General features: G+C 61.8%; 50 protein-coding genes and 1 pseudogene (2 of these 51 cut by a window edge). 14 read left to right on the top strand and 37 right to left on the bottom strand.

The genetic code is table 11. The annotated features are described in order from the left end of the window. The 11 genes from ASE60_RS09435 to ASE60_RS09385 all read right to left on the bottom strand — a co-directional run. Positions 1-12: the 5' portion of a DUF480 domain-containing protein gene (locus tag ASE60_RS09435; protein WP_057249551.1), read on the bottom strand. The gene continues 639 nt to the left of window position 1, outside the view; only the first 12 of its 651 coding nucleotides appear in the window; its start codon is at positions 10-12; its stop codon lies off the left edge, out of view. 273 nt (positions 13-285) lie between these two features. Further along, positions 286-1266 (bottom strand): ABC transporter ATP-binding protein, encoded by a 981-nt coding sequence (locus tag ASE60_RS09430; protein ID WP_057249550.1) that lies wholly within the window; start codon positions 1264-1266, stop codon positions 286-288. Further along, positions 1263-2249, bottom strand: coding sequence for an ABC transporter ATP-binding protein (locus ASE60_RS09425; RefSeq protein WP_057249549.1), 987 nt, complete (start codon positions 2247-2249; stop codon positions 1263-1265). The genes ASE60_RS09430 and ASE60_RS09425 overlap by 4 nt, the downstream gene beginning before the upstream one ends. Then, a complete protein-coding gene (locus ASE60_RS09420; RefSeq protein ID WP_057249548.1) occupies positions 2246-3730 on the bottom strand; it encodes an amidohydrolase family protein in 1485 nt (494 codons plus the stop codon). Before ASE60_RS09420 ends, ASE60_RS09425 begins: the two co-directional genes overlap by 4 nt. Beyond that, on the bottom strand, positions 3727-4920 hold the full coding sequence (locus ASE60_RS09415; protein WP_057249547.1) for an amidohydrolase family protein: 1194 nt from the start codon (positions 4918-4920) through the stop codon (positions 3727-3729). The genes ASE60_RS09420 and ASE60_RS09415 overlap by 4 nt, the downstream gene beginning before the upstream one ends. A gap of 3 nt (positions 4921-4923) precedes the next feature. Then, positions 4924-5874, bottom strand: a complete 951-nt coding sequence (locus ASE60_RS09410) for an ABC transporter permease (RefSeq protein WP_057249545.1) — start codon at positions 5872-5874, stop codon at positions 4924-4926. A 10-nt stretch (positions 5875-5884) separates the two neighbouring features. Beyond that, positions 5885-6856 (bottom strand): ABC transporter permease, encoded by a 972-nt coding sequence (locus tag ASE60_RS09405; RefSeq protein ID WP_057249543.1) that lies wholly within the window; start codon positions 6854-6856, stop codon positions 5885-5887. 58 nt (positions 6857-6914) lie between these two features. Then, the gene (locus ASE60_RS09400; protein ID WP_057249542.1) at positions 6915-8477 is read right to left on the bottom strand and encodes an ABC transporter substrate-binding protein; all 1563 of its coding nucleotides are present in this window, start codon (positions 8475-8477) and stop codon (positions 6915-6917) included. Positions 8478-8794: 317 nt separating this feature from the next. After that, positions 8795-10099, bottom strand: coding sequence for an HlyD family type I secretion periplasmic adaptor subunit (locus tag ASE60_RS09395; protein ID WP_057249710.1), 1305 nt, complete (start codon positions 10097-10099; stop codon positions 8795-8797). Between the two features lie 5 nt (positions 10100-10104). After that, positions 10105-11856, bottom strand: coding sequence for a type I secretion system permease/ATPase (locus tag ASE60_RS09390; protein WP_057249708.1), 1752 nt, complete (start codon positions 11854-11856; stop codon positions 10105-10107). A 105-nt stretch (positions 11857-11961) separates the two neighbouring features. Continuing rightward, a complete protein-coding gene (locus ASE60_RS09385) occupies positions 11962-17901 on the bottom strand; it encodes an Ig-like domain-containing protein (RefSeq protein ID WP_057249540.1) in 5940 nt (1979 codons plus the stop codon). Positions 17902-18071: 170 nt separating this feature from the next. Here ASE60_RS09385 and ASE60_RS09380 point away from each other — a divergent pair, with 170 nt between their 5' ends. After that, positions 18072-19100 carry a LysR substrate-binding domain-containing protein gene (locus tag ASE60_RS09380; protein WP_244495579.1) on the top strand — a complete coding sequence of 343 codons (1029 nt, stop codon included), beginning with the start codon at positions 18072-18074 and terminating at the stop codon, positions 19098-19100. Positions 19101-19175: 75 nt separating this feature from the next. Here ASE60_RS09380 and ASE60_RS09375 read toward each other — a convergent pair whose 3' ends face one another. The 9 genes from ASE60_RS09375 to ASE60_RS09335 form a co-directional block, all read right to left on the bottom strand. Then, positions 19176-20201 carry a histone deacetylase family protein gene (locus tag ASE60_RS09375; protein ID WP_057249538.1) on the bottom strand — a complete coding sequence of 342 codons (1026 nt, stop codon included), beginning with the start codon at positions 20199-20201 and terminating at the stop codon, positions 19176-19178. A 30-nt stretch (positions 20202-20231) separates the two neighbouring features. Next, positions 20232-20771 (bottom strand): GNAT family N-acetyltransferase, encoded by a 540-nt coding sequence (locus ASE60_RS09370; RefSeq protein WP_244495578.1) that lies wholly within the window; start codon positions 20769-20771, stop codon positions 20232-20234. A gap of 26 nt (positions 20772-20797) precedes the next feature. Then, positions 20798-21742 carry a 3-keto-5-aminohexanoate cleavage protein gene (locus tag ASE60_RS09365; protein ID WP_057249535.1) on the bottom strand — a complete coding sequence of 315 codons (945 nt, stop codon included), beginning with the start codon at positions 21740-21742 and terminating at the stop codon, positions 20798-20800. 10 nt (positions 21743-21752) lie between these two features. Beyond that, the gene (locus ASE60_RS09360) at positions 21753-23120 is read right to left on the bottom strand and encodes an aspartate aminotransferase family protein (protein WP_057249533.1); all 1368 of its coding nucleotides are present in this window, start codon (positions 23118-23120) and stop codon (positions 21753-21755) included. 12 nt (positions 23121-23132) lie between these two features. Next, complete coding sequence (locus ASE60_RS09355) at positions 23133-24767, bottom strand: N,N-dimethylformamidase beta subunit family domain-containing protein (RefSeq protein ID WP_057249707.1); 1635 nt, start codon at positions 24765-24767, stop codon at positions 23133-23135. Between the two features lie 11 nt (positions 24768-24778). After that, positions 24779-25543 carry an amino acid ABC transporter ATP-binding protein gene (locus ASE60_RS09350; RefSeq protein WP_057249531.1) on the bottom strand — a complete coding sequence of 255 codons (765 nt, stop codon included), beginning with the start codon at positions 25541-25543 and terminating at the stop codon, positions 24779-24781. Then, positions 25540-26199, bottom strand: coding sequence for an amino acid ABC transporter permease (locus tag ASE60_RS09345; RefSeq protein WP_057249529.1), 660 nt, complete (start codon positions 26197-26199; stop codon positions 25540-25542). The genes ASE60_RS09350 and ASE60_RS09345 overlap by 4 nt, the downstream gene beginning before the upstream one ends. Positions 26200-26213: 14 nt before the next feature. Continuing rightward, a complete protein-coding gene (locus ASE60_RS09340) occupies positions 26214-26861 on the bottom strand; it encodes an amino acid ABC transporter permease (RefSeq protein ID WP_057249527.1) in 648 nt (215 codons plus the stop codon). Positions 26862-26938: 77 nt separating this feature from the next. Further along, positions 26939-27721 (bottom strand): ABC transporter substrate-binding protein, encoded by a 783-nt coding sequence (locus ASE60_RS09335; RefSeq protein ID WP_057249525.1) that lies wholly within the window; start codon positions 27719-27721, stop codon positions 26939-26941. 142 nt (positions 27722-27863) lie between these two features. Here ASE60_RS09335 and ASE60_RS09330 point away from each other — a divergent pair, with 142 nt between their 5' ends. After that, on the top strand, positions 27864-28823 hold the full coding sequence (locus ASE60_RS09330) for a LysR family transcriptional regulator (RefSeq protein WP_057249523.1): 960 nt from the start codon (positions 27864-27866) through the stop codon (positions 28821-28823). Here the strand turns inward: ASE60_RS09330 and ASE60_RS09325 are convergent. Then, positions 28811-29254, bottom strand: coding sequence for a thioesterase family protein (locus tag ASE60_RS09325; protein WP_057249521.1), 444 nt, complete (start codon positions 29252-29254; stop codon positions 28811-28813). The two genes, ASE60_RS09330 and ASE60_RS09325, sit on opposite strands and share 13 nt — an antisense overlap. Positions 29255-29470: 216 nt before the next feature. On the opposite strand from ASE60_RS09325, the gene ASE60_RS09320 reads away from it, so the two are divergent. The 3 genes from ASE60_RS09320 to ASE60_RS09310 all read left to right on the top strand — a co-directional run bounded on the left by ASE60_RS09320 (position 29471) and on the right by ASE60_RS09310 (position 31937). Further along, the gene (locus ASE60_RS09320) at positions 29471-30046 is read left to right on the top strand and encodes a nucleoside 2-deoxyribosyltransferase (RefSeq protein WP_057249519.1); all 576 of its coding nucleotides are present in this window, start codon (positions 29471-29473) and stop codon (positions 30044-30046) included. A 401-nt stretch (positions 30047-30447) separates the two neighbouring features. Beyond that, positions 30448-30678: a helix-turn-helix transcriptional regulator gene (locus ASE60_RS09315; protein WP_057249517.1), complete on the top strand. Its 231-nt coding sequence runs from the start codon at positions 30448-30450 to the stop codon at positions 30676-30678. After that, on the top strand, positions 30675-31937 hold the full coding sequence (locus ASE60_RS09310) for a type II toxin-antitoxin system HipA family toxin (protein WP_057249515.1): 1263 nt from the start codon (positions 30675-30677) through the stop codon (positions 31935-31937). The genes ASE60_RS09315 and ASE60_RS09310 overlap by 4 nt, the downstream gene beginning before the upstream one ends. Before the next feature lie 396 nt (positions 31938-32333). On the opposite strand, the gene ASE60_RS09305 is transcribed toward ASE60_RS09310, so the two are convergent. Next, positions 32334-33197, bottom strand: coding sequence for a pentapeptide repeat-containing protein (locus ASE60_RS09305; protein WP_244495577.1), 864 nt, complete (start codon positions 33195-33197; stop codon positions 32334-32336). An 80-nt stretch (positions 33198-33277) separates the two neighbouring features. Continuing rightward, positions 33278-34147 (bottom strand): LysR family transcriptional regulator, encoded by an 870-nt coding sequence (locus tag ASE60_RS09300; protein ID WP_244495584.1) that lies wholly within the window; start codon positions 34145-34147, stop codon positions 33278-33280. Between the two features lie 126 nt (positions 34148-34273). On the opposite strand from ASE60_RS09300, the gene ASE60_RS09295 reads away from it, so the two are divergent. The 3 genes from ASE60_RS09295 (at position 34274) to ASE60_RS09285 (ending at position 37001) form a co-directional block, all read left to right on the top strand. After that, positions 34274-34894, top strand: coding sequence for a LysE family transporter (locus ASE60_RS09295; RefSeq protein ID WP_057249511.1), 621 nt, complete (start codon positions 34274-34276; stop codon positions 34892-34894). Between the two features lie 113 nt (positions 34895-35007). Then, positions 35008-36405 carry a PLP-dependent aminotransferase family protein gene (locus tag ASE60_RS09290; protein WP_057249510.1) on the top strand — a complete coding sequence of 466 codons (1398 nt, stop codon included), beginning with the start codon at positions 35008-35010 and terminating at the stop codon, positions 36403-36405. A gap of 185 nt (positions 36406-36590) precedes the next feature. Next, the gene (locus tag ASE60_RS09285) at positions 36591-37001 is read left to right on the top strand and encodes a DUF983 domain-containing protein (protein WP_057249508.1); all 411 of its coding nucleotides are present in this window, start codon (positions 36591-36593) and stop codon (positions 36999-37001) included. Between the two features lie 122 nt (positions 37002-37123). Here ASE60_RS09285 and ASE60_RS09280 read toward each other — a convergent pair whose 3' ends face one another. Next, on the bottom strand, positions 37124-37495 hold the full coding sequence (locus ASE60_RS09280; RefSeq protein ID WP_057249506.1) for a hypothetical protein: 372 nt from the start codon (positions 37493-37495) through the stop codon (positions 37124-37126). Positions 37496-38171: 676 nt separating this feature from the next. Here ASE60_RS09280 and ASE60_RS35565 point away from each other — a divergent pair. Then, positions 38172-38573: pseudogene (locus ASE60_RS35565) on the top strand (porin); the annotation flags it as partial. Between the two features lies 1 nt (position 38574). Then, positions 38575-39333 (top strand): porin (locus tag ASE60_RS09275; protein WP_244495576.1); only part of this gene is annotated, 759 nt, incomplete at its 5' end. Positions 39334-39430: 97 nt separating this feature from the next. Here the strand turns inward: ASE60_RS09275 and ASE60_RS09270 are convergent. From ASE60_RS09270 to ASE60_RS09240, 7 genes are all read right to left on the bottom strand, one after another. Then, positions 39431-40033 carry an alkylhydroperoxidase domain protein gene (locus tag ASE60_RS09270; RefSeq protein ID WP_057249504.1) on the bottom strand — a complete coding sequence of 201 codons (603 nt, stop codon included), beginning with the start codon at positions 40031-40033 and terminating at the stop codon, positions 39431-39433. 22 nt (positions 40034-40055) lie between these two features. Beyond that, positions 40056-40673 (bottom strand): CMD domain protein, encoded by a 618-nt coding sequence (locus tag ASE60_RS09265; protein ID WP_057249502.1) that lies wholly within the window; start codon positions 40671-40673, stop codon positions 40056-40058. Between the two features lie 39 nt (positions 40674-40712). After that, positions 40713-41759 carry a putative FMN-dependent luciferase-like monooxygenase gene (locus ASE60_RS09260; RefSeq protein ID WP_057249500.1) on the bottom strand — a complete coding sequence of 349 codons (1047 nt, stop codon included), beginning with the start codon at positions 41757-41759 and terminating at the stop codon, positions 40713-40715. A gap of 29 nt (positions 41760-41788) precedes the next feature. Next, entirely contained in the window at positions 41789-43426 is a 1638-nt protein-coding gene (locus tag ASE60_RS09255; RefSeq protein WP_057249498.1) for an ABC transporter ATP-binding protein, read from the bottom strand. Next, the gene (locus ASE60_RS09250) at positions 43423-44307 is read right to left on the bottom strand and encodes an ABC transporter permease (protein ID WP_057249496.1); all 885 of its coding nucleotides are present in this window, start codon (positions 44305-44307) and stop codon (positions 43423-43425) included. The genes ASE60_RS09255 and ASE60_RS09250 overlap by 4 nt, the downstream gene beginning before the upstream one ends. Further along, positions 44304-45248 carry an ABC transporter permease gene (locus ASE60_RS09245; protein WP_057249495.1) on the bottom strand — a complete coding sequence of 315 codons (945 nt, stop codon included), beginning with the start codon at positions 45246-45248 and terminating at the stop codon, positions 44304-44306. Before ASE60_RS09245 ends, ASE60_RS09250 begins: the two co-directional genes overlap by 4 nt. Positions 45249-45315: 67 nt before the next feature. Then, positions 45316-46953 (bottom strand): TIGR04028 family ABC transporter substrate-binding protein, encoded by a 1638-nt coding sequence (locus ASE60_RS09240; RefSeq protein WP_057249493.1) that lies wholly within the window; start codon positions 46951-46953, stop codon positions 45316-45318. 334 nt (positions 46954-47287) lie between these two features. Between ASE60_RS09240 and galE the strand changes: the two genes are divergently transcribed. Further along, complete coding sequence (gene galE / locus ASE60_RS09235; protein WP_057249491.1) at positions 47288-48274, top strand: UDP-glucose 4-epimerase GalE; 987 nt, start codon at positions 47288-47290, stop codon at positions 48272-48274. 52 nt (positions 48275-48326) lie between these two features. Here galE and ASE60_RS09230 read toward each other — a convergent pair whose 3' ends face one another. The 4 genes from ASE60_RS09230 to ASE60_RS09215 all read right to left on the bottom strand — a co-directional run bounded on the left by ASE60_RS09230 (position 48327) and on the right by ASE60_RS09215 (position 52669). Next, positions 48327-49328, bottom strand: a complete 1002-nt coding sequence (locus ASE60_RS09230) for an acyltransferase (protein WP_057249703.1) — start codon at positions 49326-49328, stop codon at positions 48327-48329. 23 nt (positions 49329-49351) lie between these two features. Next, positions 49352-50635, bottom strand: a complete 1284-nt coding sequence (locus tag ASE60_RS09225; RefSeq protein WP_057249489.1) for an O-antigen ligase — start codon at positions 50633-50635, stop codon at positions 49352-49354. An 8-nt stretch (positions 50636-50643) separates the two neighbouring features. Further along, a complete protein-coding gene (locus ASE60_RS09220; RefSeq protein WP_057249488.1) occupies positions 50644-51915 on the bottom strand; it encodes a polysaccharide biosynthesis/export family protein in 1272 nt (423 codons plus the stop codon). A 73-nt stretch (positions 51916-51988) separates the two neighbouring features. Next, the gene (locus tag ASE60_RS09215) at positions 51989-52669 is read right to left on the bottom strand and encodes a sugar transferase (protein ID WP_057249486.1); all 681 of its coding nucleotides are present in this window, start codon (positions 52667-52669) and stop codon (positions 51989-51991) included. A 732-nt stretch (positions 52670-53401) separates the two neighbouring features. On the opposite strand from ASE60_RS09215, the gene ASE60_RS09210 reads away from it, so the two are divergent. Both ASE60_RS09210 and ASE60_RS09205 read left to right on the top strand, forming a co-directional pair. Beyond that, positions 53402-53686 (top strand): exopolysaccharide production repressor protein, encoded by a 285-nt coding sequence (locus ASE60_RS09210; RefSeq protein WP_057249485.1) that lies wholly within the window; start codon positions 53402-53404, stop codon positions 53684-53686. A gap of 224 nt (positions 53687-53910) precedes the next feature. Continuing rightward, positions 53911-54921 (top strand): glycosyltransferase family 2 protein, encoded by a 1011-nt coding sequence (locus tag ASE60_RS09205; RefSeq protein WP_244495575.1) that lies wholly within the window; start codon positions 53911-53913, stop codon positions 54919-54921. Between the two features lie 42 nt (positions 54922-54963). Here ASE60_RS09205 and ASE60_RS09200 read toward each other — a convergent pair whose 3' ends face one another. Continuing rightward, the gene (locus ASE60_RS09200) at positions 54964-55911 is read right to left on the bottom strand and encodes a polysaccharide pyruvyl transferase family protein (RefSeq protein WP_057249482.1); all 948 of its coding nucleotides are present in this window, start codon (positions 55909-55911) and stop codon (positions 54964-54966) included. An 85-nt stretch (positions 55912-55996) separates the two neighbouring features. Continuing rightward, a complete protein-coding gene (locus ASE60_RS09195; RefSeq protein WP_057249480.1) occupies positions 55997-56962 on the bottom strand; it encodes a glycosyltransferase family 2 protein in 966 nt (321 codons plus the stop codon). Positions 56963-57084: 122 nt separating this feature from the next. Here ASE60_RS09195 and ASE60_RS09190 point away from each other — a divergent pair, with 122 nt between their 5' ends. Next, a protein-coding gene (locus ASE60_RS09190; RefSeq protein ID WP_057249478.1) for a lipopolysaccharide biosynthesis protein crosses the window boundary here: on the top strand, positions 57085-57671 show its beginning. Its footprint extends 898 nt past the window's final position; only the first 587 of its 1485 coding nucleotides appear in the window; the start codon lies at positions 57085-57087; the stop codon falls past the right edge of the window.

Genomic DNA, 57671 nt, shown 5'->3' with positions numbered 1-57671 from the left:
GGTCGTGTTCATAAGCCAACTCTTCAAATCAACGCATTCGATCCCAACCGAGCCCCCCAAGCGGAGTGCAGCCCGGCTTTCGGCCCCTACCCTAACGTGAGTGTCGAAGCCCGGAAATGGTCATCGGTCTATTTCGTTGAATTCCGGTTAGCACCGTAGCATTCGCCTGACGACAGGGATACGAAACACGGTCGTCCGCAATTCGGGTCGCCTGAACATCGGCCGAAAAAAGAGGCTCCGCGACTGACACGACACGGAGCCCAAGGCTTCAGGGAACTCGATGTGTCAGGCCGCGTGGATCGCCTTCGCCGTCTCTTCGATGCGGTGGCAGGCGGCACGCGAACCGTCGGCGAAGTTGCGCATTTCCGGCCGTTCGCTCTTGCAGCGCTGGTCCGCAAAGGGGCAGCGTGGATGGAACGTGCAGCCGGACGGCGGATTGAGCGGGCTCGGCACCTCGCTGGCAGCGATACTGCGCCCACGCTTCGGATGGGTAATGTCCGGGATCGTCTCAAGCAGCAGTTGCGTGTAGGGATGCCGTGGATTGGCGAAGAGCGTTTCGGTGTCCGCCTCTTCGACGATGCGCCCGAGATACATCACCGCGATACGGTCCGACATGTGGCGCACCACGCTCATGTCGTGGCTGATGAAGAGATAGGTCAGCCCCATCTCGTCCTGCAGTTTGCGCATGAGGTTCAGGATCTGGGCCTGGACCGACACGTCAAGGGCCGAGGTCGGCTCGTCGCAAACGAGGAACTCCGGCTCGCCGGCAAGCGCCCGTGCGATCGATATGCGTTGGCGCTGGCCGCCGGAGAATTCATGCGGAAACTTGGTTCCGTCCGAAGGCGCGAGGCCGACGATCGTCAGCAGTTCGCCGACACGCTCCATGATCTCCGCTTCCGAATTGCGAAGCTTCAGCTCGCGCAGCGGCTCGGCGATGATGTTGCGCACGCGCCAGCGCGGATTGAGGCTGGCATAGGGATCCTGGAAGATCATCTGCGCCGAAAGCGGTTGCCCGTTCTTGCCGGGCGCAAACCGTACCTCGCCTTCGCTCGCCCGGTAGAGACCGGTGACGAGCCGCGCGACCGTCGACTTGCCGCAGCCGGATTCGCCGACGAGGCTGAGGCAGCCGCCCATCGGCACCCTGAAACTGATGTCGTCCACCGCCCGCACGAACTGCTGCGGCTTGCGCTCGATCACCCGGTTGAGCCAGGGCGCGGAAACATCGAAATTGCAGGTCAGGTCGTTGACCGTCAGGGCATCACTCATAGAACTCCTCCTGCATTGAGCCAGCAAGCAGCAACGCCGCTGCCGAACGGGGCCGGCTCGGGACGATCCTTGCGGCAGCGCGGCCCCGCCTCAGGGCAACGCGGGTTGAAGGCGCAGCCGGTCGGGATTGCGTTCAGCCGCGGCATCGAACCGTCGATCTGGTTCAGGCGCTCGACGCGACGGCCGAGTGCCGGGATCGAGCCCATCAGACCGCGGGTATAGGGATGACGCGCATTCTTCAGCACGTCGCCGACCGGACCGATCTCAACCAGCCGTCCGGCATACATGACCGCGACACGGTCGGCGGTCTCTGCGATGACGCCCATGTCGTGGGTGACCAGCATGACCGCGGTTCCATGATCGTCGCAAAGACGGCGGAGCAGCGAGGTGATCTGCGCCTGGATCGAGACGTCGAGTGCCGTCGTAGGCTCGTCTGCAATGATCAGCTTCGGCTCGGCGGCGAGCGCGAGCGCAATGACGACGCGCTGGCGCATGCCGCCCGAGAACTGATGCGGATAGTGGTCGTAGCGCGCTTCAGGCGCCGGAATGCCGACCTCCTTCAGAAGCTGGATGGCGCGCGCCTTGGCGTCGGCCTTGGAGAGCTTCAGATGGAGGCGGATTGTTTCGACGAGCTGCGCGCCGATGGTGAAGAGCGGGTTGAGCGAGGTCAGCGGATCCTGGAAGATCGCGCCGATCTGGCGGCCACGCACGTTCTGCATCTCCTTGTCGCCGAGCTGGTCGATGCGGCGGCCGGCGAGCCAGACCTCTCCGCCGGAGATACGGCCGGGCGGCTCCAGCAGTCCCTGGACCGCAAGGCCGGTCATCGACTTGCCGGCGCCGGATTCGCCGACGACGCCGAGGATCTCGCCCGGGCGAATGCTGAGCGAAACGTCTGAGAGTGCCGAAACCGTGCCATGGCGCCCGGGGAATTCGACGCAGAGGCCGCGAACGTCAAGCACGGCCGATGAAGCAGTTTCCGTCATCGCGGCACCTCCAGAGGGTAGCTCGGCGGGAAGATCTCGCTGACCGGCGGGTGACCCCAGCTTCTTTCGGGATATTTGGCGATCAGACCATCGAACTGCGCCTGCGCCTTTGCGCGCGCCTCGTTCATATCGAAGCCTGCCACTTCGCCGTCACGCATCGACAGACGGCCATCGACGAAGACCGCCTTGGTGACGCGTCCCGAACCGCCGACCACCAGCGTGGTGATCGGATCGACCGCCGGTGCCATGTGGTGGTCCATGAGATCGAAGACCGCGATGTCGGCCCGAGCACCCGCTTCCAGGCGGCCGAGATCCGACCGGCCGAGGGCCTTGGCGCCGCCAAGTGTCGCGGCGTCGAAGAGATCGGCACAGCTGACGGCGCCCGGATCGTTTTCGACCACGCGGCAGGTGATCAGGCCGACCAGAAGGTTCATCAGCATGTCCGGCGGTGTCGTGTCGGTGCCCATGGCGATGTTGACGCCGCGGGCCTTGACGGAGCGGAACGAATTCAGCGTGCTGCCGCCGCGAGCCGAAACCAGCGGGCAATGGACGATGCTGACGCCGTTTTCGGCATAAAGACGCAGATCGTTATCGGTCGCCTGAGTAGCATGCGGCGCAATCAGCCGGTCGCTGAGGAAGCCGAAGCTTGCCAACCACTCCGGCGCCGTCTTGTCGTGCAAGCGGCGAACGGTATCGACTTCCATGGTGCCCTGCGCCGCATGCAGGCGGATCGGACAATCAAGGTCGCGCGCCGCGTCGGCAGTGCGGATCAGAAGCTTCTCGGTGCAGGTTTCCACCCGGTCCGGAGCCAGCAGCCCCTTGACCAGGCCACCGTGACGCCCTTCGTGCTCGCGGATGAAGCCGATGGCATCCTCGAGGCCCTTCAGGCCCCTTGCTTCGTCGAAGATCGCTTCGAGCTGGCCCGGCGCCGTCACCATCATGCCGCCGGCGCGATAGGCCGGGCTCAGATAGACGCGCAAACCCAGATCGCCGGCCGCGTCGGAAGCGGCGGCGAACTCCGCGACGGTCTCGCCCCACTCGCGGTAGAAGAGCGAGGCGATCGGGGCTGCCGTGGTGATGCCGTTCAGGAGAAGCTGAGCGAAGGCAAAGCGCTTCTGGAACGCCAGTTCCTCCTGCGTGTACATCTCATAGGGCCCGCGCTCGATATAGGAGCGCGGCCAGACGCGACCCTTGGCCCAACCGGGCTGATGGTCGATCGAAAGGATCGTCGTGTCGAGATCCGAAAGTGCATCGAGGTCGATCAGGCCGGGGCTGATCATCGCGGCCCCGAGATCGATCCGCCGAGCTACGTCGCCTTCGAAGTGTGGCCCGACATAGAGCAGCGTGCCGCCTTCAATGACGACCTCACCGTTCGGGATCAGCCGGTGCGAACCGTCCCGGTGACCGAGCACCCATTGCGCCGTCAGAAGCGTGCGTCCCTCGGGACGTTGGCCAAGTGTCAAATCCTTGATGGTGTTCATGGGATTGCTACCTCCGCAATACCGTTTCGAGCGACGACACGTCCGCGCTTGACGACCAGCGGCCGCGGCGCGACGTCGACGACGGCATGGGCCAGCGTCTCGCCGGTGAGCAGGGTGAAATCGGCGTCGCAGCCGACGTCCAGGCCGTATCCCCTAATGTCCATGACCTCGGCGCCCCCCTTGGAGCAGACATGCAGCGCATGTTCGAGATCGACGTCACGGCGCAGGCCATTCTTCATGCCGAGGATGCGGGCGCGGTCCATCATGTCGGGCTGTCCCCACGGACCCCAGGTATCGCGGATGCCGTCGCAGCCGGCCGCGACCTTGACGCCGGCGTCCTTCAAACGGAGGATCGACGGCACGGTCGAAGACGGTGAGCCGGTCGTGACGATACGGATATCGAGCTCGGCAATCTGTTCGATCAGGCCGGCGACGCGCAGGTAATCCGGTGCTCCGAGCGCGAAGGCGTGACTGATCGCCACCTTGCCCTGCATGCCGAGCGCGCGGATGCGCTCGAACATCATCTCCATGCTGAAGGCACCGAGTTCGCCCTGCTCGTGCAGATGAATATCGATTGGCTTTGCATGTTTGTCGGCAAGGCCGAAGATCGCGTCGAGGTGTCCCTTCGGGTCCCAGTCGATGCCGCAGGGATCAATGCCGCCAAGGACTTCCGCGCCATTGCTCAGAGCCTGGTCGAGGAGCTCGACCGTGCCCGGACGAGTGACAAGGCCCGACTGCGGGAAGGCGACGATCTCGATGTCGATGATGCCCTCAAGCGCCTTGCGGGTCTCGACGATGCCTTCCATCAGCCTAAGCCCATGGGTCGTGTCGATGTCGACGTGGCTGCGGATGTGGCTTGCGCCGTTGGCCGCGAGCATGATTGCCTGACGCATGGACTGGCGGTGCGGCTCGATGCCGATTTCGAGCCGCTGCTCGCGCTCGAAGTCGATGCGTTCGCGCAAGCTCGCAGACTTGGCATTGACATGCCAGGGCATGCCCCAGACCGACTTGTCGAGATGCGTATGGGCTTCGACGAGACCAGAGATCACGATATGGCCGTTGCCGTCCTCGGTTGCTACGCCTTCAGCGGAAAGACCTTTGCCGAAGGCCGCGATCTTGCCGTCGCGCACGAGGATATCGGTCGCTTCGCCGGCGTTGGGCCTGACGTTACGGATCAGGAGATTGGACATTATTCACCTCAATTTCGGATTGAGCGCATCGCGCAGCCAGTCACCGAGCAGGTTGACGGAGACCACGAGAAGGCAAAGCTGGACGACGGGGAAGAGCACGACCCACCATACGCCCGAAAACAGGAACTGGTTGCCGAGGCGGATGAGCGTTCCAAGGCTCGGCTGGCTCGGCGGCATGCCGATGCCGAGGAAGGAAAGCGTCGCCTCCGTCAGGATCGCCATGCCGAAGTTCAAGGTCGCCGCGACCAGGATCGGCGTCAGCGTGTTCGGCAGGATGTGCTTCAGCATGATGCGCCGCGCCGGCGTTTTCAAAAGACGCGCGGCCTGGACATACTCCTTGCCGCGCTCGACGATCGTCTGGGCACGGACGGTACGGGCATATTGCACCCAGGCGCTGAGCGTAATCGCCAGCACCAGCACGGCGGCAGAACCGACGTCCCTGAGTTCCGGCGGCAGCATCTGGCGCGCGACGGCGCTGACGAGGATCGCGATCAGGATCGTCGGGATCGAGAGGAGCACATCGCCGATGCGCATCAGCAGATTGTCGATGAAGCGCCCGAAATAGCCGGCGACGAGCCCGAGGCTCAAACCCACGGCCAATGAAAGGACGACCGAGGCGACGCCGATCAGGATCGAGATGCGCGAGCCATAGAGAATGGCCGAAAGCATGTCGCGGCCTTGGGTGTCCGTGCCGAGCACGTAAGGCCATTGGCCGTCGGCCTCCCAGATTGGCGGCAACTCGGAATTCCAGAGCTCGAGCTGGGCCGGATCGAACGGGTTCTGGGGCGCAATCAGCGGCGCGGAAAAGGCGGTCACGATCAGGAAGGTGAGGATGACCGCGCCGATGATCGCCGACGGCTTGTGGGTGAAGGACCACCAGAGGTCGCTTTGGCGCCAGCGGGCAAGCCGCGAGGGCCGGCGTGGCGGTGTGGTTTGCTGGACGTGATCTGTCATGGCAGCGACCTCAGCGGGTGGCATCGCGCAACCGCGGATCGATGACCGCATAGGCGATATCGACGAGCGTATTGAGCGTGACGAAGATGAAGGAGACGATGCAGAGATACCCCGCCATGACAGGCATATCGAGGAAGGTCACCGCCTGAATGAACAGCATGCCCATGCCCGGCCACTGGAACACGGTTTCGGTGATCAGCGCGAATGCGATCAGCGAGCCGAAGTTCATCGCCGTCATGGTGACGACAGGCATCAGACAGTTGCGGAGCGCGTGGCGGAAATAGATCCGCCAGCGCGGCACGCCGCGGGCACGTGCGAATTTGACGAAGTCCGAGCGCAGCACTTCCATCATCTCGGCGCGGACAAGGCGCATGACCAGAGTGATCTGGTAAAGCGCGAGCGCAAGGGACGGCAGAAGCAGGGACGCGCGACCCGAAGCCGTCAGCAAACCGGTGCTCCACCAGCCAAGCTGAACCACGTCGCCGCGGCCGAAAGCGGGCACGAGGCCAAGCGTTACGGCAAAGACAAGGATCAAAAGGATGCCGACGACGAAGCTCGGCAACGAGACGCCGATGATACTGACGAATTGAAGCCCCTCCGAGTACCATCGCCCGCGATGGATCGCAGTGATGACGCCAAGCGGAATACCGATCAAGAGCGACAGGACGGTTGCGACCAGCGCCAACTCCATCGTCGCCGGGAAGCGTTCGGCAATCAGCTTCATGACGTCCTGGCCGTTGCGGTAGCTGATGCCGAAATCGCCCTGTGCAGCGTTGACGACGAACCGTCCGAACTGGGTCACGAACGAATCGTTGAGCCCGAGCTTTTCGCGCAGCTCGATGCGGTCGGCCTGCGACATCTGCTCGTTGGCCATCAACTCCACCGGATCGCCGGCGAAGCGGAAGATCAGGAAGGCGAGCAGCGCAACGGCGAGCATGACCAGCACGGCATTGGCCAGTCGCTTGATGAGAAAGACAATCATTGGGTTTCTCGCTGAATGAGAAAGCCCGGCAGAGCGAACTCTGCCGGGGCAAGGAAACTCAATCGCCGATGCGCGTCAGCCAGTGGCGCGGCTTGTTGTCGGCGCGAATGGTGACGTCCGTGACGTTCTTGGACATCGCCCAGGCCATCGGCTGCTGGTGCAGCGGGATCATGATGACCTCGTCCTTGGCGAACTTCAGCGCCTCGGTTTCGATCGCCAGACGCTTGTCGTGATCCATCTCGACCGCGGCCTTCTTCACCATGGCGTCGAGTTCCGGATAGGACCAGCCGCCGTAGTTGGCGACGCCGGCGGCACCTTCGCGGGTCGAGAGAACCTGAACCAGGATCGAATAGGCATCGAGGGTTGGCTCGTTGGCCCAGCCGATCATGTAGGCGTCGGACTTGCCGCCGGCGCGCTTCGGCGCCTGAACCGCACGCGGGCCGATGTCGAGGGTCGGCTTGAGACCGACGCGCGACAGCATCGAAACGAGCGCGCTGCAGACGTCTTCCTCGTTGACGCTCTCGTCGTTCATGCAGACGAACGTGAACTCCTTGCCGACGGCGCCCGCTTCTTCGAGCAGCTTCTTGGAGAGTTCCGGATCGTAAGCGGTCGGCACGTCGAGCTCGGCGCTGTAGCCGGGGATCTCAGGCGCGACCATGGTGCCGGCGACATGCGACTTGCCGCGCATCACGCGCTTGAAGATGAGCTGGCGGTCGATCGCATGGTCGATCGCCTGGCGTACCTTGATGTTGTTGAAGAAGTTTTCGCGACCGTCGGCGAAGGTCTCGTGGCGGTTGAAGACCATGTGCACGGTGCGCAGGTCGGTGCGCTCGACGACCTTGATGTCCGGCGAGCTCTTGAGGCGCTCCAGATCCTGTACCGGGGCACCATCGGTGAGGTCGATCTCGCCCGAAAGCAGGGCCGCGACCCGGGTGGCGGCCGAGGTGATCGGCATGAATTCGATGCGGTCGAGATTGTGCTTCGGCGTATCCCACCAGCCATCGTTCTTGATGAGAACGGTCTTGCTGTCGGGAACGCGGGACTCGACCTTGAACGGGCCGGTACCGTTGGTGTTGTAGGTGGCGTAGCCTTCGACCTTGGCGCCGACGTCGGTCGGCAGCTCGGACTTGTTGTCGACCAGCCAGTCCTTGTCGAACATGAAGATGTTGGTCATGTCGTTGAGGAACAGCGGGTTCAGCGAATTCACTTCGATGTCGACCGTGTAGTCGTCGACCTTGGTGGTCGAGACATAGGCCGGAATGTTGCCGCGCAGCGGCGAGGTCGGGTGGCTGACGCGGGCCATGGAGGCAACGACGTCGTCGGCGGTGAAATCGGCACCGTTCTGGAACTTCACACCCTTGCGCAGATGGAAGCGCCAGACCTTGTCCTTCACCATCTCCCAGCTCGTGGCGAGCGCCGCCTCGACCTTGAACTCCGGCGTATAGCGCGTCAGGCCCTCATAGACGTGGTTGAGGAAGGCCAGGTTCGAGGTGCTCCCGTAGGAATAGGGGTCGAGCGAGAAGATATCCCGCGGGCTTCCCCAGCGCAGCGTTTCGGCGGATGCCGAGGATGCGAGGACGGTAAATGCCAACCCCGCGAGGAGATGCTTTCTCAGTTTCATGTCGTTCCCTCTGTTTTCTCGTCAGTCGCCCTATGCCGGCGCTCTCGCCCACTCGTGAGCAAGCCACCCTAGATTTGAAGCTGTTGGCGACAATGTCAACTATTTTGTCGACAATTTTGTATGCATAAATGTTTAAAGTGGCATACGATGTAAAAAGTGGGGGTCGCTTCCCGAACAAACAGCTTGAAAGACAGTGGTCGAGCAGCAACTATGAGGCGAATAAAATCTGTCGGAACGCCTGAAACGGGACGCCCGCCGATATCTTTCGATACCGACGGGCGAATGCGATTTGTCAGATTACTCGGTGCTTGGGCGCGTCAGCTCTCGCGGAACGCGCGGTTGACCTGATCCATCAGGGGCTTGACGAAATAGGAGGCAACGCTGCGCGCACCGGTGGTAATGAATGTCTCGACCGGCATGCCTGGCATTAGCGACACATTGCCAAGCCTTTGGATCTCCTCGGGCGAGATCGCGACGCGCGCGACGTAGTAGCTGGCGCCGGTCCGCTGGTCGACGGTGACGTCGGCGGAGACACGCTCCACAGCACCGTTGATCTCCGGCGTCGTCTTCTGGCTGAAGGCGGAAAAGCGCAGGATGGCGCGCTGGCCCGAATAGATCTGGTCGATATCCTGCGGCGCGACCTTGGCCTCCACCACCAATTTGCCGATGTCAGGAACGATCATCATGATCTGTTCGCCAGGCGCGACGACGCCACCCACCGTGTGGACGGCAAGTTGATGCACGATCCCGTTCTGCGGCGCCACGATATCGACCCGTTTCAACTGGTCTTCGGCCGCCACCTTGCGCTCGACATATTCCCCGATGCGGGCATCCATTTCGCGCAGATCGCTGCCGACTTCTTCCGCCCATTGCTCGTCCACCTGAATGATCTGCAGCGCCGTCTCGGCGATCTTTTCGTGAACGCCGGCGATCCCCGCGGTGAGGCGGCCGATCTCTCCGTCAATGTCGGTTGCCTGACGCTCGAGCGTGCTGATCCGGCTTTTCTCCATTAGGCCCATGTCATGCAGGAAGACGTAGCGGTCGAGTTCGTCCTTGATCAACACCCGCTCCCGCTCGCTTGCCGCGCGCTCCGCCTCCATACCGCGGATTTCGTCGTTCAGCTGCTGCACACGCCGTTCGAGTTGGCGCTTCTTGCTGTCGCGAACGTCGCGCCGGTTTTGATAAAGCTGTTCCTCCGCGTGCATCATAGCTGCGATCTCCGGCTCATTGCCGCGTGCAAGCAGGGTCTCGGGAAAAGCCACGCGTTCACGACGGTCGCGCTCGCCTTCGAGCCTTGCCTTTCGCGCCGCGAACTGGTCGAGACTTTTCAGGATGATCGCAAGATTGGCTTTCGTCATCGTCGCATCGAGACGCATGACCACGTCGCCGGCCCGAACCCGATCGCCGTCACGAACCATCAGCTCGCTGACGACGCCGCCCATCGGGTGCTGTACCTTCTTCAGGCTGCTTTCGACAACAACCGAACCCTGCGCAATCACGGCGCCAACGATTTCAGTTCCGATGGCCCAGCCGCCGAAAAGCCCAACGAGCGTGGCAAAGCCGAGCGCGCCGACGATCAAATGCGTGCGGATCGAGCGCCGCAGTGTCTGCCAATCGTCCATGTCCATCATGCCTTTGCTGCTTCTACTGTTTGCACGACCTTGAGCGCACCTGGATTGCCCGGCGCCTGCCTCAAGACCTTCGAGAGAACCTCATCTTTCGGACCGAAGGCCTGCTGTTTGCCGGCGGCCAGCATCAGCACCTTGTCGACCGCAATCAGCGCGCTCGGGCGATGGGCGATGACGATGGCGATGCCGCCGCGCTCCCGGATGCCGAGGATTGCCGCGGTCAGCGCCTCCTCCCCTTCGGAATCGAGATTGGAGTTCGGCTCGTCGAGAATGACAAGGAACGGATCGCGATAGAGCGCCCGCGCCAGCGCGATGCGCTGTTTCTGGCCGGCGGAAAGCGCGCGGCCATTTTCGCCGACTTCCGTCGAATACCCGTCCGGAAGGCTGACGATCAGGTCGTGAACTCGCGCCGCACGCGCAGCCGCGATCACATCGTCGGCTTGAGCGTCGGGCTCGAAGGAAGCAATGTTCTCCGCGATCGTGCCGTCAAGCAGCTCGATCGCCTGCGGCATGTAGCCGATGTGTCGCGCGAGCGCTGCCGCCGGCCATTGGTCGGGCGTGGCGCTATCGAGACGGATCGCGCCGCGGGCCGGCTTCCAGATGCCAACGAGAATGCGCGCCAGCGAACTCTTGCCCGAACCACTGGCGCCGATGACACCGAGGCCGGTACCGGCTTCCAGCGAGAACACGATGTCCTGAAGTACGGATTCACTGGTTTCCGGGGGAACCGCCGTGATGCGCTCGACCGAAAGCATCGCCTTCGGCGCGGGCAAATCCATGCGGCCCTGCATCTCCGGCAGAAGCGACAGCGTCTTCTGCAGACGCACCCGGCTCTGGCGGGCGGCGATGAAGCCTTTCCAGTTGGCGATAGCGAGGTCGACGGGCGCCAGCGCCCGCGCCGAGAGTATCGAGCCAGCGATGATGATGCCGGGGGTCGCCTGCTGGTTGATCACCAGCCAGGCGCCGACGGCGAGAATGCCGGACTGGAGCAGCATGCGCAGCACCTTGCTGAGAACGCTGAAACCGGAGGCGATATCGCTTGCTCGGCGTTGCTCGCGGGTAAAGGCGCGGTTCTCATCCTGCCAGCGGCGACGCAGATGCGGCCCCATCCCGAGAACCGAAATGACATCGGCATTGCGCCGCGCGCTTTCGGCCATGCGGCTGCGCTTGGAAGAATGCCTGGCGGCTTCCTCGACGGGTCGTTTGGAGACAAGCTCGGTCAGCAGCGTGATGGCTGCAAGCACGATTGCGCCGCCGAGTGCCGTGACCCCGAGCCAGAAATGGAAGGCGAAGCAGATGGCAATGTAGAAGGGCAGCCAGGGCAGATCGAAGAGCGCGGTCGGGCCACTTCCGGAGAGGAACGAGCGGATGGCGTCGAGATCGCGAAGGGGCTGGGCGTAGCGGGCGCTCATCGGCGCTTGAAGCTGCAGGCCGAGGATCGCATCGTAGACGCGTGGCGAAATTGCCAGATCGAGTCGATCGGCAATGCGCACCAGGAGACGCCCGCGTAGGGCGTCGAACAGCCCTTGGAAGCCATAGAGGACCGCGACGATGGCAAGCAGCGCCGCAAGTGTCGGCAGGCTGCGGCTCGGCAGCACTCGGTCATAGACCTCCATCATGAACAGGGAGCCCGTGAGATAGAGGATGTTGACGACGGCGCTAAGCAGGCCGATGCCGACGAAGGCGTTCATGCATCCGGCAAAGACGCCTTTGAATTGATTGGCACTTTTGGTCGAGGAGATATCGCGCATGGTCCGTGGTCCGTTGAGATCGCGGCGGTAGCAGTCAGCCATCACAGGGAAATGACAGGGATGTTGGTGAGAGGGGCGAGCACGGTGCCCGCCCCTCGTCTTTCATCAGGCGAAGCGGAAATCGTCGATGACGAAGTTCTCCGTTTTGACGCCGTTGAAGGTGATCGACGAGCCGTCGTTAAGCGCGATTTGCGCGCCGTTCTCACCGTCAGTGATGGCGCCCGAGGCCATCAGTGCCTGATAGTCGGCAAAGAGGTCCTTGGAGAGCACGACCACGTCGCCACCTTGCGCCCCGGCTTCGAAGTCGAGGACGACATCCCGGCCATCGCCGGCAGCAAAGACGAAGGTGTCGTTGCCTGCACCGCCCGACAGCACGTCATTGCCCGTGCCGCCGTTCAGCGTGTCGTTGCCGGTACCACCATTGAGCTGGTCGTTGCCGGCACCGCCATTGAGCGCATCGTTGCCGCCACCGCCCATCAGCACGTCATTGCCGGCGCCACCTTCGACGACATCATTGCCGTCACCAGCGACCACCCGGTCGTTGCCAGCACCGGCGTCGACCATGTCGTTGCCGTCACCGGCAAGCACAGTGTCGTTGCCGCTGCCGGCCTCGATCATGTCCTTGCGGTCGGTGGCGACGAGCGTGTCGTTGCCGTCGGTGCCTTCGACCACATTGTACTCGGTGTAGCCGTCGACCCGGATCGTCGCCGCACCGGACGACTCTCCCCCTTGAGCGTCGCGCACGGTGTAGGTGACGGTGACGAGCGCGTTCTGCTCGTCTTCGAGAGCCACGAAGGCCGAGGACGGGTCGGCGACCAGCTTGCCGTCAACGATCGAGAAGGCGGCAGCGGCTTGAGCGTTCGTCAACGAAAGGCCGGCGACTGCCGTGACCGCGAAGCCGACGAGCGTCAGGCGATCGCCCTCGATGTCGGTGTCGTTGGCGACGAGATCGAAGCTGCCCGTTTCGTTCTCGGCGACCGCTCCCGTGTCGGCGACCGCGACCGGCGCGTCGTTGACCGGTTTTACCGTGACGCTGACCGTGCTTTCGTTGCTGCCGCCCTTGCCGTCGGACACGACGACCGTGAAGCTGTCGGAGCCGTTGACATTGGCGTTCGGACGGTAGGTCCAGGCACCGGTCGCTGCGTCAAGCTGTAGCTGGCCATTGGCGGGGCCGGCGCCAGCCTTGACCGCATAGCTGAGCGCATCGCCGTCCACATCCGCAGCGACGATCTGGCCGTTGATCGGCGTATCCTCGTTGGTCTCGACCGCGAGCGGCGATGCCGTCGGGGCATCGTTGACCGGCTTGACCGTGAAGGAGGCAGCCGTCTCGCTCGAACCACCGCGTCCATCGGAGATCTGGTAGCGGAACGAAGCCTCGCCGTTGAAGTTGCCGGCAGGCGTGAAGCGGATGCCGCCCTGTTCGAGGACGGCCGTACCGCCAGCGACCGCGGTGACGCCGGTCACCGTCAGGCTGTCGAGATCCGCATCGGTGTCGTTGCCGATGAGGCTCGAGAACGGGATGAGGAAAGATGCCGCATCCTCGTCGACGGCAGCCAGCGTGTCGGCCACAGCCACGGGGCCGCGGTTGACAAGGCCGTAAGCGATCGCCGCACGGTTCAGGACCGTGCCGTCGGCAAAGGTCACGAGCTCAACGCCTCCGCCTGCAAGCTGGCCCTTCAGGGTCAGCTTTTCGCCATTGACGAACTCGACCTCGACGGCTTCACCGTATTTGTGCAGCACGGCTTCGCCGCGGGCGATGTCGTGCAGGACGAGAACGTCCCGATCGCCTGGCGTCGTCGCCGTTTCCACAATTTCGTCCGAGCCTTCACCGCGTCCGTAGACATAGGTGTCGGAACCGTCGCCGCCGATGAGCACATCGTTCCCGGCACCACCTTCGATGACGTCGTCGCCGAGCCCTCCGGCGATCATGTCGGCGTCGTCGCCGCCCATCAGGACGTCGGAACCCTTGCCGCCGACGAGCGCGTCACGCCCGGCGCCGCCAAGCAGCGTATCGTCGCCATCGCCACCGTCGAGACGGTCGTTGCCACCATTGCCGAGCAGCGTGTCGTTGCCGCCGAAACCATAGATCGTCTCATCAGCATCGGTACCGGCGAGCACGTCACGGGCATTGGTGCCATTGATGATCTGGCCACCTTCGAGGCCGGACTTCAGATCGACAACCGTGAGGTTATCGAACGTAAGGCCTGCATTGCCCCAGGAATAGAGGCCGAAGGTGCCGGCATCGAGCCCACGGTCGCCGACCGGATAGGCAAACAGCGCCTCGTCGTTGAGGAATGCGGTGATCTTGTCACCGACGACTTCGACCCGAAGCTTCATCGCCTGGCCCGGTTCGTACTTGCCCGGAACCTGTGCGAGGATTTCCTCAACCCCGTTCTTCATCCGAATGAGGTTGAAGATGCTGCCGGCGCCGTTGCCCGGGTTGCGGTCAAGAATGCCGTCAGCATCGAGTTCGAGTTTGTAGTAGTTCTTGTTGTCCTTGTAGCGGAACAGGAAGCCGAGGCCGTCCTTGTCCGGCGTCTGGATCGTCGCCTCGACCGCATAGTCGGTCCAGGCAAGGGCCGCAGGATCCTTGAACAGCGCATAGGTGCCGAGACGCAGGACGTTGACGCCGTCGCCGAGCGGGCTCCAGCCGCGCTTCCAGTAGTCGGCGGCCGTGGCACCCGACCAGGTGAGCTCACGGCTCTGCAGGTCGGTCGTCTGAATGAGCTTGCCATTGCTCACCAGCCATTCCGACGACTTGCCGTTCGGGCCGATGCCGCCGAACTCACCCTCATCGATGAGGTTGAAGCGAGAGAGAGTGTTGGCGTTCGAGAAGTCCTCTGAAACGAGGATCTTTGTGCGGTCGACGACGGTGACGTCGATGCGGTCGGTCGAGACCGAACCATCCACAGCAGTCACCTTGAGCAGGAGCTTGTTGACACCCGCGTCGAGGTTGACGTTGGCAGTCTTGCCGGTGGCGACAACATTGCCGGCGAGGTCGGTCCAGACATAGTCGACGAGCTGCTTCGGACCGAAGGAGCCGGAAGCGTCGAGCACGACCGAAGCCTTGCCGTCGCCGTCGATGTCATAGGTCCGCTGGTCGATGCCGGCCTTGGCGGTGGTGTCGGCTTTGGTGACGACGATATCGTCGAAGACCGAGGTGCGCTGGCCACTGGAATAGAGACCGACGGTGCCGCCCTGCAGCGGCTGGGTCGCATCGACGATCGGACCGCCGAAGACGTTCCTGTCGCCGAGGAAGACGTTGATCGCATTGCCGGTCACGGCAACGGTCAGCGGGATTTCCATATTGTAGGGCGAGCCCTCGTTGACAGAGGCGATGATCGTCTCGACGCCGTTTGCGACTTTAACCAGCTGGCGGCGGTTGGTTTCGCCGTCGAGGGTGAAGCGGTAGTGATTGTTGGCGTCCTTGTAGTAGAAGAGGACGCCAATCGTGTCGTTGTCGAGCTGCGTCAGCGACGCCTCGAAAACGTAGTCCTTCCAGCTGGCCGAGCCTTCGCCGATGAAGACGAGCTTGTTGCGGGCCGCATCGCTCTGGTCGAAGAGCGCTGCCTCCGGGGCGGCGAGGCCTGCCGTGCCTGTCGGCCGGGAGAAGACGGTGCCCTTCAGGAGGAAGTTGCCGGTGTTGCCGTTGGCAGCACCGGTTTCGGTCGCCCAGCCGTTGGCATTGCCGTCGTTGAAGGTTTCGACCAGCAGCGTCCGGTCGCCGCGCACGATCACGTCAACCGTGTCGCTGGTCTTGACGCCGTTGACGTCGGTGGTGGTCAGCGTCAGCTTGTGCTTGCCAAGATCAAGTTCGGCCTTGGCTTCCTTGCCTTCGGCGACGACATCGCCGTTTTCATCGGTCCAGACCCAGCTCTTGACGTTTGCCGGCAGCAGCGACTTCCCGCCCGACAGCGAAACGTTCGCCGAGGATGTGCCGGTTGCGGCGTCGGCGAGGATGTCGTCGCCCGCTTCCGCCATTGCGCGCGCCTTGCCGCCGCTGACATCGATGTTCTCGAAGACTTCCTGATGGCCCCGGTAGTAGCCGGTCAGGCCGTCGCGATCGAGTTCCGGCTTGGAGCGGAAACCGTCGAGATAGTCGTCGAAGCCGGTGAAGTAGGTCTCGGTCGAGACGCAGTTGTTGTCCGGGTCGATCGTGATCAGGCGGATCGCGCCGTTGCCGCCATTGTTGCCCTTCGCCTCATTGCCGTTGCCGGTGATCTCGCGCGAGACGCCGTTCTGGTAGTTGACCAGGAACTGGAAGACCGGCTCGCCATACTGGTTGTAGGTGATGTCGGTTTCAGCGCCATCGCCGAAGATGTGACCGGAGAAGGTCATGACGATGTTGGGGTAGCGGGAAAGCAGTTCGCGCGAAACATACTCGCCATCATTGGCGCCGCGCTGGTCGGTGCGCATGCCGTAGTCGTAGCCAGCACCTTCGTCGTAGAGCGGCAGGGCAAGATTGTCCTGGCGGCCGGCATAGCTCGTCAGCGAATGGGTCGCGAGCATCACGCGGTAGTCGGGATGGGCCTCGATCACGTCGCCGGCCCAGCGGATCACGTCGTCGCGCGGGCCGAATTCGAGCGAGATCGACAGCCACTTGGTGCCGTCCGGGGCAGTGAAGGCGCTATAGGTGTTGCGGGCGCTCATCAGCTCCTGGTCATAGGCGCCGCCGAACGTTCCCGGGTTGGTCACCTTCTGCTTGTCCGGCGAGAAGCGCTGGTCGAGATAGATCGACGTATGGTCGGCAGCACTGCCGCCGCTCGCCTGGTCGTGGTTGCCTGGTAGAAGCGCATAGGGGATCTTGCCATCGAGCTTGCGTAGCGCTGCCTCGGCGATATCCCACTGGCCCGAGAGGTTGTTCTGGGTGATGTCACCGACATGCGTCATGAAGACGATGTTGTGGCCCTGGCGGTTGTCGACCAGCCATTGGGTCATGTCGCCGAAGAAATGCTTGAGGCCGTCGTTCGAAGTGTAATCCTGGGTGTCCGGGAAGACGGCGATCGTATAGGCGTTCGCACCGGCGACGCGGACGCGGAAGTCGTCGATCACCGCGTTGCCGGCGGCATCCGTCGCGGTGACGCGGATATCGGAATGGCCGAGGGCGGCGAAGTCGAGCACCAGCTTGTTGCCGTCGACGAGAACCGCCTTCAGCACTTCGCCCTTGGTGTTCTGCACAGTGTAGGTCAGGTTTTCACCGGAGAAATGCTGCGACAGGTCGATCGTCACGTCGCCGGCGTCCGGTGTCACCATCATGTCCTTGATGGCCAGGGTCTTGGTGACCGAACCCGGGTTCGGCGTCGTCGTATCCTGACCGACAGCCGGGATGCCCGCAGTTGCCGGGGTCGTGGTGGTCACCGTGGTGCCCTTGCCGCTGAGGCTGCCCTGGCCGAAGGTCGGCGTCGTCGAGCCTTCACCGAAGCGGAATTCCGTGCCGTTCGACAGCAACGCGTCGGGCTTCAATGCGTCCGGAACGATGCCTTCGGGCTTGGCCTTGCCGAGGGCGGAGAGTTCGTCACCGCTCAAGACCTTTTCGATGAACAGAAAGTTGCTGAGATAGCCCGAGGAGGTTTCGCCGTCGTCGTCGGTAAAGATCAGGAAGCCCTTGGCCTTGTCGATGGTGAAGCGGGCGGCGAGCGAGCCGGTCATCTTCTGTTCGGCCGCGAACTCGCCATTGATGTACTTCTTCATCGAGACGCCGCCGCTGGCGTCCTTTTCGATCGTCAGGCCGATGCGGTTCCAGGCATCGAGCTTGGCAGCGCCGCGATAGTCGCTGTTGATGCCGAGGCCGAAACTGTCGCCACCGACCTTGCCGAAAACGTCGCCGTCCGACGCGTTGGTCGCATCCGTCTGCAGGAACGGGATCCAGCCGCTGGAGCCTGCGGATGGGAAGTAGACGTCATAGACGAGGCTGTAGGACGAGACCGTACCGGTGCCGCCCGGCGATACCAGGATACCCTGCTGTTGCGACAGGCGCGGGATGTTCAAAAGCCAATCGGAAGACGATTGGATTGGCGTTGCAAGCGAGTTGGGGGAGGAAGTCATGTCGGCTTTCTCTCTAAGGTGAACGGGATCGGCTCTGGGCCGTGCGTCACCGTTAGCGAGGTCGCTTACCGACCAGATGACAGTTGCTTAACAAAGCGTAAAACGGCCATAGCGTTTTCCCATGCCTGCCATCGGTTTTGTCCAGCGTGCAAAAGATGAGCGGATGTCACGTGACTGTCAGCTTTGCCGACAATGATGTGCGGCGCCGCCAGGTGGCGGCAATCACAGGCAGCAGAACGGACCATATGTCGATCACCCAGTTGAGAGCCTTTCATATCGTCGCGCAATCCGGCGGGTTTTCTCAGGCCGCGCGCGACATGGCGATCAGCCAGTCCACCCTCTCGTCCCATGTCCGCGAACTCGAGGCCCATTGCGGTCTCAACCTCTTTGAGCGGAAGCCACGCGGTGTCAGCCTCAGTGCCGACGGCGAGCGCCTGTTCGAAATCACCTCGCGCCTGTTCACAGCCGAGAAGGAGGCGAATGCATTCCTTCGCGGCGAAGCGGGCTCGAATGGCGGGCATTTGCGCGTCGCGGCCGACGGCCCGATCCTGGCTTTGCCGATCCTGTCACGGCTAAAAGTCGACCGGCCGAAACTGACCTTCTCGCTCGCGGTCGACAATTCCGCCCGCGTCATCGACCAGATCCTCGACTACCGGGCCGATGTTGCGATCACCGCGCAGACGCCTGACGATCCGCGCCTTTATGGTGTTCATTTCCTCAGCATGCGGATCGGGCTATGCGTACCCGTCGGCCATCCGCTTGCCGAGCGCGACGGCGTGAAGATGAGGGAGCTGGAGGGCATGTCCTTCGTCATGCGCGAAAGGGGTTCACGCACACGCGAGATCTTCGAAAGGAACCTCGCCGAACACGGCACCACCGTGCAGCAGATCGTCGAGATCTCGTCGCGCGAAGGGGTGCGCGAAGCGATCGCCAACGGTGTCGGTTGCGGCGTCGTCGCCGACCTCGAATTCGGCCACGATGCCCGTCTCGCCTACGTGCCGATCGACGACGCCCGCGAACTCATCGACGAATATGCCATCTGCCTTGCCGAGCGCCGGCACCTGCCGCTGATCCGCGGATTTATCGACGAAGCGGGCCGATTGCGGCCGGACGACAGCGAGGCGGTCTTCGCGACGCCGCTGCCGGGAGTGCATCCCGACACGCACGATCGCAAAACGACCCGGCCGACCACACAATAGTGACGGTCAGCGCACTTGGATCACGCGATTCCGGGCGGAAAACCGCTTCACATTTTTCCCGGAATTGCTCGAGCGCTATGGCGCGCCGCCAAAGCCGGAGAGGAAGGACGTCAGGTTGTCCGATAACGCATCGCAGAGATAACCGCCTTCCTGTACGATCGCGGTCGGAAGGCCGAGGCCCGCGATCGCCTCACCAATCCGGGCAAAGCCCGGAGTAGAGACCGAGAGACCCCCGAAAGGATCGCCTTCGAAGGCATCCAGGCCGAGCGCGACAACCAGCGCGTCCGGCGCGTAAGCGCGGATGCGGCGGAAGGCGACGTCGAGCGCGGCGAGAAATTCCGCATCGCCGGATTTGCGTTCGAGCGGCAGGTTGAGGTTGTAGCCGAGGCCCGGCCCCTCGCCGCGCTCGTCCGCATGGCCCCAGAAGAACGGGTAGAAACGCACTGGGTCCGCATGGATCGAGATCGTGAGCACGTCGGAGCGCTGGTAGAAGATGCCTTGCGTGCCGTTGCCATGGTGCAGGTCGATGTCGAGGATCACCACGCGGGCAGCATTTGTCAGGAAGCGCTGCGCGGCGACCGCCGAATTGTTGACGAAGCAGAAGCCGCCGGCGACGTCGGCAAAGGCATGATGGCCCGGCGGCCGGCAGAGCGCATAGGCCGCCCGTTCGCCAGCCATGACCGCATCGGCGGCATCAACAGCGCTCCAGGCGCTCCAGCACACGCTCTCCCAGGTTTCGCCCGAGATCGGACACGCGGTATCGGCCATGTGGTAACCGGCCTGCCCGACCGCCGACGCCGGGTACCGACCGTTCCGCGCTAGCGGATGGATGTTCGGGATCACCTCCTCCGAAGCCTCGGCGATACGCTGCCAGCGCGCGTAGATATGTTCGAGAAAATCGAGATACTCCGGCGTGTGCACCGCGGCGATCGGGCTGAGCCCGTGATCGCGGGGCCGCAGGATCTCGCAGCCGACGGCACGGGCACCGGTGAGCAGGCGCTCGACCCGTTCCGGCTGCTCCGGATTGGGCTGCGGCGCGCCGCTCGACAGAAAGGCCTTCGGGTTATGGCGCTTCTGTTCGGCTGCATAGAAGGCTTTCATGCTGTCTCCCTTTCCTGCGTCGTCAAACTTTCAGTCCCCGGCCAGAGCCCCGAACGCCTCGCCATACGCGGCATGAGCGCGATCTTTCGTCTGCCAGGTGATGCCGATACGCTCGTAAAGGCGCTGCGCCGGGAAGTTCTCCACGTCGACTTCCAGCCGCAGATAGTCGCCGCCCCGCGCCTTCGACCATGTGGCCACTTCGCGAAGCAGGCGCTCGCCGATACCGAGGCCACGGAAACGATCGTCGACATACAGATCCTGCACGAAGACGCCGGGCCTCCCGCGCCAGGTCGAAAAGATCGGGAAGAACAGGCAAAGACCGGCAAGATCTGCACCCGCCTCGGCGATCAGACTGTGGAAGGCGGCGTTCGGACCGAAGCCGAAACGGCGATACTCATCGACTGTGCAGGTGACCTTGTCAGCCATTTCGAGCCCACGCCCCATAGCCAGGATCGCGTTATGTATGGTGTCGGCATCTCCTGGTTCGCCTGCGCGAATTCGGATATCAGCCGTGGAGTGCTGCATCGTCGTCACTGTTTTCCCTTTCACTGCCAGCAGGCGAAGGCTCAAGTCGAACCATGCCCGTGTCGCCGGCCTCAGAATGCCACCTGATCTCCGCCCTTGAGGCCGAGAAGCGCGCGTGCCTCCTTAGGGGTTGCAACCTCCAGTGACAAGGCGTCGAGAACTGCGCGGATGCGATGGACCTGCTCGGCATTGCTTACCGCAAGCGTCCCGCGGCCGTTATAGAGGCTGTCTTCTAGCCCCACGCGCACATTGCCGCCCATGGCAGCAGCCATGGTGATCATCGGCATCTGGTGACGGCCGGCGGCGAGCACCGAGAACGAGTAGTCGTCGCCAAAGAGCTTGTCGGCGATGCGTTTCATGTGCGTCAGGTTCTCAGGATCCGCACCGATGCCGCCGAGCACGCCGAAGACGAACTGGATGAAAAGGTGCCCGGACACCAGGCCGCGATCGCGGAAATGCGCCAGCGAATACAGATGGCCGACATCATAACACTCGAACTCGAAGCGCGTGCCGCAGCCCTGGCCAAGCCGCGTCAGGATGAATTCCATGTCGGCGAAGGTGTTCTTGAAGATGGAGCTCCGCGTTGCTTCGAGAAGCTGCGGTTCCCATTCGTGTTTCCACTCCGTCGGCTTGTCGAGCGCCGGAAACAAAGCGAAGTTCATCGAGCCCATGTTCAGCGAACACATTTCCGGTTCGGCGCGCAGCGAAGCCGCAAGCCGATCTTCCAGCGCCATCAGCGACGAACCGCCGGTGGAGATGTTTATGACCGCATCGGTCGACTGCTTGATGCGCGGAAGGAACTGCATGAACAGCGCCGGATCGGCCGACGGGCGGCCATCCTCAGGGTTGCGCGCATGCAGATGCAGGATTGACGCACCAGCTTCGGCCGCGGCGATCGCCTCAGAGGCGATCTGGTCAGGCGTGATCGGCAGGTAAGGCGACATGGTCGGCGTATGCACCGATCCCGTCACCGCGCAGGTGATGATCACTCTGCGCGATGTTTTGGACTTCGTCATGGTCGAGCCCTCAGCGGTTGACGGGAAGATTGAGTTCTTCGGCGAGCACTTCGAGTACGTCGCCAAGGATGGCGACGATCTCGCCGATCTGCTCACGGGTGATGATCATCGGCGGGCAGACGAGGAAATGGTCGCCCTCCACACCGCCGCGCGTACGCCGTGAATAGATGATCAGGCCGCGCTCATAGGCGAGATCGACCATGCGCTGGTGCGCATTCAACTCCTTCGGCAACGGCCTCATGCTCTCACGATCGGAGACGAACTCGGCCGCGAGCAGCAGTCCCTTGCCGCGCACGTCGCCGATGAAGGGGAACCGATTGGAGAGCGCCACGAGTTCAGCTTTCAAAGCATCGCCCATGGCAGCGGCATTATCGATCAGGCCAAGCCGATCGATTTCGTCGAGAACGGCGAGACCAGCGGCGCAAGCGAGCGGATTGCCTGCATAGGTGAAGCCGTGCTGGAACCCACCGGCGTCGAGCACCGGCTGAACGATCCGCGACGGTGCGGCCATGGCACCAAGGGGGCAGTAGCCCGAAGCAAAGCCCTTCGACAGGGCGATCAGATCCGGGCGGCAATTCCAGTGGTCGCCGCCGAGGAATTTTCCGGTGCGGCCAGCACCACTCATGACCTCGTCATGGATCAATAGGATGCCGTACTTGTCGCAGATCTCGCGAATGCGCGGATAGTAGCTGTCGGGTGCCACGAGCGCGCCGGTGGAAGCGCCGCCGATCGGCTCCATGATGAAGGCGAGCACGCTCTGCGGGCCTTCCGCCTGGATCTTCTCCTCCAGCATGTCGGCATATTTGATGCCGCGCTGCTCCATCGTCAGGTTGTCCCGATCGAGATAGGCGGTCGGCGCAGGCACCTTCGGCATTTCGCGCATCATCGGCGAGAAAGGATCGGAGAGCGCCGCATAACCGGTGACTGCCAGCGCCCCGAGCGTGCCGCCATGGTAGGACGGAAAGCGCGAGATCACCTTCCAGCGGTCCTTCTGACCGGTCGCGACGGCCCATTGCCGCGCGAGCTTGAGGCAGGATTCGACTGCTTCCGAGCCACCGGAAACGAAGAAGATCTTGTCCATGCCCTCCGGCAGCTTTTCCGCCGCGCGGCGGGCCAGATCTTCGGCCGGCTCGTTTTCAAAGTGCAGGCGGTAGGCGAAGGTGACGCGGTCCATCTGGCTCTTCATGGCGTCGAGCACATTGCGGTTGCCGTGGCCGATATTGACCACCATGGCGCCGCTTGAGCCGTCGATTACCCGGCGTCCGTCCTGGTCCCAGAGATAGATGCCTTCGGCCCGATCGACCAGCGGCCGGCGCAAGCGCGACTGGTAGAAGAGATGCGAGGCAGGTCGTTCGTTGGAAGCTGTCGTCTTGAGCATGGCAAATCTCTGTCAGCGAGTGAGATAGTGATTGAGAACATTAGCGGTGACGCGCTCGACCATCGCGTCACCGCGCTTGAGGGCCGCCACCCATTCGCAGCTTCCGGCGTGGAACACCTCGCCTTTGCCGCGCGGGAAATTGACGATCATGCCACAGCCGCGCTTGACGCGTTCGACGGCCGCAGGGGCAGTGTCGCCGATCAGCGTTTCGGCGACGAATTTCGCGTCGGCATCGGAAAGGAATTGGTCGTCCGCCGGAATGTCGGCGCTTTCTTCCTTCAGCGACGACATGCCGAGCGCGAGGATTTCGAGGCCCTCGGGCGCGCCGCTGTCCTCCGTCGGCTCCGGCAGGCCGTTACGGATAATATAGTCGAGGCCATCAACCTCGTAACCAAACGCATGGCCTTCCGAACCGAGGATATCACCGTAATAGATGCCCGTTCCGGAGAAGGCCCAATGCTCGGGCCGATAGACCGGGAAGCCCCGCGCACCACGCGGGGCGCAACCGCCCCAGCCGACGTAAAGGCCGCGGGTGGCGTTGAGCCCAAATGTCGCCGCCCCAGGCCGGCCGATCTCGGCCGCTTCCCAGGAGCCGCTGGTGCGCGTCGGATCTGTCGAGCGATAGGCTGGGTCTTCGGCCCGTGAGCGGTATTTGTAGCAAACCTGGCGCTTGCCGCCGTCTTCGAGGCGCGTCTGCCACATGAAGTTGCCGGCAAAGCGCGCCGCCTTTCCGCCGCGTTCGACATAGTTGTCGACCGCATCGCGCATTTCCCAGGTCCAGTATTCGTCATGGCCGACGAAGACGACGCAATCGTAGCCGTCGAGGATCTCCGGGTTGAAATGAAGCTCGTGCTGGCTGGCGAGATCGACGGCATAACCTTGACGTTCCGCCCAGCGGAAGAAGTGGCTGTCATAGCTCGCCCAGCCGGACGAGGCATATTTCTTGGAATAGCCGTTGGCATAGGCCCATTCCATGTGCGGATAGCGCGGGGCAACCGCCATCGGCGCATAGATTTCCAAGGGCACCCGTGGAGCATCCTGGGGCAGCACGACGAAGCCGCGGCAGAAAGGGCGCTCGATGCTGACCGTCGTCGCGTATTGATCGCGATTGGGTCCCGTAATGCCCTGGTAGTGGTTGGAGCCGCCCCAGGTGTTATACGAGGTCCAGGAGCCGGTGGCCGCCACCTGCAGCACCCGGCCCGGCTTGCGACCGGCGAGTGGCCGCACGATGAAGAGATGGTGGCAATGGATCGGCGCGCCATCCCTGCCCTCGGCTCTCAGCGTGATGCGGTAAGCGCCGGACGGCCAGTCTTCGGCAATCTTGAATTCGAAGCACGTTTCCCAGCCGCAGCCGATGACCGAACATTGGTCCGGCGTTTCCTGCCAGCGCGCATCGAGCGCGTCGCGCTTGAAAACCGTCGTCTCTGTCGCTCCATCGCGCGTAATTTCGAGCGAGAACCGTGAAGCTGAAGAGCTCACTTGTAGCCGCGCGGTGGCACCGGACGGATAGGCATAGGCGTCGGTGTAGCACCAGATCCCGCCGCGCTCACCGTCCATGCCCGGATATTCGTAATAGTGACCGAGCACCGCCTCGCGGCGCTGTTCCGGCGTCAGGCCGAAATCGGGATACTGATTGCTTTTGTCCATCGCGGCACCCATCACGCTGCCAGGTATTTCTTGAGGAACGCCCGGGTGCGCTCCTGCGTCGGCTGGCGGAAGATCTCGCTCGGCGCCCCTTGCTCGACGACGACCCCGCCATCCATGAACAGCACGCGATCGGCGACCTCGCCGGCAAAGCGCATCTCGTGGGTGACGATCAGCATGGTCATGTGCTCGGCAGCGAGCTGTTTCATGACGGCGTTCACCTCGTCGACCAGTTCCGGATCGAGCGCCGAGGTCGCTTCGTCGAAGAGCATTACCTTCGGCTGCATTGCGAGCGCGCGAGCGATCGCCACGCGCTGCTTCTGTCCACCGGAAAGCCGTGACGGAAAGGCATCGACCTTATCCTTGAGCCCCACCTTCGACAGAAGCTCGATGGCGAGCTCACGCGCCGCAGCCTTGCCCATGCCCTTCAGGATGATCGGGCCCATGGTGATGTTCTGCAGGACGGTCAGGTGCGGAAACAGATTGAAGTGCTGGAACACCATGCCCATCTGCTGGCGCACCGCATTGATGTGCCGCTCGAAGGCCTGGCCCTTCAGGCTCTGATTGACCTTTACGCCATCGAGCCAGACCTCGCCGCCATTCAGCGTCTCCAGGTGGTTGATCGACCGCAACAGCGTGCTCTTGCCCGACCCGCTCGGGCCGATGATCGCGACGATCTGTCCTCGGGCAACGGAGAGGTCGATGCCCTTCAGGACCTCCAGCGCGCCGTAGTTTTTGCGGGCGCCCTTCACTTCGACCATGGGTTTCTGAGCGGTCATCGGGAGACCTCCACGTTCTTTTCGACCTGGCGCAGACCCGCTTCGAGGACGAGATTGAGGATGTAATAAAGAGCGGCAACCGTGATGTAGAATTCGAACGGCCGGAATGTCTCGCTGATCGCGAGCTGTGCTGCGTGCACCAGTTCGGCAATGCCGATGATCGAGACGAGGGACGATTCCTTCAGAAGCACGATCAGGTTGTTGCCCATGGCGGGAATGGTGTTGCGGATCGCCTGCGGCACGATGAAGTAGCGCAGCGTCTGCATGCGGCCGAAGCCGAGGCTGCGCGCGCCCTCCGTCTGGCCGGGATCGACGGCCACGATACCGGCGCGAAGGATATCGGCATTGTAGACGGCAAAGTGCAGGCCGAGACCGATGATGCCGGCGATCAAGGCAGGGATCTTGAGGCCCAACTGCCCGAGCCCGTAATAGATCAGGAACAGTTGCAGGAGCAGCGGCGTGCCCATGAACAGCCACATGAAACCGCGCACCGGGAGGGCCACCGACTTCGGTGCGTAGAGCACGACAAGGGCGAATACTATACCGAAGACGAAGCTGATTGCGGCGGCGGAAATGGTCAGAACGACGGTCCACCAGACACCCATCCAGAGGATATCGGCATAGGGTGGAACGACGCTGAAATCGAGACCTTGCATATGGCGCTCCTCCCTCAGGCTATGGCGTAGCGTCGATCAAGCAGATCGACGATCCGCGCGACGACATAGACGATGAGCATGTAGAGCACGGCGGCCACGCCGAAGATCTCGAACGGCTTGTAGGTCGAACCGATATAGCGCTGCGCCGTGTAGGTGAGTTCGACCACCGAGATCGTCGAGACCAGCGCCGATCCCTTGACGAGCGCCACGGCATTGACGCCGAGCGGGCGGATCATGAGACGCGCGGCTTGCGGCAACACGACCTTGCGCATGGTCTGGAACCGGCTGAAGCCGATCGAGCGGGCGGCTTCCGTTTGCCCACGGTCAACCGACAGGATGGCGCCGCGGATGGATTCTGCCATGTAGGCGCCGATGTTGAGGCCGAGGCCGATGACGCCGGCAGCAAAGGGCTCCAGATTGATACCGATCTGCGGGCCACCGAAGTAGAGCACGAAAAGCTGGATGAGGCAGGGCGTGCCGCGAAACAGGCTGACATAGGCGGTGCCGAAGGCGCGCAAAAGGAACGAGCGCGACATCTTTGCAGCCGATATCAGGAACGCAACCACGAGGCCAAGCGCAAGCGCAAGTACCGAGATCTCGATCGTGATCCACGCGGCTTCCACGAAAAACGGGAAGACGCGCTGCACCAGCGAAACGTCCATGGGAAAACTCCGGAAGGCAAACTCGTGACCTCCGGCCGCGGCTTACATGGCGGCCGGAGAGATGGTAAGGGTGGGGATCAGCGGATGTCGCTGCCGACCCATTGCATGGCGATCTTCTCGTAGGAGCCGTCGGCCAGCATGTCCTCGAGCGCCTTCTGCATCGCAGCCTTCAGCTCCGGATTGTTCTTGCGGATGGCAATGCCGATCGCGACGCTGCCGCCTTCGATATCCGGCGTTTCGAGACGACGGACCTTCTCGCCGGTTTCCTTGACGGCGACCATGACGGGAATGTTGTCGACGACAATCGCATCAACGCGGCCGCTCTTCAGTTCCATCAGCAGTTCCGGCAGGCCCTTGTAGGTGCGAACGTCCCAGCCGCCCTGCTCGCGCGCCCATTTCTCATGGGTTTCGCCGAGCGTGACGCCAAGCGTCTTGCCCTTGAGTTCGTCGAGCTTCTGGACACCAGATGCTTCGCTGACGAAGACGGCGCGGCCGGCATGGTAATAGGGGCCGACGAAGTCGACGACCTTCTCCCGCTCCGGGGTAATCGTCATCGAGCCGACGATGGTGTCGTATTTGTTGGCAAGCAGGCCGGCGATGATGCCGTCCCAGGCAGTGGTCACCAGCGTGCCCTTGACGCCGACGCGCTCGGCAATTGCCTGGCCGATCGAGGCGTCGAAACCAACGACCTGGTTTTCTTCATTGACGAAATTGAAGGGCGGGTACTGGCCCGACATGGCGATCTTCAGTTCGCCGGCGGACTTGACGTTCTCCAGGTCGTCAGCCCGAGCCGAGACGGCGGAAAAAGTCGCAGCAATGGTGAGCGTCGCGGCCAAGAGGCCGGAGAATAGGGTCTTCATGAAATGTTCCTTGTTCCTCTGTATTGGGGCGCGCCTTCTTGTGCGCTTGGGATTGGCAAGGGGCGCCTTCCGAATTTCATGATTGCTTCTGCTTCAGCATTGCGCAAATAGATAATGGAAATAGAAGGCATAGATTTCAGGAATGGCATCACCGCGATTGGAACGGCTCGTCTGGGAGCTCGACTGGAACCTGCTGCGCACCTTCGTGGTGATTGCCGAGGTGAAAAGCATCACGCGCGCGGCCGAGCGGCTGAACCTCAAGCAACCGAGCGTCAGCAACGCGCTTCGACGGCTGGAAGACCGCGTTGGACGCCGGCTCGTCGAACGTGACGCGACGCGTTTCGATCTCACAGAAGTCGGACAGTTGCTTTATGAGCAGAGCGTGGAAGTCTTCGGCACGATCTCGCAGCTGCCGCAACTCGTGCGCGGCGTCAGTGACGACGTCACCGGCCACGTGACGATCGCGGTTGCAAGCCACGTGGTCTCACCGATCTTCGACCGGGCGCTGATGGAGTTTCACCGTAGCTATCCGCGCGCCACGCTGACGATCAACGTCGGGCCGAGCGGCGAGGTCACGCGCCAGGTGCGGGAGAAGCGTGCCTCCTTCGGTCTTTGTCTTGTCAGTGTCCGGGATCCGGCGCTCGACTATCTGATGGTCTTCCGGGAGTTTTTCGGCTTTTTCTGCGGCCCGCACCACCGGTTGTTCGGCAGGGACGGATTGAAGCTTGCCGACCTCAAGGGCGAGACGTCGGTTTCCTTCCATACCGACCATATCGCCGACGCGCTTCGGCCTGTGGCGCTGCTTCGCAGCGAAGCCAAGCTAAACGCCAATGTCGTCGGGGTTTCGTCAAGTCTCGAAGAGGTGCGCCGGATGACGCTCGCCGGTCTCGGCGTCGGCTCGCTACCGCTGCATGTCGCCCGCCGCGATGTGGCGGACGGGCTCCTGTGGCGCCTGCCACCCTATGACAATCCGCCCGCCATCGACATCTTCATGCTGACGAACCCGGAGAAAGCGATCAACCGGGCCGAGAAGGCGCTGATCGCCGGTTTGCAGACGCTGATCGCAGAAACGCCGGTTGAAGAACGCGTCTATGCCGATTGATCTGCGCGTACAGGCTCGTTGCTCGACAGGAGCGCCTCGGCGCGCGCCCGCGCGTCTGGCTCCAACGCAATGGCCGCGCGTGCCTCAAGATCGAAACGTACGGTCGTGGTCCTGTTGACCGCATGCACGATGCCGTCGAGCGTACCGGACATGATCTGCTCGAAGGTGACCGACGAGCGGCCAAGCTTGATGACGCACGACCGGATGGAGATCAGCGCGCCAGCCTTGGTTTCGTGTTTGTATTCGACCTCGGAGCGCACGTCTGCCCACCCCCTGCCCGATTCCGTCTCCACGCCGGCGATGTGGCCGAGAAGCTGGAAGCTCGCATCGTCGAACATTGCGGCGTAGTGGCGCACATTCATGTGTCCCATCGTGTCGCACATCCAGGGGTGAGCGACGCCGACATAGGTAGTCAAAGCTTGGATGGACATGGGTGCCTCGATCGTTGCGTAAGGTCGGTTGCCAGACATAGCGGACGCCCGGCGCTTCTGTCCATGGCGATCCGGACCAACGTCACATCGGCGGCCGCGTCTACATCGGCTTGGCAAAAGATGAGAAAAATCCGTGGGTAAGCGCGCTTGTTTTGGTCGGCAGCTAGGCGCGGCTGCGTTGCTCTCCTAGATTGACCGCTTGCGACGTGAGGAGGAATGAGCGTGAAAGTCTATCTCGCTGGCCCGGAAGTTTTTCTGCCCAATGCGGTCGAGATCCAGAAGGAGAAGGCGGCGCTGGCGCGGGCGGCCGGCTTCACGCCGCTGGTGCCGGGCGATCTCGAAATCCCGCCGGCGCCCACCAAACATGAACGCGGCCTTGCGATCTATGCGGTGGACGAGGGCATGATGCTCGCCTCGGATATGATCATCGCCAACCTGACGCCGTTTCGCGGCATCAGTGCCGATGTCGGCACGGTGTTCGAGCTCGGCTTCATGTGCGGCCGCGGCAAGCACGTCTATGCCTATACCAACACTTCGCGCAGCTACTACGAACGCATCCTGAATGATCATTACAGAGGCAACGCTGCACAGCGCCCCGACGGACGCATGGCAGGCGCCGACGGCCTCAGCATCGAAGATTTCGACATGGCCGACAATCTGATGCTGGATGGTGGCATCCTTCGCCGCGAGGGGGCGCTGATCAAGCGCGAAGTGCCAGAGGCCGATCGCCTTACCGACCTCGAGGCTTTCAAGGAATGCCTGGCCATCGCCGCAAAGCGGCACCTGGCGTAGAGTTGCGGTTGGTCCTGTCGTCCGGCGAGGGCCTGCCGAATTCGAAGAAATCATCGACCGTGACGGCCCGATCGCCGAAACTTATATCTCTGATATCGTTGCGGCCGGCCGCTCTATAGACGCAAATTGCACGTCCGAAGCAGTTCTCGCTTCTTTGAAGGATGCGATCGCGACGAATGGTGCCAATTTCTTTGCTTGACCTGAAACCGGACTCGATTGCCACAAGCGCCGCTCAGCCGCATCGATCGATTGGCCGCGCCGAGCCAACCTCCTATAGAGTTTACCGATCGGGAAATTATCTGCGGAAGACATCATGCGGCCGCGTTAATTTTCCCGTTCGGGAAAATTAATCTCGACAGAGCACCCAATATGCTGATACTTTCCCGAGCGGGAAAATAACGATGGCAAAACGGGTCAAAACTCCATCTGATATCGGCGCCCTGGTCCGAAGCGCACGCAAGGAGCAAAACTTGCGGCAGGACGAACTCGCCGGCGTTGCTGGCGTCGGGCTCCGGTTCATTGTCGATCTCGAGGCCGGCAAGCCGACAGCACAGATAGGAAAAGTGTTGCAGGTTCTGCAAACGCTCGGCTGTTCGGTCGATATTCTGGTTCCTGGTGAACGCAGACAATGATGAAAAGGGTTCTCAACGTCTGGTGGGATGGTCGAATTGTCGGGCAATTCTCCCAGGATCGGCACGGCGATATCGGTTTCGCCTACGCTGAAGCTTGGCTTGATGATGAAAGCACACTTCCGCTTTCAGCCTCCCTCCCGAAGCGCCCGCAGCGTTTTTCCCGTCGTGAATGCAGACCATTTTTTGGCGGCCTGCTGCCCGAAGAAAGCCAGCGCTTGGTTGCAGCGCAAGCATTGGGCGTCTCACCTGCAAATGATTTCGCGCTACTCGATCGCTTGGGCGGCGATGTTGCCGGCGCTCTTCAATTCTTGCCGGAAGATCAGGAACCCATAGAGACAGGACCGATTGCGGACCTGCAGCCGACGCCACTTGACGACGCAGGAATCGTTCGCGTGCTGGACGCACTTCCTTTGCGGCCGCTACTGGCCGGCGAGGAAGGCTTGAGACTATCGTTGGCGGGCGCGCAATCGAAAGTGCCAGTTGTTCTGGTTGACGGGCAGATCGCGCTTCCGCTTCCCGGCCAGGCGACCACACACATACTTAAGCCGCCGATCGCGCGCTTCCCAGGGACGACCGAAAACGAAGCCTTCGTTATGAAGCTCGGCGCCACGATCGGCCTAGACGTCGCCCCCGTCGAGCCGAGGTCTGCGGAAGGGCGCTCGTTTCTTCTGGTCGAAAGATATGACCGTGTCCGCGATGCCAGCGGCGTCGTGCGACGCATACACCAGGAAGATTTTTGCCAGGCGCTAAGCGTGCCTCCTGAAACGAAGTATGCCAGCGAAGGCGGACCGACATTCAAGGATTGCTTTGAGCTATTGCGGCGAGTATCGGCGCGGCCCGCTACAGATGTGTTGAAGCTGCTGGACGCCGCGATCTTTAACCTTATCGTCGGGAATGCCGACGCACACGGCAAGAATTTCTCATTCCTCTACGATGAGCAGGGAACTGGAATGGCTCCGTTGTACGACCTGCTTTCAACCGTTGCCTATCCAGACCTTTCACCAAAAATGGCCATGAGGATCGGAAAGCGTGCCACTCTCGCCGAGATGGACGCCGACGGTTGGCAGGCTTTTGCAAAGGAAGCCGGAGTTGGTTTCCGTTTGGTACGCCGCCGGATTACAGACTTGGTCGACTCCACCGCTGAAGCGGTAGCGAGAGTATTGGAAGACATCTCACACCTCCGCATCGATTCCGCTACGATAAATCACTTTGCGGACTTGATCGCGGGCCGCGCCAAACTCGTCAGGTTGTCGATTTAGCCGAACTGCGGAGTGCAATCCTAAAAGGCTTTGTTTCACCACCACCACCACCACGAATTCCGCGATCAGATTAGCTGCTTGTCACATCCAACGCTTCGGCAACGCATCCCCGCCCGGCATCTGCGCCGTCCGCACTGCCGGCCCAAGCGTTGATAAATCAGCCGCTATCTTCCACGTCGGGATCGGGCACAAAAATAGGCCACGGCTTTCCGGACGCCGGATCGGGATGCAGTGGCTCGTTTTCAGGTGTGTCGCTTTCGTCGCGGACCCGGTCGATTTCGCGAAGCACGCGCGGGGCGGAGTCGCGAAACTGCCATCCCGCCGTCATCGGTAAGAGCTTTCGTCGAAGTTCAGGTCGAACGCACCCCGCGCGTGTTCGGAGGGCAGCGAAAGCCTCTAATCGGAGGCGCAGGGCCACCCCGCCGGTGTGTTCAGACCGGCTGGCAACTTGGTCGAGCTATCGCCGCACGTCATGTCGACCTGCTCCTGTTCGAGCCCGGTCGCCTCGGAGAGGTTTACGCCCTCGATCCGCGTCAGGAACATGAACGCACCATCGAAGTCGATCGGTCCCGTGAAGCTCGAGTTGCTAAAGCTGGCGCGCGACAGATTGGCGTGAGAAAAGCGGGTTCCGGTCAATTCCGCCCTATCGAAATTCGCCCGTCCGAGTTCGGCTTTCTCGAAGCTCGTACCCGTCAATCGGGCGCCGCTGAAATTGGCGCGCTGCAGTTCGGAATTGACGAAGGACGCCTTCTCGGCGGCGATACCCGCGAAATTACAGCGATAGGCTTCGATCTTCGAAAAATTCGCTCCTTCGGCCAGGGCACCAGCCACCGATGAACGCACCAGTGTTGCCTTCTCCAGATTGGCGCCAATCAGATTGGCGCCCCGCAGGTCGGTCAAGGTGAAATCCGTGTTGACCAGATTGGCACCTTGCAGATCGCTACCGCCAAGCATGAGCGCCTTCTTGTTGCAGTCGGTCCAATCAGCGCCGGGTGCGGCCGCGTCCTTGCAACTCGCGGCGTGGCCGACCGCCGGCGCCGCCAGGGCGACAAGGCAAGCCGTGATTGCCGGCGCCAGCAAATTTTTCACCGTGCGAGCCGTCCCGTTCAGCGTTTTCCGGCGCAGCGCCGTGGACTGGCGCATCGCGCCGCACCCGTGGTCGAGATCGGTTTTGAGGATAGTCATGGCGCCGCTCCGGGACCCGCGGGGTCGAATGGTTTGTATTTCAGATGGCATACACACCCTTTGGATGATCGGCATCCCCGGTTGTGCGTGCTTCGGCGGTAAACGTATGACGTTGTTGCCCTTTATGCAAATAACAGAATTGAAAACGCTTCGTTTCAGATAGCGTCTTCCAACAGCCAGTCGCGCAGTTTGGCGTGGGGGCTCCCCTCGACAATGGCTGCTGGTGCGAGCAGTTGGTAGACCGTTCCGTCCTCGATAAATCCCGCGGGCGCGGCCAGAATGCCACTATCGACGTCGTCACGAACAAGCTGCCAAGGCCCGATCGCGACGCCGATTCCGGCGACCGCGGCCTGAAGGCTTATGTAGAAATGCTCGAAACTCTGTGAGCGCCGCCCGAGCGTGCGGCAATCGGCGAGCCTCGCCCAGGTTTCCCACGCGTCCGGGCGGCTACGCGACTGGAGGAGTACCGCATTGGCGCGCAGTTCCGGCAGGCGGCCCGCGTCAGGCCGGTCGAAAAAAGACGCAACCTTGTCGACACGGCAGACCGGGCCAGTGCGTTCGCGAAACAGCGGGGTCGCATGGACCGCGCCCGTCTGCAGGAAATCGTTTCGCCGGATAGCGAGATCGATGCCGCGCCCCAGCGTTACCGGACCGCCTCCGGCAACGAGATGTACAGGGACATCCGGGTGCCGCCCTTGAAAATCCGGCAACCTCGGGATGAGCCAGCGCATCAGAAGCGTCGGCTCGCAGGAAACCACGAGGGCAGACACCCTCGCCTCTTCCCTGATCTCCCGGACGGCGGCCTCGACGAGAGCAAAGCCCTCGCGCACGGCAGTCGCGAGCTTGCGGCCGGCGTCCGTCAGGAAGACGCGCCGGCTCCGCCTTTCAAACAGCGCCACGCCCAACTCGTCCTCCATGAGACGGACTGCCCGGCTGATCGCGCCATGGGTTAGATGCAATGCCTCCGCAGCGCGGCTGAAGCTTTCGAGCCTCGCCGCCGCCTCGAAGCAGCGCAGCGCTGCCATAGGCGGCAGGCGAACGGCGTTAATCTGTGAGCTAGGCTCACCAATATCGTCAGAATTCATCGTTAGTCGCCGCACCGTTTGTCGCCTATTGCTTCTGCAACATCGACGGAACAAGCGAGAAATGCAATGACGGAACTGTTAGCCGTAGTCACCATTACGATCTTGGCTGTCATCAGCCCCGGCCCCGATTTCGCGATGGTCACGCGCAACAGTCTTTTGCTGTCCCGACGGGCCGGCGTTTTGACTGCGCTCGGGATCGGCGCAGGTGTCTGCGTCCATGTCGCCTATACCATCCTGGGTGTCGGGCTTGTCATCCGGCGATCGATCCTTCTCTTCAGCATCTTGAAGCTTGGCGGTGCCGCCTACCTGATCTGGCTCGGTTTCAAGATGTTGCGCGCCAAGCCTGCGGGCCCGCTGGAAAAGCTCGACGTTCCGGCGCTTTCCGATCTCGGCGCCCTGCGCACCGGGTTTTTCACCAATGCGCTCAACCCGAAAACGACGGTCTTTATCGTCAGCCTCTTCATGCAGGTCGTCGAACCGACGACCCCGCTGCTTTTGCAAGTCGGCTATGGCGGCTTCATCGCAGCCGCCCATATCGTCTGGTTCGCCTTGGTGGCCTTGTTCTTTTCGTCCGGTGTCGTGCGTGTTCGCCTTCTTCGACTGCGGCATTGGATCGATCGCGTCTTCGGCGCCTTGTTGGTGAGTTTCGGCCTTCTCCTGGCAACGACGAGTGTCACCAAACCCTAGCTGCGGCGAACCTCTGACAGGCGCCTATCTCCTGTCATTATCGGCCATATGCCTTGCCTGGGACGCGGAAGCATGCAATATCCATACAATTATCAAGACCGGATATTGTAGCGATGAACGACGAACGCTTGCAGATTTCGTGGCGCCCCACCATTCGCAAGGCTGATGGACCTCTCTATCTCGCGATCGCGGATGCGATTGCCGCGGATATTGCCGATGGACGGCTTGCGGACGGGATGCGACTGCCGCCGCAGCGCGTGCTGGCAGAAGCGCTGGGGATCGACTTTACCACCGTTAGCCGTGCTTACAACGAAGCGAGGCACCGTGGCCACGTGGAAGGCCGCGTCGGCCAGGGCACCTATGTTAAGGCACGGCGGGCCAATGTCGCCCGTCCGGCGACCGGTGGCATTGTCGACATGAGCATGAATCTGCCACCGTTGTTTGACGATCACGCGCTTTCTGCGCGGCTCTGGGATGACATGGCAGCACTTCAGGCTGAGCACGGGCTCGACCTTCTGATGCGCTATCAGGCGCCCGCCGGCACACTGCACAACAGAGCCGCCGGCGCCGCCTGGCTGAGACCGCGCCTCGGCGAGGTGCCAGTCGGGCGCATGCTGGTCTGCCCTGGCGCGCAAGGCGCGCTGCTTGCCGCGCTCAGCAGTTTGGCCAAGGCAGGCGACACCATATGCGCCGAGGCGATTGCCTACCCGGGTCTTCGGGCGCTCGCCGCCCATCTCGGCATCACGCTGCTGGGGGTCGCCATCGATGACAAAGGCCTTATTCCGGAAGCCTTTGAGGAGCTTTGCTCGACGCATACATTAAAGGCCCTCTACTGCAATCCGACGCTTCACAACCCGACGACCGTCACGCTCTCGCTGGAGCGCCGCGAAGCCATCGTCGCCGTCGCCAGACGACATGGCGTGGCGATCATTGAAGATGACGCTTATGGCGCCCTCCCGGTGGCACCGCCGCCCGCGCTTGCTGCGCTGGCGCCGGATCTTGTCTATTATATCGGGGGCCTGGCAAAATGCCTCTCGCCGGCGCTCCGCATCGCTTATCTCGTCGTGCCGGATAGCCGCAGCTCGGTCCGGATCGAGGGCGCCATCCGGGCAACCGCCGGCCTGGCTTCGCCCCTCACAGCCGCTATCGCCACCCGCTGGATCGAGGATGGAACGGCAGATGCCGTCCTTGGCGCGATTCGCACCGAAACAGCCGCTCGGCAAAAGATAGCCGAAAACGCCCTTCCGAAAGACACGGCCGTCAGCGACCCTCATGCCTTTCATGTCTGGTTGCGCCTGCCGCGGCCCTGGACCCGCGGCGAGTTCAGCGGGCGGCTGCAGGCGGCGGGCATCGCGGTCGTTCCGAGTGACGCCTTTGCCGTCGGCCCGGCCCCGGAAGCCGTACGCCTGGGGCTGGGCGCGGCTGCCACACAAGAAGAATTGCGCCGCAGCCTTTTGACCATCGCTGACCTCCTCGGCCAATCCCCCGCCGCATCCAGCCTCGTGGTCTAAGGGAAACGGTGCTGCTGGCGGGCGAAATTGTCGCAGCAATGTATGCATACAATAATTTGACAATGTATGCTTTCGGGCGCTTAATCCTCCGGACCTGAGGCGGCGCCTAGGAATGGCTGGCCGCATACCAGGCAACATCGGCGAACATCAGGATGCGCCGGACGAGACGCCTGAAAGGAACGACAATGTCTTCGGATCACGAATGGCCACCCATCCCACCCATGCAGACCGGTCTGCGCGGCCGTTGCCCGCGCTGCGGACAAGGACACCTCTTCCAGGGGTTCCTGAAGATGCGCAAGGAGTGCGAAGTCTGCGGTCTCGACTATTCTTTCGCAGATCCAGCCGATGGCCCCGCCTTCTTCGTCATCTGTTTTGCCTGTGTGCCAAGCGTGCTTCTTGGCGTCTGGCTCGAGGTTCAGTATAGCGCGCCGCTCTGGGTGCATCTGCTGGTCACCGGCCCGTTCATGCTGCTGACATGTATTCCACCGCTTCGACCCTTGAAGGGATGGCTCGTCTCAAGCCAGTTCTTCTACAAGGCCGAGGAGGGCAAGGTCGTCAGGCGAAGTGCGGATCCGCCGGTTGCGACAACGCAGTAATGACCGCGCTTCACTGCGAGAACGTGGCTACCGGTCGCCGATAGTGCGGCGACCGTCTTCAGGTGGCGGCGCGCCTTGTCAGGCGGCAGATACCGTCCGCCCGCATCCGCCAGGAAGGCCGATCACCTGTTCGATACAGCGCGGCACTGGTCGAACAGAACCTTCTCCTTGGCATCCGCCTCCGGGCCAAGCCAAGTCAATGCCCCGAACTCGTCCCCAATCCGCCAACGGTAACTGCCTCCGTCACCGTGCGGAGACACATACATCTCCTCGGAGCGGTCGGTGAGGCGCCACATTCGGACGGTTTTGCCCGCAAGTTCCGCCAGCACGGACTCCTCACCGCTCTTCTTCTTCGCATAGGCAATGGTAACCGGACCTTGTTCGCAAGAATAAGCAATGACCGTTACTGCCGTGGTCGCTTTTGCTGCGAAAGATGAAGATGCATCCGAGAGCGACATGACTGCCGCGGCGATGAGGAATGCACATCGATTCATGCCGAAATCTCCGATGGGACCGTGCAGGCTGGATCGCCTTGCGGGCCTGTGTCCTAGGAGGAATTACAATCATTGGTTTCATTTCGTCAAGCAAGTCGCGACCATCAGGAGCGCGCCGGAGCGTCAGCGCAGCGGTTCCCTTCCAAGCAGCTTTTAGAGGCGTTGCGTGTGGGTCGCTGCAGCACTGATCGCGAACGGTCGGTCGCCTCCCAGAGTAGAAAAACCCAAAAAAAACTAATGGCGCCGCCAACTGTTGATCGTTGACGGCGCTCTTCACCGGAAGCCTCTCTTCTCAAAGGCCGGCACTAGGTAAAATAGAGACACCAAACCGTCAATGTGTAGTGTATGAAGTTTTTATGAGGGATTTTTGTCAATAGTTCCTCGCCGTCAAAATATCATTCGGATTCATTACTATCTATAAGCGGTCATTTTTATTTTAGAAACACATGATAGTGACTATTATGCCACACTATATATCAAAGAAGTTCTCCGAAGATTCGAAACAAAATTGTTACAAAGCTGTCGTTTGGCGATGATAGCGGTGTCGCCGCTGCCCGCCGCGAGTCATCGTGGCCGGTTCATTTCGTCGCAGCGCGAGCGAGGTAGCCGATAATTCTCTGGGGGACACCAGGGTCGGGCCTTGTTGACCTTGAAAACCATTAGAGAGATCGTCCGTATGAATATCAAAAGTCTTCTTCTCGGCTCCGCTGCTGCCCTCGCAGCAGTCTCCGGCGCCCAGGCAGCTGACGCAATCGTCGCAGCCGAGCCGGAGCCCATGGAATATGTTCGCGTTTGCGACGCTTTCGGCACTGGCTACTTCTACATCCCGGGCACCGAAACCTGCCTCAAGATCGGCGGCTTCATCCGTTTCCAGACCTCGTTCGGTAGTGACGCTTCGACCAGCCGTTACAACCAGGCGAAGCATGACTTCCTCGGCAACGGCGGCCCGAACTATTCCACTTCGGACTGGGATGCCTTCTCGCGCGCTTACATCTCGTTCGACGCCAAGAGCGACACCGAGTATGGCACGCTCACCGGCTTCTTCGCTGCTGAGTTCAACGCCGACAACGACACCGATNTCGCGCGCTTACATCTCGTTCGACGCCAAGAGCGACACCGAGTATGGCACGCTCACCGGCTTCTTCGCTGCTGAGTTCAACGCCGACAACGACACCGATTCTGGCGATAGCGACTTCATCGACGTTGATGAAGCCTACATCCAGCTCGGCGGCCTGAAGGCCGGTTTCTTCTACAACTGGTGGGATAAGGGTATCAACGGCGAAACCGACACGCTCGGCAACGTCACCGAATTCAACTCGGTCGCCTACCTCTACGACGGCGGTTCGTTCCAGGCCGGTATCTCGGTCGACGAGCTCGAAGGCTGGTCCACCAAGGCAAACGGCATCGGCATCTCCGGTATCGTTTCGGCTTCAGTCGGCGGCGTTTCGTTCGACTTGCTCGGCGGCTACGACACCGAGTGGGAAGAAGGCGCAATCCGCGGCCTGCTCTCGGCAGACCTCGGACCGGGCACCTTCCAGCTTGCCGGCATCTGGGCTTCGAACCCGAACACCTACTGGAAGGCTTCCGAGTGGTCCGTTGCAGCGTCGTACGCCTTCAAGGCCACCGACAAGCTGAAGATCACCCCCGGTGTCCAGTACTGGGATAGCCTGCAGACCTCGTTCACCGATTTCGGTGACGACGACATGTGGCGCGCTGGCGTAACGCTCGACTACGCGATCACCGAAGGTCTGGCGACCCGCATCTCCGTTCAGTACGAAGACAAGGACAATGCCGACGAGCAGGTCAAGGGCTTCGTCCGTCTGCAGCGCAACTTCTAATCCGACCACCATCGGATGCAATGGCCCGCAACCTCTGCCGAGGTTGCGGGCTTTCTTATTGCCAGCGAAATACGTCAGCCGCCGAATCCGGCGCTGATCAATTGGCTGGGGTTGGCTCGCCCAGCGAAAGCATCAGACGGTTCGCCCAGTTGAAGAACGCGGCGCCGTGGATCACATCGGCGATTTCCAATTCATCAAGGCCGGCCGCAGCCAAGCGTGCGACATGCTCGTCGCCGAAGGCGGGCGGTGTCGCAGTCAGCGCGACGGAGGCGGCAACGATTGCATTCCATCGCTCGCCAAGGTCGGCACCGACACCCTCATCCAACAGCTTTTGCACATCGTCGCCTCGATTCGAATGATGAGACGCGAAGCGCGCGTGGACCGATGCGCAGAAGATGCAGCCATTTGAACGCGAGGCGGCCGTGGCCGCGAGTTCGCGCTCCGCGCGTGGCAAGCCCGTGCGGGTATTGTAGAAGATGTCCTTGTCCGTCTTCGTACGTGCCTCCAGTACCTCCGGATCGCGTACCAGCAGGCGAAAATAGGGAGACTTTGCGCGCGCCGCTTCGACAAGCCCGCGGAGGTGTCGATCGGTCAGATCGTCCTCCGCCAAGGGCTGGAGCCACGGCGTCCAGCCGATTTCGGCCTGGGTGAAGGTTACAGGAGGATTTCCTACGCCCGGTGTGATGGCAACTTCAGTCATTGTCGCGGTTCCTCTCGACGTCTTATGCGGCGGCACGTTTCGATGCGGCGGAAAGCAGGCTGAGCCCGGCGATCACCCGGATCTGGAACGCGACAAACGAGACGAGTTGCGACAGCGTGACGATGCCATCTGTCGTCCAGCCGGCGTCGAGCAGCGCCTGCAGCGCTTGCGGGCTGGCCTCGCGCGGGCGGAAGACGAGCAGATGGGCATGTTCCAGCGCCGCTGAGAGCTTTTCGCCGAGCACGTCGCGGTTTGTGTCCGAGACGCGATAAAGCAGACCCGCCTTGTTCTCGACGCTCAAGGGCCCCTCGGGGTAATCGCCGTAGGGACCCGTCGCCTGCCCTGACCCAATCTCCGCCTTCAATACCTCGACAAGCCAGCGATCCGTACCGCTTTCCTCCAGGGGATTGACGTAGAATTCATAGATATCCGGTTGACGGTGAAGTCCGGCGATGAAGCTCGCAATTGTCTGCCGCTCCGCCAGGGAGACGTCGCCGGGTGCCTTGGGTCGAAAAAGCGCGAGATAGCTTTGCTGCGCCTGTTCTCGCGTTTCCGGTCGTTGGGCGCGTATGCTGTCGAGGCTCGATCCCGGGGTGATGCCCGCGAGCAGATCGATGATGTCTGGTGACACTTGGGTCATGGTTTTGTCTCCTCTACTGGGTGAAATCGGCGCTCAGTCTCAACCGACGGCACCAAACCGGCGCGCGTGGAACTTCTCCTGCGGCGACCAGCCGAGCGCTGGCGCAACCTTGGTCGCGATCAGTTCGATCGAACGAAGGATCAAAGGGTGCGGCGGATCGACGGAGTGAACCTGGAACACGAGGTCGGTGACGCGCTCCAGGGTCTCGTCGCGGCTGAGGCTTTCGATGACGTCGTCCACCGATCCGACATGGACGTCGAATGCGGCGATCAGATCGGCAAGGGAGTTGCCGGCAACTTTGTGACCGGCGGCAATCAAGCGTTCTGCACCGCGGTTCAGCCCGATCTCCGCCAGGCGCAGCGCTTCAGCACGGCTATCGGCGACAAACAGGCTGCGGGACCCGAGGATGCGGGGCGCGCGACCGGAGGGAAGCGCATGCAGATAGGCGTCGATGATCGGGTTCTGTAGTTCCGCCAACGAGGCGTTCGGCTTGTCCTGCGGCCGCGGCTGCGTGCGCGACAGCATCAGACCGTCGCCAGCGCGACCGGCGCGCTCGCCGCCGGCGACCGAGAAGGTTGCCTGCCAGATGCGATCGAGCAGTTGCGGCGCTGCGGGATAGAGACGATCCCCGCCGGCAAGCGCTCGGCCGGCCCAGGCATCAAGCACGGTTTGGAGATGCCGACCAAAGACCGCACCACGCTCGGCGCTTTCAAGGCCGAAGGCGGTGAAGGACGACGGCGTTCCGCCTGTGCCGAATCCGACCTCCAGGCGGCCCCCGGAAAGCAAATCGAAAACCGCTGCGTCTTCCGCCACCCGGATCGGGTTTTCGAGCGGCAGGGTGATGACGCCCGTGCCGAGGCGGATGCGCGTCGTTTCGGCTGCTACATGAGCGAGGAAAACAAGAGGCGCGGGCAGACCGCCTTCATCAGCATGGAAGTGATGCTGCGCCACCCAGGCGGTATCGAAGCCGAAGCGCTCGGCGGTCACGATCTGCTCCTTGGCGTAGTAATAGCGGGTGCCGGCGGGAACGTCGTCGAGCACACGTGTGAAAAAGCCAAGGCGCTTGCGTGGGGTGGTCTGTGTCATGGTCAGTCCTGTTCATAATTCCCGCCGCATCAGGCAGCGGCCCGGGGGCCTTGCCCGGGGATGGCGTTGATCAGCTCGCGGGTGTAGTCGCCGCTTGGATGTTCGAAGACGTCAGAAACCACCCCACCATCGACGAGGCGCCCATCTCTCAGGACGGAAACGGTGTCGGAGATCTGGCGCACCACGGCGAGGTCGTGGGACACGAAGAGGTAGGTCAGGCCGAGATCGCTCTGCAGTTCCTGGAGCAGGGCGAGAATGCGCGCCTGGACGCTCACATCCAGAGCGGATACCGCTTCGTCCAGCACCAGAACCTGAGGATCGAGCACAAGTGCCCTGGCGATCGCGACCCGCTGGCGCTGGCCACCGGACAGCGCGTGTGGTCGTCGCGCAACCGCGTCTTCGGGCAGCCCGACCCGGGAGAGTATCGCCCTCGCCTTCTCCTCGCGATCGCTGCGCTTCAGCCGGCTGAAATTGAGCAGGGGCTCTGCCACGATTTGCAGGATGCTTTGGCGTGGGTCGAGCGATCCGTAGGGGTTCTGGTAGACGAACTGGATCTTGCGCCGGAACTGCCGGAGATCCTCCCCGACAAGACGGGAGAGATCTGTTCCGTCGATTTCGATCCGCCCAGCGGTCGGTTTGTCGAAGCCAACGATACTTCTGATGGTCGTCGTCTTTCCCGAACCGGACTCACCAACGATCGCGTGGGTCGACCCGCGACGGACACGAAAGCTGAGATCGTCGACCGCGCGAAACCGGCTTTTGCCCTCGCCCGCAAATTCGCGAACAAGACCGTCGACGACGACAATATCGTCGTGAACCCCTGATGCTGCCCAACTGGCCCCCGGCCTGGACACGGCGCTTGCGAAAGACGGTGCAGCCGCAAGCAGTTGTCGTGTGTAAGGGCTGCGCGGGGCGGCGAGAACGACGCTGGCTGCGCCTTGTTCCTGAATTCGCCCGTCCTTAAGAACGACTATGCGATCAGCGCGGTCGGCGGCGACGCTGAGATCGTGGGTCACGAGAAGTACGGCAGTGCCGTACTCGGCTCGCAGTTCATCGATCAGATCGAGAATGCGTTTCTGCACCGTGACGTCGAGCGCACTCGTCGGCTCATCGGCGATGATCAACTGCGGTTTCAGGGCAATGGCGATCGCGATCAGCACGCGCTGGCGCATGCCACCCGACAGTTCGTGTGGATATTGCCGCGCCCGCAATGCCGGCTCGCTCAGGCCCACACGGGCAAGCAGGGAAATGACGCGATCGTCGATCCCGTCAGGGCGCAGCGCACCGTGGATCCGGAAGATCTCGCCCACCTGCGCGCCGATGGTCTTGACCGGGTTGAGAGAGTTTCCCGGATCCTGCGGCACGAGGCTGATCCTGGCGCCACGTACCGTTTCCAGTTGCCGATCGGTCCATCGGGCAATGTCCGTCCCGTTGAGCTTGATGCTGCCGCGTTCGACGCGACCGTTCGCGGCAAGCAGACCGATGATCGACTGCGCCGTCGTCGTCTTGCCGGAGCCGGATTCGCCAACAAGGGCAACGACTTCGCCAGGATTGATGCTGAAGGAAACATCGTGGACGGCGCGTCGTTCCGCAGTTCCATCACCATAGGCGATGCATAGTCCCTCGACTTCGAGAACGGGCGACACCTGCTGAGGGATCACGGTCATGCTGCGGTCTTTCCGAAAGATTGGCTGACCCGATTGGCAGCCAATACGACGAGAACGACCACGACGCCGGGGGCCGTCGTCAGCCACCAGGCCGTCGAGATGTAGTTGCGGCCTTCTGCGATCAGCAGGCCCCATTCGGGCGTCGGCGGTGGCGCGCCATAGCCGAGAAATCCGAGTGTCGAGATTTGCAGCACGGCCGAGCCGAACTGCAGCGATGCGAAGGCGAGAACCGACGTCAGAGAGTTCGGCAGGATGTGCCGCCAAAGCACCGATGCAAACGTGCCACCACTGCCGAAGGCCGCCTCGACATAGTCACTGCGGCGTACACGCACGACTTCGGCCCGGGCCAGTCTGGCGAAGCCCGCGACCGAGGTGACGCCGACGGCAATAGCCGCATTCACCGTGCCGAAGCCGAGCAGGATGATGATGCTGAGCGAGAGCAGCAATGGCGGGATCGACAGGAAAACATCGACAAGCCGCATGATCGCGTCATCAAAACGACGCCGGACGGAGCCGGCGACCACGCCGAGCCCGGTGCCCACGATAAGACCGAGGCCAACGGCGACAAAGGCACCCGTCAGCGAATGCACGGCACCATGGACGATGCGCGCGTAGAGGTCGCGTCCGAGAGCATCGGTCCCAAGCAGATGTTCTGCGCTGGGGCGCTTCAACTGCGCGCCACCCACGCCCTCGAGGGGGTTGTAGCCTGTGAAGAGCGAGGGGGCGACTGCCCAGAGGAAAACCGTCGCCAGAATGAACCAGGACAAGGCCAGTCCCGGAGGCACGCGGCGTAACGTCGAGGCCACGCGAGAGCGCCGTCCTTGGGTCCGCCGGATTGCATCCGCAGCGATGTCGTCGTGAAGCGTATCGAAGGTGGTCATGCGGCAACTCCGACTTTTGTCCTGAGGCGCGGATCGAGCACGGGATAGAGCAGGTCCACGACAAGATTGATGATCACGAAGGCGAGCGCCGAGAGCACGACGATGGCCTGGAGGACGGCGGCATCCTGGCTGCCGACGGCCCGTTCGGTAAGGCCGCCGATGCCGTTGAGTCCGAAGACGGTTTCCGTCACCACGGCCCCGGCGATCAGTTCACCGAAGAGCACGCCCGCAATGGTCAGTGTCGGGAGGAGCGCATTCTTCGCCACATGCCGCCAGAGAATCCAGTGACGGTTCGCGCCTTTGGCACGGGCGACGCCGACGAAGGGCCGCGTCAACACGTCGTCGATGTTGCGCACAAGCACCTGGGCGAGCGGTGCAGAAATCGGCACCGCGAGCGCGAAGACGGGCAGGATCAGTTCCTGCCAGGGGCCGGGATTGATGACCGGAACGAGCTTCAAGCGGAAGGAAAAGATCTGGATCAACATGATCCCAAGCCAAAAGGTGGGGATCGAGATGAAGAGCGAAGGAACGGATTGCAGTACTCCGCGCAGCCAGGTGAACGGCGTCAGACTGGAGAGGAAGGCGATGAGAATCGCCAGCACGGAGGCAAGGAGGAAGCCAAGCGTGGCGAGTTTCAACGTTGCCGGCAGATGGGCTGCGAGCAAGCTGTTGACCGGAACGCCCGCCTGAACGGAGTAGCCGAAGTCGCCGGTCAGGAATTTGCCGATCGTCTGCACGTACTGAACGAGAATCGGGCTGTCGGCGGCATAGGAAGCGCGGATTTCGGCGACCTGTTGCGCGGTCAGTCCAAGATCGGGGTTTTGGAACTTGATGAGGATCGCATCGCCGGGCATCGCCTGCAGCAGCACGAAGGAGATCGTGAATGCGGCCCACAGGACGAAGAGCGCCTGTCCGACGCGATTGAGCAAATAGGCGGACATGATCCAATCCTCTGCGTGCGAATTTCGGGGAGTGGCGGCCACCGCGAGCACGGTGACCGCGGGTCGATCAATGCTCGGCGAGCCAGGTGCTGTAGAAGCTCGGACGACCGACTGCCTCGAAGGCGACGCCCTGGACGTAAGGGGCGCCGGCGTAGGCCTGCGGCTCCTCGAAGATCGGGATCGCATAGGCCTGGTCCACGACGTAGTCCTGGATCTCGCCGGCGATCGCGAGGCGCTTTGCACGGTCCGGCTCGGAGGCCAGGGCGTCGAGCAGGCCGTTCAGCTTGTCGTCGACGAAGCTCTGGACCTTGTCGCTGAGACCACCCTTCTGACGCAGCACGTCACGGTTCTTCGGGTAGTACTGGCTCTTGATCACGTCGGGGTCGGCGCGACCGACCATCGCCGGAGAGACGGGCGTCTTCAGCGGATCGAGATCGTCGACCGTCCTGCTGCCACTATCGCCGGCAAGCACGTTGAGCTTCACGCCAACCTTGCCCCATTGCTGGGCGACCAGTTGCAGCGTCTCCTTGTTCTGCGGCTGCGGCAGGGATTCGTAAGCGGTCAGCACAAGTTCCTTGCCATCCTTCTGGCGCAAGCCGTTGGAACCGACCGACCAGCCGGCCTCGTCGAGCAGCGCCTTGGCCTTCTCGGGATCGAAAGCGAGCTTTGCCGAGATATCCTTGTAGCCGAGCGCAGAGGACGCGATGATCGAGGTCGCCTGCGGATAGTTGGCAGAAAACAGCGTCGTGACAATTTCCTTGGCATCGGTCGCGTGCAGCAGCGCCTGGCGCACCTTGATGTCGGCCACGAGCGGATTGTCCGGCCGGAAAACGACGCTGTTGTTCACGCCGCGGGTCGATGGTGCGTAGATCTGATAGTCCTGTGCCTCGACTTGGCTCTCGTCATAGGCCTGGACCTGGCGGATAAAATCCGCCTGACCCGCGAGCAGCGCACCGATGCGCACGCTGTCTTCGCCGGTGATGATGTATGTGATGCCATCGAGATAGGCGCGGCCCTGGTGCTCGAGCTTCGCGGGACCCCAAACATACTCTTCGCGCGCCTTGAGGTTCAGCTCCTTGCCGATCGTCTCGCTCTCGACCACAAAGGGACCGGAGCCGATGATCTTGGTCGCATCGCCAAGCTCTTCGAAGGGAAGCGCGAGTGTGCTTGCGGCGACAAGCCCGGAGCCGATGACCGATGTTCCCTGCAGGAAACCCGGCGAAGGTCGCTTGAAATAGAATTTGACGGTCAGCGGGTCGATGACTTCGCTGCGCTCATAGTTGTTGATGACTTCGGAAACGGGGTGCTTCAGCGCTTTGTTGCCGAGACCGAAAACGTCGTAATTCTTGGCGACGGCTGCCGCGTCGAGAGGCGTGCCGTCGGAAAAAGTGACGCCCGGGCGGATCTTGAATGTGTATTCGGTCGCATCAGCATTGACCGTCCAGGATTCGGCGATCCACGGTTCGATCTCAAGCGTCTTGGGGTTCTGATAGGTCAGCTTGTCGGTGATCTGATTGAGGATGCCGCCGTTCGGATAGAAGCCGCCTGCCGGGGGATAGAGATTGGTATGGGCTTGCTGCTCCAGATAGATCAGCGTCCCGCCTTTTACCGGCTCCGTGCCTTCGGCGTGGGCACCCACGTGGGTCAGGCCGGTCGCCGCGAGCGTCGCGAGGGTGAGCGCAAGCCGTTTCAGTTTCGTCGTCATGAGAGCCTTCCTTCGAAAATCTGAAGGCTATGGTACGACTGCCAGCGCCATTATCAATTAAATCTAGTAAATTAATATGCTATATGTTTCGACGGATGGGAAAGAAGCATCTCGCTCGCAGGCAAGGCTGAGATAATTGTCCCCGGCGTGCAAATTCACGTCGATCTCGACATGCACCGAGCATCTCGTCTTTGTGGAAAAGCCACCCCTGCGCCGACCCGCCACACACGCGACATGGACACGTGCTTGATTGCGGCCGGCATTGACAAGCCTGTCATTATCCGTTGAAAAAACTCGGCAATTCCTTTGAACCTCCCAGGGATCGAAAAGCATCATGGAAAGTAACAAAGTCCTCGTCGTCGGCGGTGCCGGCTATATCGGCTCGCACACCTGCCTCGAACTTGCCAACAAGGGGTTCGAACCCGTCGTCTATGACAACCTGTCGAACGGTCACGAGGAATTCGTCAAATGGGGCGTGCTCGAAAAGGGTGATATCCGTGATCGCCAGCGGCTCGACGAGGTGCTCGCCCGCCACAAGCCGCGCGCCATCCTGCATTTTGCCGCGATGATCGAGGTCGGTGAATCAGTCAAGGATCCGGTCTCCTTCTATGACAACAACGTCATCGGCACCCTCACACTGCTTTCGGCCGCGCTTGCCGCCGGTGTCGAGGCCTTCGTCTTCTCATCGACCTGCGCCACCTATGGCCTGCCGGAAAGCGTGCCGATCGACGAGCAGCACCGCCAGGCGCCGATCAACCCCTACGGCCGGACAAAATGGGTGTGCGAGCAGGCACTGAAGGACTATGGCCAGTACAAGGGCCTTCGTTCGGTGATCCTTCGCTACTTCAACGCCGCCGGCGCCGATCCGGAAGGCCGCATCGGCGAGTGGCACGAGCCCGAGACGCACGCGATCCCGCTTGCGATCGACGCGGCCCTTGGCCGCCGGCAAAGCTTCAAGATCTTCGGCACGGACTACGACACGCGCGACGGCACCTGCGTGCGCGACTATATCCACGTGCTTGATCTGGCCGACGCGCATGTGCGCGCCGTCGAATACCTGCTGGCCGGCGGCGACAGCGTCGAGCTCAATCTCGGCACGGGTACGGGCACGACCGTCAAGGAGCTTTTGACGGCGATCGCCGATGTCTCCGGCCGCGAGTTCAATATCGACCGGGTCGAGCGTCGCGAGGGCGATTCCACGACGCTCGTCGCCAACAACGACAAGGCACGCGACATTCTCGGCTGGGTCCCGCAATACGATCTGTCGGATATCACCCGCACCGCCTGGAACTGGCATTCGCGCCGCAACCAGGGCGCCTGATGAATTGCTGAACCGGTGCGGCGTTTCAGGCGCCGCACCGAAAAGACTTAAGCTACGCCGCCTGCCGCAATGGCTTCGGTACGATCCGCGAGCGCAAACGTCGCGTCAGCGGCTTTTCGAGAAGCAGATAGGCGGCGACGCCCAATGCAGTTCCCGATACGACGGCGAGGAACGCCGATAGAGCAAGGTCGACACCCGCCCTGGCACAGACCTTCACCACAACCGATATGGCGAAGGTGTGCCAGAGATAGATGGAATAGGACGCATCGCCGAGAAGCATCGGCAATCCACGGGGGCGAAACCAGCCACGACTTTCGAGCGCCAAGGTTCCGACGACAAGCATGACGGCCAAGGGCCCGAGCACGAATTCGTCGAAAGGCAACTGAAACACGGCCAGCGCCGAAAAACCTGTAATCGCGATTGCAACGAGCGCCATGCCGGCATTGCTTCCCGGTACCCTGCCCCGCAGCCACAGTTCGGCAATGATCATACCGGCCACGAATTCGAGAATGATCGGCCGCGTATAGGTGGCGAACAGCACATTGTCGCTGTCGATGGCAAAACCCAAGCCGACCAGCAGCAGGAAGCATGCGGTGATCGCCAGCAATCGACGCGACCGCGGCAGCAAGAGGGTCAAGGCGAAGACGGCGTAGAAGAACATCTCGTAGTTCAGCGTCCAGCCTTGGACCAGCACCGGCCACACCTCGCCGGTGCTTGGAGAGGCCATTGGGACGAACAAAAGTGATGCCACCACGTGGGTGGGGCTAAGAACGAGATTGGGGAAAAGCCCGGCAAGGCCGCCAAGAACCATGACGGCTGTTGCCAGCCAATAGACCGGCGCGATCCTTTGAACGCGGTCACGCAGGAAAGAGATCGGCGACATTGGCTTGCGCTCGCTGATCACCCACATGATGAAACCACTGATGACAAAGAAGATGTCGACGCCGGCAGCGCCGATCGCGAAATGATGCCCTGTGCGCTCGGCCGCATGAAAGACGACGACGCCGAGCGCTGCAACCGCACGCAGGTACTGGATCCCGTAGATAGTGGCCATCGCGCCCCCGTTGGTCCGGTCCATCAGTACCTCAGCTGCGGCATGGCCTGCGGCACGATCCGCGCTCTGCGAACCTCAGCCGGGCGCGCATCCGGTCGGGGTTGCGGCAAGGTCAGTTTGCCGGCGGCGAAATAGAGCAGGAACGACCCGACATGGTAGGGGTTCATGATGTCGATCTCGACGAAAGAGCGCACCAGCAGCAACATCGCGATACCGAAGAGCACCGAGGACTGGGTATCGTCGTCCTCCGTCAAGAGGCGCTTGATATGGCCGAGAACGGTCGTCAGCAGAATGCCCGATAGCAGGACAAGCCCGATTGCACCTGTTTCCACGATCGCCTCGATGAAGGTGTTGTGGAAATGGAAGCCCGAGCGCGTCGAGATGAAGAATTCTTCCCAGAGGCGTTCGGCCTCAGAGAAGCCCTGAACCCAATAGGCCTGGTAGCCGACGCCGACCACCGGCGATGCCATGGCGGCTTCGATGCCCTGCTGCCACAGATAGGTGCGCCCGGTCAGCGTCGAATCCTTGCCGAAAAGGCCAAGCACCAGATCGACGCCGCCGCCATAGATGCCCGCGACAGCAACCAACGCCCCACAGATGACAGCTGCAAGAAACAGACCCTTGCGGTGGCCGGGCGAGAGCAGACCGACGACGCGCATGCCAAGCCAGAGCCCGATGATCACGGCGCTGGTCAATACGGATGTGGCCGATTGCGAAGCGAGCAGCGAATAGGCCGCAAGCAGCCCGAGCGCGCCGGATGCCAGCAGCCACAAGCGTCGCTCCCCAAGAGCGACAGGCGCAATGAAGGCGAAGTAGATGCCGAGCGAGGCGTAGAAACCCAACTGGTTCTTCGAGGCGAAGGCGCCGACGAAGCTGTATGTGCCGTCGAGCGGATCGAGATGGTAGACACCAAAAAGCAGGGAATAGACGAGCACGATCCCGATGCCCGCGATCGCACCACGCGTTAGCGTTCTGATGTCGATGAGCCTCATGGCGATCAGGGCGCAAACGACATGCGACAGATATTGGATCCCGGTGCGGGCCGTCATCGAGGGTGCTGCCGACCAGAAGACCGACAGACAGGCAAAGACGGCAAAGCCGAGGATCCACAGACGCCTGCCGTAGTTGCCGAGCACGCGACGGTAATCGACAAGCACCAGCGGCAGCCACAGTCCGTAGTAAAGCAGGATCGACGCCTGCCCGAAGCGGGACGAATAGGCGAAGACGAAGAACGACAGCGCAATCGCAACGGTGCCATAGGCACCATTGCGATCAGGCGATATCAAGCTCGACTTCGCAATTCTCACGGTCGATCCTACTGCGTCGCGAGGTTGGCTTGAACCTTGATCACGTCGCCCGGCAACACCGGCGTGTTTTCATCGGCAGTGATCTCGGTCGGCTTGCCGTCACGCTCGCGGATGATCGAATAGGCGATGGCGGCGTCTGCCGTATTGTCCTTCGATTGTGCCGCTTCCGCCGATTGCAGCAGTGCTTCTGCCATCAGGTCGCGGCTGGTGCCGAGCTTGATCTGCAGCGTGTCGAGTTCCGCTTCAGTGTTCTGGAGATCCTGCGCCAGCTGCGCATCCCAATCGTTGCGAAGATTGGTTTCGTCCTGCGCCGCCTTGCTGACATCCTGCTTCGCCTTGAGCGAGGCCGTGTCGATGTCGAGCAACGCAGATTGCAGTTCGGCGACCCGTTGCTCCAGCGAGAGCTTGCGCTGGCTGAGCGCCAGCCCCTTTTCGGCCAGGCTCTCGACCTTCTCGCGGTCCTCCGCCGCGAGCTCCATCTGGCGGTTCTGCGTTTCCGACTTCTTTGCCAGCGACTGGATTTCGCTTTCCAGCAATGCCTTCAAATCGGCGAGCGACTTCAATTGCAGCTTCTGCCTCCTGTCGCGCGAGCTCATCAGGGCCGTCTCGTTTGCAAGAAGCTTGTCGATGCCGGGTACGCCCTGAAGGTCCTTCGGCAATTCGATGCCCTGCTTGTCGGCAATCTCGGCCTGAAGCCTGGCTCGCCGGATCAGCAGCCGGTTGCGTTCGGCCGTCTGCACGCTCGAATCGCCGTGAGCGTTGATATAGTCGCGTGCGAAACGTTGCCCGCTTTCGGAGCGACGCAATCCGCCGCCGAGGCTTATCGCCTTCAGCACCGTCAGATTGGGTGCGAAGGGATATTCGCCAGGCTTTTCGACCTCGCCAGAAAGATAAAGCGGGCGGTATTGTGCAAGTTCGACGGAGGCGGACGGGCGATCGCGCAGACCGAACAGGGTCTGCATCTTCTCGCCGATCGCTTCTCCGACCTCGGTGGTCGTCTTGCCGGCCGCCGGCAGATCGCCGATGAACGGCAACGACAGCGCGCCGGACGGCCCGACGGTGTATTCGCCAGTGACAACCGACCAATCGCGCACAGCGCCTTCGGCGGTTTGCCACTCGGCGACGCGAATCTTGAGCTTGTCCATGGTGCCAAGCTGATATTCCTCGGCGCCGGCTTGAGTGGCGCCGAGGACCACCGCGGCAACCAGGACCGTGTGGTGAAGGAAACGAGACACCTTGCGGGAAATCCAGGACTTCCCTGACGGAGCGTGTTTGTTCATATGAGGTTCCCGTTAAAAGACGCCGATCCCGCGGTCGACCTATCGGTCGCGCGGGTGCGAAGGCGCTGATCCGTCAGTAGCTGCCGCGCGAGAAGCAAACGGCTGGAATGGTCTTCACGACGATGGAGAAGTCGCTCAGCAAGGACCAGTTCTGGACATAATGGGTATCGAACGCGACGCGTGCCGCGTAGGAAACGTCGTTGCGTCCGCTGATCTGCCACAGGCCGGTAAGACCGGGGCGCGATTGCAGGTAGTAGACAGCAGCTTGGTCGTAGAGCTCCAGCTCATCCTGCACCACCGGCCGCGGGCCGACGATGCTCATTTCACCGCGGACGATGTTGATGAGCTGCGGCAGCTCGTCGAGGCTCAGCTTGCGCAAAACGCTGCCGACGACGGTGACCCTGGGGTCATCCTGCAGCTTGCGCGTCGCGCGCCACTCCTCATAGGCCGCAGGATTGCTTCTAAGATACTCTTGCAGAATCCGATCACCGTCCGGCCGCATTGTGCGGAACTTCAGGCAACGGAAAGACTTCCCGTTATGACCGATACGGCGATGGCCATAAAAGATGCTGCCGCCGTCGGAGAACTTGACGAGCGCAACCAGCATCAAAAAGAGCGGGCTCAGAAAGACGAGCGCCAGTGAAGCGGCAAAGATATCGAAGCCTCGCTTCGAAATGCCACCCACGGGCGGGAGCGCTGCAGTCTCTGCGGCACTGAAAAACGGCGAACTGGCCGATCGGGTCGCAGACTTCATAGAGATAACTCCATTTAGGTTGGCGATTGGTCGGTCCCTCGAAGGGAGCGCTCTTATTCAAGAAAGAGTGTGTGGTGAGAATTTGTCTTTTGAGGGCGAAATAATGGCGGGTACCCGGTAGGCGCCTAAATGACGAATATCACTGATTTCTCATATGTAATATTTCCATCCAGCCAGCCGATATATTATGAGACGATAAAGTCTTACGTTCGGAGCTTTCGTGTATTGTATTGTTGGCGCGCAACTACGTTTCCGAAAAGCGAATATATCTTTGTATCTGTTATGTTTGCGTTCACCTGCAAGCACGTGTCTTGGCGCCGATAAAAATTGGCAGGCGTCAGTCTTTCCGATGAAATGCTGCAATGCGGCAAGTTTTTGCGCCGCACGCGCGGCGGGACACCAAAAGTTAATTTCGTAACAAAAGGTGATCTCAATCGTTGCCCAAACAGCAACCAGCGGGCGGTGCGGTCACGACAAGACGCCGGATGGTGGAGGAATTGCCTTTGGATTGCCACGGAGTCGCAACGGTCGAATCGATGCGGGATCGAAAAACGGCCAAATTGATTCGAATGCTCTAAACGCGACATAAAGACTTTGGAGGCACAGTGGCAGCAGGGTGCGGGCTTTTGGCGGTTGAAGCGAAAGGGCGCTGCCAATATATTGGAATCCTGAGGAGGAAAGGCCGAACTCCGATGACGACATCGACGACAGAACCGAGCGCGAGGTAGCGCTATGTACGCACCGCGCGTTCTTGTGAGCATGCTCGGCGCCTTGGCCGTGTTTGCGATCGTTACCTATTTCCTAAACGGCTCGCTGGCGTCGACGCTTATCCAGACCGTCATATGCGCCGTCCTGATGCAGGTCGGCTATTTCTTCGCCGTGCTTTACCTGGTGTGGAAGAAGGCGCGGGAGAAGGAAAGACAGGCCGCCGAGATGGCGCAATTGGCCGGCGACGACAAGTCGGCCGCCAACACCGCGCCGCGCCGCCTCCATCGACCCGGCCACTTTAATCGCTGATCAAGGCTGGTCTCCGCGCTCGGCGGACCACACGGCGGTACTCGAGAAAATCTCAGATTTGACGCGTTTGCGACACGATCGCCCTGCATGGTTCGGCCGTTGCCATCCTGGCGATGTCGCGTGGCTGCGGCTAACCCAAGAAGCGGAGCCGCGCTGGAACCGAAATACCGCAGAGCTCGCAAAGACAAGCGCGCTGCCTGTTAGACACGATGCTGGAGGCCCTCATGACCACAGACGTCTGCGTCATCATCGCCGCAAAGAATGCCGACGCAACCATTGCCCGAGCCGTTGCATCGGCCCTGGCAGAACCGGAAAGCGCCGAGGTGGTGGTGATCGACGATGGCTCGACGGATGACACCGAGGCGGCCGCGCGCTCTGCTGACGATCTGAGCGGGCGCCTGACGATCGTCCGCTTCGAAAGCAATCGTGGGCCTTCGGCCGCCCGCAACCATGCCATTTCGATCAGTCGTTCACCGGTGCTTGCAATCCTCGACGCGGACGATTTCTTCCTGCCGGGTCGTCTCGGTCGGCTGCTTGCGGAAGACGATTGGGACTTTATCGCCGACAACATCGCCTTCATCGACGAGGCCGCAGCGACCGACGTCGCCCAGAAGATCGATGAGTTCAAACCGCAGCCCCGCCTGCTCAGCCTGATCGACTTCGTTGAAGGCAACATCTCCCGGCGCGGCGTGAAGCGCGGCGAGGTCGGGTTTTTAAAGCCGCTGATGCGCCGCCACTTCCTGGAGGGCCACGCCATCCGCTACCGGGAAACGCTTCGATTGGGCGAGGATTACGATCTCTATCTCCGCGCCCTGGCAAAGGGCGCGCGCTACAAGGTTATCCGCAGTTGTGGTTATGCGGCCACCGTCCGCAGCAATTCATTGAGCGGCAGCCATCGCACCGAGGATCTCAAGCGCCTCTACGAGGCCGACCGGATTATCCTGGCCGCAAACACATTGGAGAGCGAGGCTGCGGCCGCCATCCGAAGGCATGAGCGGCATATCAAGGACCGTTATCAGCACCGGCACTTTCTCGATCTGAAGAGAGAACGCGGCGCGGCGGCAGCCATAGGCTACCTCCTGCGCCAACCCGATGCCGTTCCTGCGGTCACGGTCGGCATCATTGCCGACAAGACCGAGCGCTTCAAACAGCCTCACTCGGATGCTCCGGCCGCGCTCGGTGGTTCCGGAGGGTTGCGTTACCTGCTTTCCCCCACTGCGGACGGTCACCAATAGTCATTTAGGCCACGGCACTTTCTGGGTGCCGTGGCCGTATCGTCAGAAGTACGCGCGACGCACGGCCGCAAGAGCCTCCAGAAAACGGTCCTTACGCTCGGCAAGTCGGCCGTCGCTGCTCAATTGCGGCGCCGCCCGGATTGCCTGCCAAAGTGCAAGCGTCGAAGGGGCGGCGAGAACCTGCTTGGCAGCGCTGCGCAAAAAGGTCTGTCTCGGCTCAGCCACCGCCACCATCACATTGTGATCGACGGGGCGCAGGTTCGGCACATCAGCCAGCGTCTGTGCCTCGAAGCCCATACCCCAGAAGCGCTCGCCCTTGATCATGGCTTCGGCACGGCTCGAGACCGGCACGTGGCGCGGCTGGTAGTGAACGCCAACGGTGCTTGCCCAGTCGTTCCACTTGAAGCTGTTGATGCTCTCGGACGTGGTGACGGCCACCCATGGCACGCGAAAGGCGTCTGCGAGAATGGCGCCATGCATCGATTCGGCGATGATGAGTTCGGATTGGGCAATCTCGCGGATCACGCTTTTGGCTTCGCCCCGCGGGTCGATATAGTGCAGGCCAACGGTACCGCAGGTGACCGGCCACATGCCGGCAATGGCGCTTTCCCAATGCGGAACGAAACTGCGTTTGTGGAGCTTCGGCAGGTTCTGGAACTCCGGCATCTCCGCGACCATCACGGCGGGATCGACGATGCCCAGTTCAGGCGCGATGCCGATCTTCCCGGCGGTCAGCGGACCTCGAACACAGCGGATATCCCATTCCTTCGGATCGCGCATGTCTGGCAAGGTGCCGTAGCCGAAGCCGCTGCCGATAACGAGCTTTCTGACACCGTCAGGCAAAAGTGCACGGTTGAGCACGGTGCCGACCCCCACCAGCAGGATTTCCTCGTGAGCGTCGCGGAACCCAGGCAGCAGGAAATCCCAAAGCCAAAGATTGAGGTCGTCGCCAAAATTACCGTGCTGAGATTCCCAGTAGTAGGGGTTCATGGGCAGTCCCTTCTTTCAAAATGCTGGATACGTCCGGATGCCGCGCCAGGCGGTCTTGTTCTTCCTCCTCGAAGGAGTGCTTCGATCAATGCGCGCGAGAAAACTTGCCGACGGCGAGTTCCAGCGCGCTTTGCAAGAGCCTTGGATCACGCAGGACCCAACGCGCCAACAGGCGGAATTGCGGTGACTTGCGTCGCTTGAGCCGACGCGCCTGGCTCCACAGCGCCTGCCGCCGTGCCGTATGTTGATAGGACCGGATCGAGGCGATTGCCGTAGGCTTGCGTGAGAACCGGCCCTCGAGCGTTTCCAGAGCAACGAAGGTGTTGAACTGCTGCTGCAGGAACTGCGGCGAATCGTTGTCGATCGAGTGAAAGATGTTGATGCCCTCGCCGCGCTCGGCGCCAGCTTCATCACAAAGCACGACGCGTTTGGCGGCAAGAATGCAGTCGCAGAAGAACAAGACGTCCTCCGCTGCCAGTCTCAGCGCCGCATCGAAGCGGACCGTCTCGAAAAGGCTGCGCCCGATCACCATGCAGGAGAGATGCAGGAAGCTCCAGTTTCTGAGCATCACATTGGTAAGGTCAGGAATTTCGACCACCAGCGGCGCTTCCTGCAGTCTGACGACGCTGTGGCTTTCCGTCAGCTCGGCAACATCGAAATGGTAATAGAACGCCTCGCCGCCGGTGATCGACGCCCAATAGCAGTCGGCACTGAAGCGGCTCATGCTTTCATAGGCATTCTTCAGATGATCCGGGGTCCATTCATCGTCAGAATCGAGGAATGCCACGAACTCGGAACCGCCGGGAACATGGTCCAGTCCGGTGTTGCGTGCGCCGCCAGGCCCCTTGTTGGGCTGGCTTATCACGGTCAGTCGCGCTCGTTCCTGCTCACTTAACGGCTCCAACTCCTCATCTATCGAATAGGGGGAGCAATCGTCTATCACCAGAACGTGGAAGTCCTGAAACGTCTGGGCAAAGACGGAGGCAAGCGCCCGCCGAAGAATACCCGGTTCCTTCTGGTAGTACGGAATAATAACAGTCAGCTTCGCCATCTTTTTGCCCCTGCGGTTTCTCTAAAAGAGTCTTGCGTGGTCTCCTCCCACCGGGTCGCGGCCTTTCATCTAGCCCTAGTCCTTTGTCGGAAATCCTTCAAAGGCATCATAGGATGCTCGCTATGCCCTCAACCGTAAATGCCAAGTCCGTGACACGGAATGTCGGCTGGAGCGTCCTTTCAAAGACAGGTACTTTCGGGCTGAAATTTGTCACCGTGCCGATTCTTGCGCGTATCCTGACGCCGGAAGAGTTCGGGACGGTGGCCGTTGCGCTCACTGTCGTCCAGTTTTTGGCGATGATCGGCGGTGCTGGTCTCGCCTCCGCGCTTATCATTCAGCGCGACGAAGACATGGAGCTCATCCACTCCGCTTTCTGGGCCAATCTCGCGGTCGCGCTGCTGATGGCGCTTGCACTTTTCGTCTTCGCCGATCCATTGGCAAGCCTGCTCGGGGCACCCGAAGCGGGGTACCTGCTTCGGATCATGAGCGTGCTGATCCCGCTGCAGCTTGGCGGAGACGTCGCCTATTCTCTCCTCGCCAGGCGGATGAATTTCAGCAAGGACGCGGTCTGGACCATGGTCTCCGAGACCGTCGGGGCGCTTGTTGCCGTCGGCGCAGCACTGCTTGGCTTCGGCGTTTGGTCGCTGCTGGCGCAGCTTTTCGTCTCCGCATTCATCCGCCTTGCCGGCCTCTATACCGTGTCCGGCTA

It is taken from the genome of Ensifer sp. Root278 (genome assembly GCF_001429285.1).
Lineage (GTDB): Bacteria > Pseudomonadota > Alphaproteobacteria > Rhizobiales > Rhizobiaceae > Ensifer.
Note: the sequence above shows the minus strand (reverse complement) of the source record. Positions and strands in the feature narration are given on the sequence as shown.

Excerpts from the sequence above, each read along its gene's own strand:
- ASE60_RS09230 (WP_057249703.1), bottom strand. The coding sequence starts at position 49,328 with ATGGCCACTATCTACGGGATCCAGTACCTGCGTGCGGTTGCAGCGCTC.
- ASE60_RS09220 (WP_057249488.1), bottom strand. The coding sequence starts at position 51,915 with ATGAACAAACACGCTCCGTCAGGGAAGTCCTGGATTTCCCGCAAGGTG.
- ASE60_RS09250 (WP_057249496.1), bottom strand. The coding sequence starts at position 44,307 with ATGACCACCTTCGATACGCTTCACGACGACATCGCTGCGGATGCAATC.
- ASE60_RS09215 (WP_057249486.1), bottom strand. The coding sequence starts at position 52,669 with ATGAAGTCTGCGACCCGATCGGCCAGTTCGCCGTTTTTCAGTGCCGCA.
- ASE60_RS09385 (WP_057249540.1), bottom strand. The coding sequence starts at position 17,901 with ATGACTTCCTCCCCCAACTCGCTTGCAACGCCAATCCAATCGTCTTCC.
- ASE60_RS09290 (WP_057249510.1), top strand. The coding sequence starts at position 35,008 with ATGAACGACGAACGCTTGCAGATTTCGTGGCGCCCCACCATTCGCAAG.
- ASE60_RS09205 (WP_244495575.1), top strand. The coding sequence starts at position 53,911 with ATGACCACAGACGTCTGCGTCATCATCGCCGCAAAGAATGCCGACGCA.
- ASE60_RS09405 (WP_057249543.1), bottom strand. The coding sequence starts at position 6,856 with ATGATTGTCTTTCTCATCAAGCGACTGGCCAATGCCGTGCTGGTCATG.
- ASE60_RS09390 (WP_057249708.1), bottom strand. The coding sequence starts at position 11,856 with ATGCGCGATATCTCCTCGACCAAAAGTGCCAATCAATTCAAAGGCGTC.
- ASE60_RS09400 (WP_057249542.1), bottom strand. The coding sequence starts at position 8,477 with ATGAAACTGAGAAAGCATCTCCTCGCGGGGTTGGCATTTACCGTCCTC.
- ASE60_RS09210 (WP_057249485.1), top strand. The coding sequence starts at position 53,402 with ATGTACGCACCGCGCGTTCTTGTGAGCATGCTCGGCGCCTTGGCCGTG.
- ASE60_RS09280 (WP_057249506.1), bottom strand. The coding sequence starts at position 37,495 with ATGAATCGATGTGCATTCCTCATCGCCGCGGCAGTCATGTCGCTCTCG.
- ASE60_RS09300 (WP_244495584.1), bottom strand. The coding sequence starts at position 34,147 with ATGGCAGCGCTGCGCTGCTTCGAGGCGGCGGCGAGGCTCGAAAGCTTC.
- ASE60_RS09270 (WP_057249504.1), bottom strand. The coding sequence starts at position 40,033 with ATGACTGAAGTTGCCATCACACCGGGCGTAGGAAATCCTCCTGTAACC.
- ASE60_RS09245 (WP_057249495.1), bottom strand. The coding sequence starts at position 45,248 with ATGTCCGCCTATTTGCTCAATCGCGTCGGACAGGCGCTCTTCGTCCTG.
- ASE60_RS09195 (WP_057249480.1), bottom strand. The coding sequence starts at position 56,962 with ATGGCGAAGCTGACTGTTATTATTCCGTACTACCAGAAGGAACCGGGT.
- galE (WP_057249491.1), top strand. The coding sequence starts at position 47,288 with ATGGAAAGTAACAAAGTCCTCGTCGTCGGCGGTGCCGGCTATATCGGC.
- ASE60_RS09365 (WP_057249535.1), bottom strand. The coding sequence starts at position 21,742 with ATGACGAAGTCCAAAACATCGCGCAGAGTGATCATCACCTGCGCGGTG.
- ASE60_RS09350 (WP_057249531.1), bottom strand. The coding sequence starts at position 25,543 with ATGACCGCTCAGAAACCCATGGTCGAAGTGAAGGGCGCCCGCAAAAAC.
- ASE60_RS09305 (WP_244495577.1), bottom strand. The coding sequence starts at position 33,197 with ATGCCGATCATCCAAAGGGTGTGTATGCCATCTGAAATACAAACCATT.
- ASE60_RS09285 (WP_057249508.1), top strand. The coding sequence starts at position 36,591 with ATGTCTTCGGATCACGAATGGCCACCCATCCCACCCATGCAGACCGGT.
- ASE60_RS09430 (WP_057249550.1), bottom strand. The coding sequence starts at position 1,266 with ATGAGTGATGCCCTGACGGTCAACGACCTGACCTGCAATTTCGATGTT.
- ASE60_RS09315 (WP_057249517.1), top strand. The coding sequence starts at position 30,448 with ATGGCAAAACGGGTCAAAACTCCATCTGATATCGGCGCCCTGGTCCGA.
- ASE60_RS09410 (WP_057249545.1), bottom strand. The coding sequence starts at position 5,874 with ATGACAGATCACGTCCAGCAAACCACACCGCCACGCCGGCCCTCGCGG.
- ASE60_RS09255 (WP_057249498.1), bottom strand. The coding sequence starts at position 43,426 with ATGACCGTGATCCCTCAGCAGGTGTCGCCCGTTCTCGAAGTCGAGGGA.
- ASE60_RS09335 (WP_057249525.1), bottom strand. The coding sequence starts at position 27,721 with ATGAAGACCCTATTCTCCGGCCTCTTGGCCGCGACGCTCACCATTGCT.
- ASE60_RS09325 (WP_057249521.1), bottom strand. The coding sequence starts at position 29,254 with ATGTCCATCCAAGCTTTGACTACCTATGTCGGCGTCGCTCACCCCTGG.
- ASE60_RS09345 (WP_057249529.1), bottom strand. The coding sequence starts at position 26,199 with ATGCAAGGTCTCGATTTCAGCGTCGTTCCACCCTATGCCGATATCCTC.
- ASE60_RS09425 (WP_057249549.1), bottom strand. The coding sequence starts at position 2,249 with ATGACGGAAACTGCTTCATCGGCCGTGCTTGACGTTCGCGGCCTCTGC.
- ASE60_RS09375 (WP_057249538.1), bottom strand. The coding sequence starts at position 20,201 with ATGAAAGCCTTCTATGCAGCCGAACAGAAGCGCCATAACCCGAAGGCC.
- ASE60_RS09240 (WP_057249493.1), bottom strand. The coding sequence starts at position 46,953 with ATGACGACGAAACTGAAACGGCTTGCGCTCACCCTCGCGACGCTCGCG.
- ASE60_RS09320 (WP_057249519.1), top strand. The coding sequence starts at position 29,471 with ATGAGCGTGAAAGTCTATCTCGCTGGCCCGGAAGTTTTTCTGCCCAAT.
- ASE60_RS09340 (WP_057249527.1), bottom strand. The coding sequence starts at position 26,861 with ATGGACGTTTCGCTGGTGCAGCGCGTCTTCCCGTTTTTCGTGGAAGCC.
- ASE60_RS09200 (WP_057249482.1), bottom strand. The coding sequence starts at position 55,911 with ATGAACCCCTACTACTGGGAATCTCAGCACGGTAATTTTGGCGACGAC.
- ASE60_RS09330 (WP_057249523.1), top strand. The coding sequence starts at position 27,864 with ATGGCATCACCGCGATTGGAACGGCTCGTCTGGGAGCTCGACTGGAAC.
- ASE60_RS09415 (WP_057249547.1), bottom strand. The coding sequence starts at position 4,920 with ATGTCCAATCTCCTGATCCGTAACGTCAGGCCCAACGCCGGCGAAGCG.
- ASE60_RS09265 (WP_057249502.1), bottom strand. The coding sequence starts at position 40,673 with ATGACCCAAGTGTCACCAGACATCATCGATCTGCTCGCGGGCATCACC.
- ASE60_RS09295 (WP_057249511.1), top strand. The coding sequence starts at position 34,274 with ATGACGGAACTGTTAGCCGTAGTCACCATTACGATCTTGGCTGTCATC.
- ASE60_RS09395 (WP_057249710.1), bottom strand. The coding sequence starts at position 10,099 with ATGGACGATTGGCAGACACTGCGGCGCTCGATCCGCACGCATTTGATC.
- ASE60_RS09310 (WP_057249515.1), top strand. The coding sequence starts at position 30,675 with ATGATGAAAAGGGTTCTCAACGTCTGGTGGGATGGTCGAATTGTCGGG.
- ASE60_RS09355 (WP_057249707.1), bottom strand. The coding sequence starts at position 24,767 with ATGGACAAAAGCAATCAGTATCCCGATTTCGGCCTGACGCCGGAACAG.
- ASE60_RS09260 (WP_057249500.1), bottom strand. The coding sequence starts at position 41,759 with ATGACACAGACCACCCCACGCAAGCGCCTTGGCTTTTTCACACGTGTG.
- ASE60_RS09360 (WP_057249533.1), bottom strand. The coding sequence starts at position 23,120 with ATGCTCAAGACGACAGCTTCCAACGAACGACCTGCCTCGCATCTCTTC.
- ASE60_RS09420 (WP_057249548.1), bottom strand. The coding sequence starts at position 3,730 with ATGAACACCATCAAGGATTTGACACTTGGCCAACGTCCCGAGGGACGC.